Origin of the sequence: Leisingera sp. ANG-DT (genome assembly GCF_000813785.1) — a bacterium.
Taxonomy (GTDB): Bacteria; Pseudomonadota; Alphaproteobacteria; order Rhodobacterales; family Rhodobacteraceae; genus Leisingera.
On sequence record NZ_JWLE01000011.1, the window covers coordinates 223,601 to 279,569 of the forward strand.

Below are 55,969 nucleotides of genomic sequence, written 5' to 3' on the forward strand. Positions count from 1 at the left end.
GCAATGCTCTGGTCCAGCCCGCTGATTCGCGCAGCAGAAACCGCTCTGCTTGTCGCCGGACACCCTCCCCGCACCTCACCTGAGCTGACAGAAATGAACTGGGGCGATTGGGAAGGCCTTCATGGCGCGGAATTGAAAGCAGACCCGAGCAGCGGTTTCCGCGATATCGAGAGCTGGGGCTGGGACTATCGCCCGCCCGGCGGGGAAACTCCAAAAGAGGTCTGGTCCAGGATTGCGCCCTGGCTTAGCGGGTTGACCCAGGACGCTCTTGCCGTCTGCCACATCGGTGTCATGCGGATGATTTTGGCACGAGCGCATGGCTGGGACTTCAACGGCCCTGCCCCATTTCGCATTAAACGCAACCGCCTGTTCGTCGTGGAAGTTGACGAGACAAACCTCATACCTTGGGCAAACCCGGTGCGGCTGCTTCGCAAGGATGACTCATGAAAGTCCTGATTGCCGTCACGCACCTGCTGGGTACCGGCCACTTGTCCCGCGCGCTGACATTGGCCCGGGCTTTCGACGCGGCAGGCCATAAAGTGCAGATTGCGTCTGGCGGGTTTCCTGCGCCGCAGCTGAGCGCCGAGGGAATCGAGCTGATCCAGCTGCCACCGCTGCGTTCGGATGGGTTGGATTTCACACGGCTTATGGCGGACGATGACGCGCAGGCAGATGAGGCATATCTGGCACGCCGCCAATTGGCCCTTTGCACTGCGCTGCGAGACCTGCAGCCTGACGTCTTGCTCACAGAGCTCTACCCCTTTGGGCGCCGCTCCCTGCGCAGGGAGTTCCTCGCCCTCCTGGAGACCGCTCACGCGCAGCCACTGCGGCCAGTTATCCTGTCATCCATCCGCGATATCCTCGCGCCGCCCTCCAAACCGGAGAAAGCGGAAAGGGCAGATGCAGTCGTCGCAAAATATTATGATGCGGTGCTGGTCCATTCCGACCCCGCTGCCACCCGGCTCGAAGCCAGCTGGCCGGTCTCCGGTTCGCTTGCAGCCAAACTGCGCTACACCGGTTATGTGGCCCCTACTGCCGCGGGCCCGCACCCGCAGCAGGCAGGAACTGGAGAAGTTTTGGTAAGCGCAGGCGGCGGCAATGTTGGCACACCGCTCTACCGTTGTGCCTTGGATGCTGCAAGGCTGATGCCGGACACCTCCTGGCGGCTGCTGGTAGGCGGATCAGATGCAGAGATGCGCATTGCGGAGTTTGCCAGGACCGGCTCCCCAGCCCTGCTGGAACCCGCCCGCAAAGATTTCCGCCAAATGCTTTGCCACGCGGCCGCCTCTGTCAGCATGTGCGGTTACAACACCACGCTAGATCTTTTGCAGGCAGGCACGCCTGCCGTCTTGGTGCCGTTCGACGCTGGAAACGAGACCGAACAGGGCCTGCGTGCTGCCAGCCTTGCTCCACTGGACGGCATCAAAGTGCTCAAGACGGCAGAGCTCTCTCCCGAAACGCTATGCACTGCGGTCAAGGCGGCAATGCAGGCTCCGCCGCGGCTAGCAGGCGGTTTCAGGTTTGACGGAGCCGCCCGGAGCGTGGAGATTGCCGCAGAGCTTGCAGGAGGGCGAGAATGACGGCGGATTGGAGCAGTCTGGACCGGGAGCTGGGTCACTGGCAAGAAGCGGGAATGACGCTGCCCCTGTGGTGGCGGGACGACGATGCGATGTCACATTCCGCCGAGCTTGAACGGTTGGCAGCGCTCTCAGAAGACCTTGATCTGCCGGTGCATTTGGCCGTGATCCCGCATGGTGCTACACTTGATTTGGCCCGGTTTGTCGCAGAGAATCCGACGCTCATCCCGATCATCCACGGCTGGGCGCACCAAAACCACGCGCCTGCGGGCGAAAAGAAGGCCGAGTTCGGTGCCCACCGCTCGCTGGAGGAGCTGCTGGACGATGCTGAGCGCGGCCTGACTGCATTGCAGAAGATGTTTGGCAGCAGCCTGCGGCCAATGTTCGTTCCACCGTGGAACCGGATCTCGCCTGACCTGCTGACTTGGCTGGCGGGTGCGGGTTTCACTGCGGTTTCGACGTTCACACCGCGCAAGGCAGCCAAACCCGCCTCTGGCCTCTTGCGGGTGAATGCACATCTGGATCCGGTTGACTGGAAAGGCGGCCGCGGTCTTCTGCCGCCTGAGCAACTGATCAAGCAGGTGGTTCGCCAGCTGCGTGACCGGCGCCTTGGTGATGCAGACAATGCGGAACCTTATGGGCTCCTCACCCACCATCAGGTGCATGATGAAGCTATCTGGTCTTTCATCAGCGCACTGGCTGGAAGACTGCTGGCTGGTCCGGGGGAGGCCTGGATTTATGACGAGAGGATGTCCTGAATGAGCCGTCTCGATTCCATGCTGCGCCGCCTGACCGCCCAGCGCGACGGCCTGAACTGGGCCGCGAAGCAAATCAGTGCGATGGATGGCGATGTTCTGGACATGGGGCTCGGCAATGGGCGCACCTATGACCACCTGTGCGAAATCCTTGACAGCCGAAGAATCTGGGTGATTGACCGGATTTTGCAATGCCACCCTTCCTGCGTGCCGCCAGAGAAGGATTTTCTGCAGGGCGAAGCAAGGCCGATGCTGGAGCGGCTCGCCACTGAAGGCCGCAAGATAGCCTTGGCGCATTATGATTTCGGTTTTGGCGTCAAGGAGAAAGACGTCGCCGAGGCCACAGCCCTGTCGCCAGCAATTGCCCGGGTCATGGTGCCGGGCGGAATCATCGTCTCAGGTCAGCCGCTATCCGGGTTCGAGAAACTGGGCGGCCCCGAAGGCATACCCGCGGGGCGCTATATGTTTTATCGCGTCAACTGACGCCAGCGCTGCCCGGCGCAGGGCCGGGAAACGCTGGGCACGCGCGCTTCAACCGCCCCTGGCGCAGTCCATTCAAGCTACCCGCAGGCCACGCGCCCAAACCCCGCGCAAAGCCGGAGTGCCTGATTTGAGGCCGAACCGGATCAGGTCGGCACGCTTGCCAGTCTCCAATCGTCCCCGGTCGTCTAGCCCAACCGCGGCGGCAGGTGCATGGGTCACGGTGCCCATCCCCCGCGCCATATCCCCCCACAGGCTGCCCAGCTTGGCTGCCGCCATCAGCAGCGCCGCAGGCACATAGTCAGACGATAGAATGTCCAGCAGTTCCAGCTCCGCCAGTTCCTGCGCTGCCACATTGCCGGAATGCGAGCCTCCGCGGACCAGGTTCGGTGCCCCCATCATGACCCTGATGCCAAAGGCGTGGCATGCTTGTGCGGCTTCTACCGTGGTCGGAAACTCGGCTAGGCGGATGCCATGTTCCGCAGAGACAGCCACCTGAGCCGCGGTGGTATCATCATGGCTTGCCAGCACAGCACCAAACCGCTTTGCAGCTTTAACAGCCTCCGCTTCGTGCAAGGCCCCATAAGTTTCTTGCAGCTCCATCAAATGCGCGATGTGGGCGTGGAATGCAGCGTCATCAAAGCCGTGTTTTCCCTTTACATACTGCTCCAGCTTGGAGAGGTCCCGGAACTGGCGCTGCCCCGGTGTGTGATCCATAAGCGAGACCAGCCCGACACGGTCGCCTTCTCCAAAAGCATTCAGCTCCTCCACCAGGGTATCAGTGCAAACCTCTGCCCGAAGATGCAGGAAGTGGGAGATTTTCAGCGCATCAGCAGCCCGCAGCTCCAGAAGCTCCGATGCCAGCTGCCGGGCATAAGCGCCATAACGGCTTTCGCGGCGGCTGATCGACCCGACGCGCATGGCGTCAAAAACTGTGGTGATGCCGGTACCAGCAAGCTCTGCGTCATGGGCAATAATTGCGCTGGCATGCGGCCAGCCCACCTTTGGGCGTGGCTGGATGTGGCGTTCCAGGTTGTCCGTGTGCAATTCCACCAAACCTGGACTGACGTAATCTCCTGCGCAGTCCACAGCACCAGCCGGCACCGACCGTCCTTCGGAAATGTCTGCAATCACACCACCAGCGATTTTCACACTGCCGGTTCGGATCTCACCCGGCAGTACCAAAGCGGCATTGGCAAGGATCATCTCTTCTGTCATCTGAACTTCACATCTTTCGAGCTATGGAAGGCCACGTTTAGGAGGCCAATGTGACATTCACGCGATACGCGATCTATTACGCCCCACCCGCGGAAATGGAGTGGAGCCGGTTTGCCGCCAGCTGGCTCGGCTGGGATATTGAATCGGGTGCTGAGCTGCCCCATCCGGCCGTGAATTATCTGGACATTGGCGAGATCACGGATGTGCCGCGCAAATACGGATTGCACGCAACGATGAAACCGCCGTTCCGTCTTGCCCCAGGCCAGTCCGCCGCTTCGCTGGAATCGGCTTGCGAAACCTTCGCCGCGGCTCAGAAACCTGTCATCCTTGATGGCCTTCATCTGGCCCGCCTTGGCCGTTTCCTGGCCTTGTGTCCAACCGGAGACCAAACGGCGCTGAAGGTCCTGGCCGCGGCCTGCGTCACGGAACTCGACGCGTTTCGAGCTCCCGCTTCCGAGGCCGAGCTGCAGCGCCGACGGGCTGCGGGCTTGACGCCCGTGCAGGACGAGAACCTCTCCCGATGGGGCTACCCTTATGTTCTGAACCAGTTCCGGTTTCACATCACCCTCACAGGTAAGCTGCCAAAACCAGAACTGCCTGCCGTCGAAACCGCGCTGGAGACGCATCTGCTTCCGTTGCTGCCTGCGCGCATTGTGATCCGCGATTTGGCGTTGGTCGGCGAGGCAAAGGACGGCAAGTTTCATCTGATCCACCGCTACGCCCTCTCTGGCTGAAGGGCTGCCAGCGCAGCGTTCACCGCAGCGCTCAGGGAACCGCTGTTGTCGATCTGATGGACACGGTTCAGTCCTGTCGGCAGCGGGCTGACGGCGCGGGCAAGACGCCGCTGCACTTCATCCCTGTCTTCCCGCCCGCGGGAAGCAAGCCGGTCTGCCAGCACCTCAGGGCGTGCGGTCACCGACAGCACAATAAAATCTCCAAATTTTTTCTGGGCCTCCAGCAGCACAGCCCGGGAAAGGTTCACCAGTACTCCGCCCGCGCCCTCACGCAAGCTTTCAATGTCGCGGGAAATGCCATAGTGCAGCCCATGCGCCCGCCAGTGCAGCGAAAAAACACTGTTTCCGGCCAGGGCGGAGAACTCTGCTTCTGATACCGCCTGATAATTCTCACCTCCCGCCTCCGGCGCGCGGGTGATCACCCGGCGCATTAACCGCAGTTGGGGGCCAGAAACAGCAAGAGCGGACATGAGGCTGTCCTTGCCAACCCCCGACGGTCCAACCACAGCGATAACCGGGCCTTTCTTGACTGATACGCTCATGCCGCTGCCCTGGGAGAAAATTCAGTGACGTCCACAAAGCGATCACAAACCTGTTCACGTGCTGCTTCATCGTGGAAGATCCCAATGATCGCCGCTCCGCGCGCTTTTGCTTCCTCAATCAGCGCCAGCACTGTGGCTCGGTTCCGGGTATCCAAACTAGCCGTTGGTTCATCCAGCAGCATTGCGGGATAGTCATAAGCAAATCCGCGCGCGATGTTCACCCTCTGCTTCTCACCGCCGGAAAACGTCGTCGGGCTCAACCCCCATAGCCGTTCCGCGATATTGAGCTGTGTGAGCAACGAAGCAGCCTTGCTGCGTGCCTGATCCACCGGTGTGCCAACGGACAGCAGCGGTTCGGCCACCACATCCAGAGCAGGCACCCGCGGCACTACCCGCAGGAACTGGCTGACATAGCCCAGCGTCTCACGCCGCAAGGCCAGGATTTCGCGAGGCTCGGCCTTGGCAACATCGACACAGCCGACCATGACACTGCCGGAAGCAGCAAGGTAGTTGCCGTAAATAACCCGCATCAGGGTTGACTTGCCGGCCCCGGACGCTCCGGTCAATCCGACACACTCTCCGGGTTTCACACTCAGCGTGGCGTGTTGCATCACTGGGATCACCGCGCTGCCTTGATTGTGCAGCGTGAAGCTCTTGCATACATTCTTCAGTTCAATCATCACCCTACCCTCAGACTTGAAGCACACTGGAAACCAGCAGCTGGGTGTAGCCATGCTGGGGGTCGTCCAGCACTTGATCTGTCAGCCCGGTTTCCACCACATGGCCGTTCTTCATCACCATCAGACGGTCTGCCAGCAGGCGCACCACCGCTAGGTCGTGCGTCACGATGATTGCGCTCAATCCCATTTCCCGCACCAGGCCACGCAGCATATCCAACAGCCGCGCCTGAACCGAAACATCGAGGCCGCCGGTCGGCTCGTCCATGAAGACAAGCCGTGGGCCGGTCACGAGATTTCTGGCTATCTGCAGCCGCTGCTGCATACCTCCGGAGAAAGCCGAAGGTCTATCGTCAATGCGGCTTTCAGAGATCTCTACCCGGCCCAACCAATCAGAGGCCTGTTCCCGGATCGTGGCGTAGTGGCGGTCCCCCACAGCCATCAGCCGCTCGCCGATGTTGCCGCCTGCACTGACTGACATCCGCAGCCCGTCACGGGCATGCTGATGCACAAACGCCCAGTCGGTGCGGGAAAGCATCCGCCGCTCTGGTTCGGACATGGTGACGGTATCCATTGGCCCGTCCGCACGGGTGTTGAATATCACTTCACCCCGGTCTGGGGTTAGATGGCCCGCCAGGCAGTTCAAAAGGGTTGATTTGCCGGATCCGCTTTCGCCAACGATGCCCATCACTTCGCCGGGATGCAGATCAAAGCTCACATTTGTGCAGCCGATCCGCGCTCCGTAGTTTTTTGCAACGCCTTTTACTTGCAGCAAAGGTATCATCACGCTGCCTCCTCACCCATTTGGCCAACGTGGCCTTCTTCGCGCCGCGAACGGCAATAGTCGGTGTCCGAGCAGACAAACATCCGATTGCCCGCATCATCCAGGATGACCTCATCCAGATAGCTGTCTTCTGCCCCGCAGAGGCCGCATGGGTGATCTGCCTTGCTGGCCTGAAACGGATAATCCTCGAAATCCAGCGACACGACCTGCGTGTAAGGCGGAACTGCATAAATGCGTTGCTCCCGGCCGGCGCCGAACAGCTGGATTGCTGCCATCTCCATCTTGGGATTGTCGAACTTCGGGATCGGCGATGGATCCATCACGTAACGCCCCTCCACCTTCACCGGATAGGCATAGGCTGTGGCGATGGCACCATGTTGCGAGATGTCTTCATAGAGCTTCACATGCATCAGCCCGTATTCCTGCAAGGCATGCATTTTTCGGGTTTCAGTCTCACGCGGCTCAAGAAAGCGCAGCGGCTCCGGGATCGGCACTTGGTAGACCAGGATCTGATCCTCCGTCAGCTCCGCTTCCGGAATCCGGTGCCGGGTTTGAATGATGCTGGCTTTTTTCGTCTCCTCGGTGGTCGCGATCCCCGCCGTCTTTTCGAAAAACTTGCGGATTGACACCGCGTTCGTGGTGTCGTCCGCCCCCTGGTCGATCACCTTCAGCGTATCGTCCGGAGTCAGCGTCGCGGCAGAGACCTGCACACCGCCGGTGCCCCAGCCATAGGGCATCGGCATCTCGCGGCTGGCAAAGGGCACCTGATAGCCCGGCACCGCCAGCCCCTTGAGGATCGCCCGGCGGATCATCCGCTTGGTCTGCTCGTCAAGGTATGCAAAGTTGTAGTCAGACATCTTGACCTCGAACTAGAATTTTGTGGCTTATGCCGGATAGGAGCGCTGAATTCCGATGGAAGACACTCTCGGTTATTTCTTGGCGGTTGGGCTTGGCGTCCTGATTTGGGCTCTCGTGCGCATTTTTCGCACTTTGCGCGCAGGCGGCTATGACCACGCGATGCGCCGCCCATCTGGACATAATCACACGAGTATTGACCCGGTTGATGCAAGCCTTGCGTCCTATGGCCCTGGCTCTGGCCGTCCTTGGGGCCAAGGCCACAACAGCGAAGGATTCGCCGGAGGTGACGCAGGCGGCGGTGGAGGCGACTAAGCTCATTCTGCTGCCTCCTTTGCCGCCAGCGTCTCAGCAAGCTCTGCCGCTTCCCGGCGCAGCTTACGGACCAGTTCCAGCTCGGATTGAAAATCCACATAATGGGGCAGCTTGATGTGTTCTAGAAAGCCGGTGGCCTGAATGTTGTCGGCGTGGCTCAGGACAAATTCCTCATCCTGCGCAGGCGCGCCAGAATTGTCCTCGCCCAGTTCCTCCCAGCGCAGTGCACGGTCGACCAGCGCCATGGCGATCGACTTGCGCTCTGACTGGCCAAAGACCAGACCATAGCCGCGGGTGAACTGCGGCGGCACCGTCTTGGAACCCTTGAATTGGTTCACCGTCTCGCATTCGGTCAGCTCCACTTCGCCGATTTCGATGGCAAACCCCAGTTCCGGGATTTCCATCTCGACAGGTACAGTGCCGATACGCAGTTCGCCGACAAACGCATGGTTGCGGGCATAGCCGCGCTGGGTGGAGTAAGCCATGCCGAGCAGGAACCCCTCGTCGCCCCGGGTCAGCGACTGCAGCCGCACCGCCCGCCCAGCAGGGAAGGACATCGGTTCGCGTGTCAGATCTCCCGGCATCGCGTTTGAGGCAGGCTCCTGTTCGATAATGCCCTCACCCTGCAAGAATCCGGTGATATGCGGCGTGGCTTGTGTGCGAGTTTCCGCAACCGGCGCCTCCGCAACGTCGCCCTCAGCCGCTAATTTGAAGTCCAACAGACGGTGAGTGTAGTCGAATGTCGGTCCCAGAACCTGCCCTCCCGGCGCATCCTTAAAGGTCGCCGAAATCCGCCGGTCGCAAGACATCTCTCCGGTCTCCACCGGCTGCGAGCACCCAAACCGCGGCAGGGTGGTGCGGTAGGCCCGGATCAGAAAGATCGCTTCGATTAGATCCCCTCGTGCCTGCTTGATCGCCAGCGCAGCCAGATCAGGGTCAAATAAAGACCCTTCTGCCATCACCCGGTTCACCGCCAGGCTCAATTGCTCGCGGATCTGGGCAATCGAAAGTTCGGACACTTCCTTGTCACCGCGGCGCTCCTCGGCCAGCCAAGTATGGGCGTTTTCGATGGCGCGCTCACCGCCTTTGACTGCAACATACATGGGCTCAGGCCTCCGCAGCGACAAAGGTTGAGCGCGGCAGCCCTGCCACCTGCGAACCCGCAGTGAAGAAAAAGTCCATTCCCAGCGGGTAAAGAGCCGCATTGTTCTGGAACGCCGCCAGTTCTGGCAATTGCATCCGGATGGCGCTCCTGATCCCGGGACCATTCAGCACCGCGTTGGGCATAGCAAAGCCAGGGGTTTCAACAATCACAGTGGCTGAACGGTCAGGGTATTCCGGGGTACCGATGCGGAAGCGGTTCAGCGGCAGCAGCGCGTCCCAGCTACCTAGCGCGAAATCCGCGTGCTCCGCCGGGACAACCGGCGCGCCCGTGTGAAACGTCAGCCAGCCGCGCAAGGCGTCCGTGTCTACGTCCGGCGCCAGATAGACGCCGGTTTCCGGATCGCAAAGTGTCAGCAGCAGACTGCCTGCCGCAATTGAGATCCCCTCGGGCGGTTCGGCACCAGTGATATCCTGAAGCTTACCGGGCCTGGCCATTGCATTCATCGCCGCGCGGAAGGCATGTGCCGCAGCCACCGGTGGGTTGCTGAAACCGCCCGCATAGATGGCATTGTGGGATTGAAGGCTCATTAGTCCTCTCCCCGCACCATGGTGAAAAATTCGACCTTTGTCGCTGCCGCCTTGGCGGCGCGGGCGTCTTTCTGCGCCTGCCGTTCCGCGGCCAAGGGTGCCAGCACCGCTACGCGCAAGCTCGCCGCCGCATCGGTCTGCATCAGCGCATCGACCTTGGCGGCAATTTCTGCCTTGGCCTTGCTGCGGCCCTGCACGCAGCCGTGGCCAACGGTGCCGTCCTCCAGCGAAAGCGCGCAGCGAGTGACAGTCATCTCACCCAGGTTGAAGGGCGCGCCGGACCCGCCCATGCGGCCCCTCACCATAATGCCGCCGACCTCAGGCGCGCGCAGAAAAACGCAGTCGGGATCTGCCCCGCAGTCCCGCCATAGCTCAGTCAGTCGGACCTCGCTGGCAGAAGCCAGAAGGCTCATCCAGCCCTTTCGGTCCTCTGCAGAAAAAGTGGTCTTCATTTGTCCATGCCTCTTGGCTAGGTTGTCTATATTTCCTATACAACTAGACAAATGTTACCTGAGTCGCCCTGACCGGCGCAATCCAGGAGTTGTGAAAGTTCCGTGACATGGCCCGCACCCCCGTTTGGAAATCCATCGCCATTGCCCTGACCGACGACATTGCGCAGGGCCGCTATGAAACCGGCGGCAAGCTGCCTGCTGAGGCGCAACTCGCAACCCGGTTCGGCGTGAACCGCCATACGGTTCGCCGGGCGCTGGCGGAGATGAGCGAACAGGGCCTCGTGCATTCCCGCCGCGGCGCGGGGGTGTTCGTGGCGGCGAAGCCGACCGATTACCCGATTGGCAGGCGTGTGCGGTTCCACCAGAACCTGACACGCGAGGGCCGCAGCCCGGCCAAACAGATCCTGACGCTGGAAACCCGTGCGGCATCCGCCCGTGAGGCCAAGGCACTGCAACTGGACCCGGGCGCCGAGGTACATGTTTATAACGGGTTATCGCTGGCGGACGGTCAGCCCATTGCCCTGTTCCAAAGCATCTTTCCCGCAGACCGCTTTCCCGGCATTCTAGACGCCCTTCAGGAGCAGCGTTCGGTCACCGCGGCGCTGCAGAAATTCGGGGTTGGGGATTACACCCGGATCGAGACCCGGATCACCGCCAAGCTTGCCACGGCCACTCAGGCGCTGCACCTCAGGATCGCCGAAGGAAGCCCAATCCTGCGCACAACAGGCGTCAATGCAGATCCGCAAGGGCGGCCAGTCGAGTTCGGCCGCACCTGGTTCGCCGGTGACCGGGTGACCCTTACGGTAGGCGGCGAAAGCTGAGGGCGCTTTCCGTCAGCAGCAAGAAAAGCCCCCGCCAAAGGCAGGGGCTCCGTTTATCCAGATCAGATCAAGTCACTGCTGGGCGTTAAAGACAAACAGCGTTTCCCCATTGATCTGGTAGCCGTTGATCAGCTCCCTGGCCTTGTCCGAGACCAGCCATTCCTCCAGTTGCACTGCCAGGCCATTCTTCACATGGCCATGCTTCTCCGGGTTCACCGGGATATAGGCATACTGGTTAAACAGCACCGGGTCACCGGCGAACAGCAGCTTCAGACCGCCCTTGTTGCCGAAGTTCAGCCAGCTGGCGCGGTCCGACATGATATAGGCGTCCATGCCCGCAGCGGTGTTCAGCGCTGCCCCCATACCCGCGCCAACAGCACGGTACCACTCACCGAAACCTTCGGGTTCCAGCCCTGCGGCCTTCCAGAGGCTTAGCTCCTTCTTGTGCGTGCCGCTGTCGTCGCCGCGGCTGACAAAAGCCGCCTCTGTCCCGGCAATCCTTTGCAAAGCACCGGCTGCATTTTCGGTGCCAGTGATCCCTGCAGCATCGCCTTCAGGCCCGATGAAAACAAAATCATTATACATGATCTCGCGGCGGTGGGTGCCGTTGCCGCCCTCCAGGAATTTCTCCTCGGCCTTCTTTGAATGCACCAGGATCGCGTCTACGTCGCCTGCCTCCCCCAGACGGATCGCCTGGCCGGTGCCGACGACCAGCAGCTGCACATCCAGCCCCAGGTCCTTCTTGATCTCCGGCAGAAGGATCTCAGCCAGCCCGGAATTGTGGAAAGAGGTGGTCACCGCCATCTTCATCTCTTCCGCCAGCGCCGCCGCAGCCCAGACCAAAGAGGCAACGGCGCCCAAAATCAGACGTTTCATTCGACAATATCTCCATTCAGAAATGCGCGCGCATGCGCTGTTTCAGGCCCGGCGAAAAACTCTGCTGCCGGGCTGAATTCGTGGATGCGGCCTTGCAGGACAAAAATCACTTCATCCGCCAGCCGCCGGGCCTGGCCCATGTTGTGGGTGGACATGATCAGCCGGGTGCCGCTGCCGGCGGCATGTGCCAGAATTTCTTCAATTTCGCGGGTGGCCCGGCCGTCCAACGCCGCGCAGGGTTCATCCAAGAACAACACCTGCGGCTCGCGTACCAGCGCGCGGGCCAGCGCCAGCTTTTGCCGCTCCCCGCCTGACAGCATGGTGGCCTGACGTTCAAGAATTTCGCCCAAGCCGACACGGACCGCCCAATCCGCAGCCCGCGAGCGGGCCTGGCGGCGGCTTAAGCCCGTCAGCCGCAGCGGGTAGGCGATATTGTCAATCACCGAACGCCGCATCATTACTGGGGTCTGAAACACAAAGGCCTGATGTTTTTGCGCCTCGTCCAGCGGGCAAGCCCAATTCAGGCTGCCGCCATTCATCCGCACGATGCCATGCAGCATCTTGAGCAGCGTGGTCTTGCCTGCGCCATTCGGACCAATGATGATTGAGGTGCCCTGCCCGCCCAGCGTCAGGTCGACCGGGCCGACCAGCACCTTGCCGCGGCGGCGCACCTGGGCGCCTGTGGCCTTCAGCGGGAACATCTGCATCACCAGCGCCCCTCGCTCTCAGTGCGGCCCAGCCAGTGGATTGCCAGGTTGACCGCAATCGCCAGCGCAATCAGCACGAAGCCCAGCCCAAGCGCCATTGCAAATTCGCCCTTGCCGGTTTCCAGCGCAATCGCCGTGGTCAGCACCCGCGTTGCGTGGTCTATGTTTCCGCCGACCACCATGATCGCGCCCACTTCGCCGATCGCGCGGCCAAAGCCTGCCAGAGCCGCGGTCAGCAGCGCCCGCCGCCCATCCCACAACAGCGCCTGGATCCGTTGGAGCTGGGTCGCGTTCATCGAGATCAGCAGGTCGTGATAGTCGCTCCACAGCTCGCGCAAGCTTTGATGCGCAACCGAAGCGACCAGCGGCACCACGATGATCACCTGGGCGATGATCATTGCAGTGGGGGTGAACAACAGGCCGAAGACACCGAACGGGCCGGCCCGGGACAGAAACACATACACGACCAGCCCGACCACAACAGGCGGCAGCCCCATCAGCGCATTCAGCACCGCAATCGTGGCGCGCCGCATCCTGAACCGGCGCACCGCAAGGAAGGCCGCCAGCGGCAGCGCAATGGCGCAGGCAATAGCCAGTGCGGTCAGCGTCACCCGCAAGGAGCGTAAGGTGATCTCCACCAGATCCGCGTCCAGCGTCACCAGCAGCCAAAAGGCCTGGCTTAGTCCTGCCCACAGATCATTCATCGCGTCCGGTCACTCACCCTTGGCCCTAAAGATACCGGCCCGGTTTAACATGGCTTTGCGCGGCTCCAAATCACAGGAGAGGACGCCGGGACAGCCAAAAACGGCAATCCGGCTGGAAAATCATGCTGCCAATACCCATCTGAGAAATAACGGCTTCCCTGAGATGCCGCCTGTTAGCGCCAAATCACCGCATTTGGCTCCGTTTCCGCTCACACGCGCTTGCGCGGATGATATGAACATGAAACAACCCCCGCCCAAAGTGTCACCCCAGACGCAACCTTGAGGATACGCCATGTTCGACCTGCAATCCATGCGGGATCAGCTCGCCAACCATTACGATCTGGCCCCCAACCCGGCCCTGGCCGAACAGATGGCAGATATCTACGCCCGCATGGACCGCGTGGTGAACCCAATCGAATGGGCCACTCATGCACCTTATGTTGCAGCGATTCTGGAGCTTAAAAAGCAGCGCAATGCGGTGATTCTGGCGCATAATTACATGACGCCAGAAATCTATCACGGCATCTCGGACGTGGTCGGCGACAGCCTTCAATTGGCAATCGAAGCGACACGGGTTGAGGCTGACGTGATCGTGCAATGCGGTGTGCATTTCATGGCCGAGACCTCCAAGATCCTGAGCCCGGAGAAAACCGTGCTGATCCCGGATATGGAGGCAGGCTGCTCGCTGGCAGAAAGCATTACCGCCGAAGGCGTCGCGGAAATGCGCCGCCGCTATCCCGGCGCGCCGGTGGTCACCTATGTGAACACCACAGCCGAGGTGAAAGCCGCCTCGGACATCTGCTGCACCTCCTCCAACGCGGCGCAGATCGTTGCCGCGATGGAGGAAGACACCATCATCATGACGCCGGACCAGTACCTGGCCCAGAACATTGCCCAGCAGGTTCCGGAAAAGAACATCGTCTGGTGGGAGGGCTCCTGCATTGTGCATGAGCAGTACACCGCCAAGGACCTGCGGGATTTCCGCGAATGGAACCCGGGCACCCGGCTGATCGCCCACCCGGAATGCCCGCCGGACGTGGTGGCAGAGGCCGACTTCTCCGGCTCGACCAGTGGCATCGTCAAATACGTGACCGACGAGAAGCCGGAAAAGGCGCTCCTGATCACTGAATGCTCGATGGCCTCAAATATCGCGGACCAGCTGCCCGAAGTGGAGTTTGTCGGCCCCTGCAACATGTGCCCCTACATGAAGAAGATCACGCTGGAGAAAATCCTTTGGTCGCTGCACACCATGACCGAGCCGGTCGAAGTCGACCCGGAAGTGGCTGACAAGGCCCGTGTCGCAGTTCAGCGGATGATCGACCTTTCGCAAAAGCTAGGCATCTGATCCGTGATCGAAACCAGCCGTATCGTCATTGCCGGCGCAGGCCTTGGCGCACTTTATGCGGCACTTGAACTGGCACCGCGGCCGGTTCTGGTGATTTCCCCGGAACTGCTGGGGGAAGGCGCAAGCTCCGCTTGGGCCCAGGGCGGCGTTGCAGCTGCCATGGCCAGTCACGACACCCCAGAAGCGCACGCCGAAGACACCTTGCAGGCGGGGGCAGGCACGGTGGACCCTGAGGTGGCAGCAATGGTCACCAGGGTTGCACGCGAGCATATCATCGACCTCACCGAACTTGGCGCCCCCTTCGACCGCGACGCGCACGGTAACTACGTGATGAGCCGCGAAGCCGCACACTCCGCTGCCCGCGTGGTGCGGGTGAAGGGTGACCAGGCCGGCGGGCAAATCATGCAGACGCTGATCGCTGCCGTGCGGGCCGCTCCCTCTGTACAGGTTCTGGAAAATACTCAAGCCATGCGCCTGGAAACCGACGGTGGTGCTGTCTCTGGCATCTGGATCAACCGTGCGGGCACGCCTTCCGCCCCAGTGCTGATCAAGGCCCCAGGCGTGCTTCTGGCGGGTGGCGGTTCAGGCGGTCTTTATGCCCACACGACCAACCCGCCCCGCATCCGCGGCCAAGTGATCGGCTTTGCCGCCCGCGCCGGCGCCAGCATTGCCGACCCTGAGTTTGTCCAGTTCCACCCCACCGCCTTTGACATCGGCGAGGACCCGGCGCCGCTGGCGACCGAAGCCCTGCGCGGCGAAGGCGCGGTGCTGGTCAATGCGGAGGGCGAGCGTTTCATGCTGTCGCAGCACCCGGATGCCGAACTGGCCCCTCGTGACATTGTCGCCCGCGCCATCTTTGCCGAAACACAAGCAGGCCGCCGCCCGATGCTCGACACCCGCGAGGCATTGGGCGCGGAGGTTCTGAGCCGCTTCCCGACGGTTGCGGAAACCTGCGCCCGCGCTGGCATCAACCCGGTGCAAGAGCCGATTCCCGTCGCCGTCGCCGCTCACTACCACATGGGCGGGGTCGATGCGGACATGAAGGGCCGCACGAGCCTGGCAAACCTCTGGGTCTGTGGTGAGGCATCTTCAACCGGGCTTCACGGTGCCAACCGGCTCGCTTCCAACGGCCTCTTGGAAGCTCTGGTCTATGCCCGCAATGCAGCCCGGGACATGGCGTCTATGTACACTCCTGCAGAGGCGGAAGAGGTCGTCCCCAGCTTCTCTGCAGGCGGCAAGGATCTGGACCCGGCCGCGCTGCAAGACTTGCGGGAAACAATGACCACCCATGCCGGCGTGCGCCGCACTGGCGATGGCCTGAAACAGGCGCTTGCCGCCATTGCCAGACTTGAGGCCGAACAGTCGGCGGACGAAAACTTCACCAACATGTGCGCAACCGCCACATTGATCGCCGCCGCCGCACTTCGGCGCGAGGAGAGCCGCGGCGGTCACTTCCGCGACGACTTTCCCGAAGCCGACCCCGAGCAGGCACACCGCACCCGCATTACCCTGAATGAGGCTCTTGCCATCCGCGCCAAGGCCGCAAAGGAGCTGTCATGAGCACTCAATTCGCCACTCTGCCCGACCTAATCCTGGAGCCGATAGTGCGCGCTGCGCTGATGGAGGACTTGGGCCAGAACGGCGATATTACCACCCGCGCGGTGATCCCGGCCTCTGCCAGCTATTCGGCCCGGCTGAACGCACGCGAGGACGGTGTGGTCTCCGGTATGCAGATTGCCCGAATCGCCTTTCACCTGGTGGATGCCGGGCTGAAGGTCGAAACGCTTCTGGCCGACGGCAGCCCTTGCCGGAAAGGCGACACGCTGATGACGATCGAAGGCTCTGCCGCCTCAATCCTGTCAGGAGAGCGTGTGGCGCTGAATTTTGCCGGCCGGCTGACGGGTATCGCCACCCTGACCGCGGCCTTTGCAGCGCAAACCAAGGGCACCGCCACCCGCATCACCTGCACTCGCAAGACCACCCCGGGCCTGCGTATTGCCGAAAAACAGGCGGTGCTGCACGGAGGCGGCTACAACCACCGCTTTGGCCTGTCAGACGCGATCCTGATCAAGGACAACCACATCGCTGCGGCGGGCGGGGTCAAGGCGGTGCTGGAAGCCGCCAAGGCCAGCGTCAGTCATATGATGAAAGTGGAAATTGAGGTCGACACCCTGGACCAGCTCTCTGAAGTGATCGCCACCGGCGGTGCCGATGTTGTGCTGCTCGACAACATGGACACGCCTACACTGGTCAAAGCAGTGGAAATGGCCAAGGATCACGTCGTGACCGAAGCTTCCGGCAACATGCGACTGGATCGCATCGCCGAAGTTGCCGCCACGGGTGTCGACTATATCTCCTCCGGCGCGCTCACTCACTCGGCACGCACGCTGGATCTGGGCCTCGATTTCTGAACGTCAGGCTTGCAGTGCAGGCGTTGCACCGCAAGCCCGCATTTGCCCCGCGGCCTGCCTGAGCCTAAAGCACTCCGCGGGGAATGACCTCACGCCATTCCTTGGTTACAACCTCTTCCTTTTTTGCACCTTCATAGGCGGTGACCCTGCGCCAAAGATAGAAATTTGCCCGGTCGCAGGTCATCCTGTTTTCGGTGTCAATTGAGACATGCCAGCCATTGCGTTCAAACTCGAAGCTCCAATCGCTGGCAAAGGCCGCTGTAGCAGGATCATCGGGATGCACCTCGTAGTGCATGGTTACATGGCTGCCCACGCACATGCCGTGATACGGGTCTACCGCCTTTCCGTAGTCGTCAAAGGTGTCCAGCACCAGCACACCATCCTCACGCGTCCAGGTTTTTGACGTGCCGGAAGCCTTGCGCTGCTGCTCCGCCTGCAACACCGGATAGTCCCGCGGCGCGCCGGGCTCTTGCGGGTCGATCTCCTCGGACACACGGCGTTCCGGCAGCACCAGCTGGCAGCCCTCAAGATGCAGGTTGACCTCCGCCGCTTCCGGCGCGGGCCAGACAATCGGCCAGTAAGACGTCGACAGCGCCAACCGCAGCTGATGCCCCGGTTTTAGGCGGTGGGCGCATTCATTCAGCTCGATCTCCGCCTCATAGCGTTTACCAGGCACCAGCTTCTCCGGCGCCTCAAAACCCTTGCGGCACGTGAGGTTCAGCGGCCGGAAACTGATCCGCTGCGAGACACCCTCTGGCGAGACATCGCAAAGCCGCGCCACCAGCTGCGCAACCGGCTTGTCAACACTGAACGCCACTTTAACCCGAGGACGGCCCAGCACTTCCAACGTCTCCTCCAAGGGCGCGGTGTCGAAACAGGCTGAAAGCTTGTCATCCTCCGCCTGATCCCCCGCCAGTTCGTTGTCAAACCGCATGCCCGGGCAGAAATAGCCGCCGGCCTGCCCCACGGTCGCCGGGCTGCGGACAGCCAAAGCTCCGCTTGCCGCCGCCTCTGCCAAAACGCCTGCGCCCAGATGCATCACCCGGTCCTGCACGTTGGGCGATGGCCACGCGGCCTCTGCCACCCAGCGCCCCTGCCGCGGCTTGTTCTGCATGGTGGGGTTGAAATGCTCCTGCATATAGACGCGATAGTCCGGCAACTCCTCCGCACCAGTCTCTTCGCCCTTCAGCCACTTACCAAACCAGCGCAGCACCTCACCGTGGAAGTCTGCCGGGTCCAGTTTGGCAATATGGGCATAGCGGTGCTCCCAGGGGCCTATCATTGCCTTGGCGGGCACCGTCAGGTTGGCCGCCAACGCCGGCGGTGCGTTTACATAGGCGTCGGCCCAGCCGGTAATCGCCAGCACCGGTGCCTGAATGGCGGACCATTCCTCACAGACCGAGCCGTGTTTCCAAAAATCTCCACGCACCTGCTGACGAAGCCATTCCGCCGCCATGAAGGGCATCCCCTCGATACGTTTGATCCAGTCATCCCGCCAGTCCGACCGGAGCTCCGGATCCGCTGGGCGCGACTGGTAGGCAAACATCTGGCTGCCCCAGTTGGCATTGTCGCTCAGCAGGCACCCACCCATGTAATGAATGTCATCGGCATACCTGTCGACGGTAGAGGCAACGGAAACCACCGCCTTCAGCGCCGCCGGGCGGCGGAATGCCAGCTGAAGGCCATTGAAGCCGCCCCAGCTGATGCCGATCATGCCAATTTTGCCGTCACACCAGTCCTGCGATGCAATCCATTCAAGGAGTGTCTCGCCGTCGCTCAGTTCTTGTTCCGAATACTCATCATCGAAAACTCCCTCACTGTCTCCAGTACCCGCTATGTCCACCCGTACACATGCATAGCCCTCAGCAGCAAAGACCGTATGCGTTGTTTCATCCCGGGGGGCAGTGCCGTCACGCTTTCGGTAGGGAAGGTATTCCAGAATCGCCGGAAACGGCCCCTCGCCCTTCGGCAGCCACATACGAGCAGCGAGCTTGCGACCGTCGGGCAGAGTAATCCAATTGTTTTCAATGATGCGGTATGCACCCGGCATTGCGGTGTCCTTTAGCTTTAATTCGACGTCGGCCTTGCCTGCACATTCAACTAATCTGTAATTCCGGGAAAGTTAGCACGTGTTAGCATTTGCAAGCATATGTATGCGATCCTGCTTCAATTCGCGAAAGCTTCCACTGGTCAAGCCCAATGTTTGCAGCGCCGGCGTGCAGATGTGTGAGCGAAGATAACACCGCTATTTCGGTAATTTGGGTGCAGATTTCTCAAGAGCCAAGTCAGCACTGGAAAACTTCCATGGCCCCCGCACCCCTGGCACCCCTTCCGGGGCGATTTGCATCCCTCTATGCCTAATCTGCGGGTCTTCGAACGCTTGGCCAATTGTGTTGATCGGCCCGGCAGGCACAGTTGCCGCCTCCATTGCTTCCAATAGCCCCGCTTGCGTCCATTCGGCCAGCGACGCCTCAAGGATCAAAGTCAGCTCCCTGCGGTTTGCCACTCGCAGCTGATTTGTCTGGAACCGTGCATCTGCCTTAGCCTCAGCAAGCTTCAGCACATCGCACAACCGCTGAAACTGACCGTCATTGCCCACCGCCAGGATCACATGCCCATCGCTTACGGCCATCACCTGATAGGGTGCGATATTCGGGTGGTCGTTACCGAGCCGGGTTGGGCTTTCCCCGGTCGTCAGATAGTTCATTGCCTGGTTCGCCAGCAAAGCCGTTGCGCAATCCAGCAGCGACATGTCCAGATGCTGCCCGCGGCCCGTGGTGTGACGCTGCTCAACTGCGGCCAGAATGCCGATGGTGCCGTACAGCCCCGTGACAATATCTGTGATCGCCACACCCACTTTTTGCGGCTGGCCATTCTGCTCTCCGGTGATCGACATCAGCCCCGACATCCCCTGAAGTAAAAAATCGTAGCCTGCCCGCGCCGCATAAGGCCCGTCCTGGCCAAAACCGGTGACTGAGCAGTAAATCAGCCGCGGATTGATCTTCGACAGGCTATCGTAGTCCAGCCCGAACTTCTTCAACCCGCCAACTTTGAAATTCTCGATCAGGATGTCCGCATCCTCTATCAATTCCAATACTGTCTGCTTGCCCTCTTCGGTGCGGAAATCTGCGGTCACGCAGTCCTTTCCCCGGTTAGCAGCATAGAAGTAGGCGGCCGTCTTCTCGCCGTCCCGCTCAATGAATGGAGGGCCCCATGTACGGGTGTCATCACCATCCGGGCTTTCCACCTTGACCACTTCTGCACCTAGATCTGCCAACGACTGACCTATCCAGGGGCCGGCAAGGATGCGGGCGAGTTCAACCACTTTCAGGCCTGCAAGCGGGGTCATGGAATCTCCTTCAGAGCAGAGGTTGCTTACTTATCGACATGCTTAGCTGCTGCCAGTTGATCCGGCAAGATTTGATCAAATTTCCAACCCAGTGAAGCCCCTCACCGGTCAAACATGCTGTCTGCGAATTCTGAAGATTTTTGTAGCTCTCCACCTTAAGCCATGTTAGCGATAACGCAACTTTAACCGGCCCAATTCCTGCGGCAGGAATTGAATTGCACTGTTCCAGGCGGCACAATGGTCTGGCTTTGCGGCCCCAATGGAACAGCGATGTAAAATCAATGGTTTCCCGCGTCATTCCAGTTGCCCCTTTTGACCTCGTGCTGTTTGGCGCGACTGGCGACCTGGCGCGCCGCAAAATTTTACCGGCCTTGTTCCACCGTTTTCAAATTGGTCAGTTCAGCAGCAATTGCCGGATTATCGGCAGTTCCCGCAGCGAGCTGACGGCAGAAGAGTTCCGCAACCAAACCGCAAATGCGATCCGCGAGTTCGGCCAGGATGTAGAAACCACACCAGACGAAATCGCTGCTTTCACGGCGCTTCTTGACTATGCCGCCGTGGATGCACGTGGCGACGCAGGCTGGGATGAGATTCACGAAAAACTACGCGACGATGCAGTGCGCGCTTTCTATCTGTCTGTTGGCCCGTCTCTGTTCACAGATATTGCTCGCCGCCTTAGCGAAACAGGTATTGCTTCGCCCGAAAGCCGCATTGTTCTGGAAAAGCCCTTCGGACACGACTTGGCCTCAGCCCAAGCTCTTAACGCCGCACTGAGGGAACACTTCGAGGAGCAGCAGATCTACCGGATCGACCATTACCTGGGCAAGGAGACGGTGCAGAACCTGATGGCGCTGCGCTTCGCAAACTCGCTGTTCGAGCCGCTCTGGAATTCCTCCCACATCGACCATGTGCAAATAACCGTGGCCGAAAGCATCGGCGTCGAAGGTCGCGGCGAGTACTATGACAAATCCGGTGCCATGCGGGACATGGTACAAAACCACCTGATGCAGCTTCTCTGCCTGACCGCAATGGAACCGCCGGCGCAGTTCACCCCCAACGCGGTGCGGGATGAGAAAGTCAAAGTGATCGAGGCGCTGCGCCCGGTGCCGCAGGAGAGCATTGCCCGCGGCCAGTACCGGTGCAGGAACGGCGGCAAAGACAGCGATGGATACCGCGACCATGCCGGCAACACTGCCAGCCGCACCGAAAGCTATATCGCGCTCAAGGTGGAGGTAGCGAACTGGCGCTGGGCCGGCACACCCTTCTATCTGCGTACCGGTAAACGCCTGCGCGAGCGCGTGAGCGAGATTGCCGTCTATTTCCGCGACCCGCCGCACAACATTTTCGAAGGCTCGGGAACAGTGCACGGCAACGTGCTGGTGATCCGGCTGCAGCCGGATGAGGGTATCACCCTGAAGACCACCATCAAGGATCCCGGCCCCGGCGGCATGCGGCTTACCGGTGCCAACCTGGACATGACCTTCGCCGACGAGCTGGCCGAATCGGGACGCCCGCAAGATGCCTATGAACGCCTGATTATGGATGTGATCCGTGGGAATCAGACCCTGTTCATGCGCGGCGACGAGGTCGAGGCCGCCTGGGCCTGGGCCGACCCGATCATCGCCGGCTGGCAGGACACAGGCGACACCCCGCAATCCTATGACAGCGGCAGTTCAGGTCCCGATGACTCACTCTTGCTGATCCACCGTGACGGCCGCCGCTGGCGCAGCATCGGAGCGTAATATGGCCGCCCTCCCTTTCGCCACCGCAGTTTGCAGCAAAGGCACCACATGACCCTTCATTCCACACTGGCCGCCGTGACAGAGCGTATCATCCTCCGCAGCGAGGCGTCCCGCGCCGCCTATTTGGACAGGATGCGTGCGGCACAAGGCAAAGGCCCGGCCCGGGCCCATCTCAGCTGCTCCGGCCAGGCCCATGCCTACGCTGCCACTGGTGCGGACCAGCAGGCTTTGGCGGAAGCCTCAACTGGGCACCTGGGAATCGTCACCGCCTATAACGACATGCTGTCGGCGCATCAGCCGTTTGAGACCTATCCTGCGCTTATCCGCGACGCAGTGCGCAAGGCAGGCGGCACCGCGCAGGTGGCGGGCGGGGTGCCGGCGATGTGCGACGGTGTCACCCAGGGTGAGGCCGGCATGGAGCTGAGCCTGTTTTCCCGCGACACGATCGCCATGGCTGCGGGCGTCGCACTCAGCCACAATGTGTTCGACGCCGCGGTGTTCCTCGGTGTTTGCGACAAGATTGTGCCCGGCTTGGTTATCGGCGCCCAAGCCTTTGGCCATATCCCGGCGGTATTCCTGCCTGCAGGGCCGATGACCAGCGGCCTGGCCAATGACGAGAAGGCGCATATCCGCCAGAAATTTGCCGCCGGGGAAGTCACCCGCGAGGAGCTGCTGAAGGCAGAGATGGCGGCCTACCACGGCCCCGGCACCTGCACTTTCTACGGCACTGCCAACACCAACCAGATGCTGATGGAGTTCATGGGACTGCATCTGCCTGGATCGTCCTTCGTGAACCCCGGCACCCCCCTTCGTGAGGCCCTTACGGTTGAGGGCGCCAAGAGGGCGCTGTCGCTCAGCGCCCTTGGCAACAACTACACCCCGGTCTGCGAGGTTCTGGACGAGAAAGCTTATGCCAATGGCATCGTCGGGCTGATGGCAACCGGCGGCTCAACCAACCTGCTGATCCACCTGATCGCCATGGCGCGGGCGGGCGGCATCCTCCTCGACTGGCAGGACTTTGCGGATCTCTCGGAATCTGTGCCGCTGCTGGCCAAGGTTTATCCCAACGGGTTGGCCGACGTGAACCATTTCCACGCCGCAGGCGGACTTGGTTACATGATCGGCGAGCTGCTGAAGGCGGGCCTTCTGCACCCGGACACCAGGACGGTCGCAGGCGAAGGGCTGGAGCACTACACACAGGAGCCGTTCTTGTCAGGGGACGGGCTCACCTACCGCCAGGGCCCAGGGCAAAGCCTGAACGACGCGGTACTGCGCCCTGCCGAAGCGCCATTCCAGATGACCGGCGGGCTCAAGCGGCTGACCGGAAATCTGGGCACCTCTGTTATCAAAGTCTCGGCAGTCGCGAAAGAGCACCAGCTGGTCGAAGCTCCGGCCCGGGTCTTTCATGATCAGGAAGAGGCCAAAGCGGCGTTCAAAGCCGGTGAACTGACCAGCGACGTGATTGTGGTGGTGCGTTTCCAAGGCCCCAAGGCCAACGGCATGCCGGAGCTTCACAGCCTGACGCCGTTCCTTGGTATCCTGCAGGGCCGCGGCCAGAAGGTGGCGCTGGTTACTGACGGGCGGATGTCCGGAGCCTCCGGCAAAATCCCGGCGGCGATCCATGTGGTGCCCGAAGCCCTGGATGGCGGGCCGATTGCCCGGATCCGGGACGGCGACGTTCTACGGCTCGATGCCGCTCGCGGCACGCTCGAAGTCCTGACAGAAGGCGCAATGGAACGCGAACCGGCCACTGCCGACCTCAGCGCATATCAGCACGGCACCGGCCGCGAGCTGTTTTCCCTATTCCGCCGCTCGGTTGCCTCAGCCGACGAAGGCGCCAGCGTATTTGGAGTTTGAATGATGCGGATTACCCCTCAGGACGCCAGCCTACGCACCTGCGAGATTTGCGCGATGGCGCCCGTGATGCCGGTGCTGGTGGTGGAGGACGCGGCCCATGCCCGCCCGCTTGCAGAAGCACTCGTGGCAGGCGGGCTGCCCGCACTGGAAGTCACCCTGCGCACCGGCGCGGCGCTAGAGGTGATCCGCGAAATGGCAAAGGTGAAAGGCGGCATTGTCGGTGCCGGCACGCTGATCACCCCCAAGGACGCCGAGGCCGCCAAGGGGGCCGGCGCCCAATTCGGTGTCTCGCCCGGCGCCACGGATTACCTTCTGGATGCCTGCGAATCCATCGGCCTGCCGCTCCTGCCCGGCGCTGCCACCGCAACTGAGGCAATGCGGCTGCTGGCCCGCGGCTACGGTATGCTGAAGTTCTTCCCGGCCGAAGCCTCCGGCGGCGCGCCCGCACTCAAGGCAATCGGCGCGCCCTTGCCGCAAATCTCCTTCTGCCCCACTGGCGGTATTACCCCCGCCAATGCCGAAAACTACCTGAGCCTGGGCAATGTAGTCTGTGCCGGCGGCAGCTGGGTTGCTCCCAGTGACCTGGTCCAGGCGCACAATTGGAGCGCGATTGAAGCCTTGGCTTGCGACGCGGCCACGCTGGGTCAAACGTGAACATTTTTCTCCCTGCGGCAGATCGCACGGGACAGGATCAGCAGGTGCTGCCGTGCCCGAACCCAAGCTCATTCTGATAGGCAAATAGCGCCGGTAACCCTCCTGTGTGCAGCAGCAGCACTTTTTGCCCTTTGGCGATAGAACCCGTTTCCAGCAGCCCTAACAGACCGGCAAACGTCTTGGCGGAGTAAACCGGATCCAGAAGGATTCCTTCTGTTATTGCCATGCGCTGTAACGCGGCGCGCGTGGCCGGCCCGGCCCGCCCATAACCGGGGGCGAGCGCACCATCCCAAGTGAGGATGTCCTCGCTTCCAAATGGGCGCGGTGCATTCATCAGATCTGCCAGATTTTGCGTCAATTGTTCGAGCCTGTCTTTTTGCAGCTGTGCATTTCTGCGAACACAGATGCCGTAAACCGGTGCGGTGATGCCGGCACGGCGTGTTCCTATCAGAAAGCCGGCATGGGTTGCGCCGCTTCCAGAAGGTACCACAGCCGCATCAAAGCTGCCGATCTGCGCAGCAAGTTCCTCTGCCGCCAGGACATAGCCCAAGGCGCCTAGGGGTGGATGCCCAAGACCCAGAGGAATGATGTAAGGATTGCAGCCCGCCTTGCGCAGCTCTTCTGCTTGTGCCTCCAGGGCTGCATCGGCTCCGGCTTCATTCTCGCCTTCCGGATAGCTAATGCTTTCCGCACCCAGAATGTCCGACAAATAAATATTGCCGGATCTGTAATAGAGTGGGTCCATCCCTGGCACCCGCTCTTCTCGCTGAAGAATGGCCCGCATCCCAAGTTTTGCAGCAGCCGCAGCAGCTGTCCGGCAAAAGTTCGACTGAACAGCGCCGGTAATCAGGATAGTATCCGCCTGGTCCGCTAGCGCTGCCCCCAGATAAAATTCCAGCTGGCGTGTTTTGTTTCCGCCGAAACTGAGCCCTGTCAGATCGTCCCGCTTGATCCAAAGATCGATTTCCAGCTCGTGCGACAACCGGTCCAGCCTTTCCAGCGGGGTCGGCTGAACCAACAGAGGGGCACGGGGAAAGGCCCGGAAGCAGTCCTTTGTCATGCTCATTTCGGATCCTTCACTATAGCCGTAGTTCACTGCTTCCAACAGTGAAGCCGTCACCGGTTCCGTCAATAATAAATGTTAGCACTGCGACTGAGTTCAGTTTCATCAGCTCTGACTGTTTCAGTTACTGAGACGGTTGCTTTGTCGTGTTTTGCTTCCCATGTGTTCTGAATGCACTGAATCCCCAAGGACCAGCCGGATGACAGAAACAAGTACAACACCAGCCCTTCGAGTCGATATTGTCTCGGATGTCGTCTGCCCTTGGTGTGCTGTCGGCTACAGCCAGCTCGCCTTTGCCGCCCGCCGCGCCGGGGTGGCATTGGATATCCATTGGCAGCCGTTTGAACTCAACCCGGACATGGCGACCGAGGGCGAGCACCTGCGCGAGCACTTGGCCGCAAAATACGGCAGCTCAGATGAACAATCCGCGCAAGTGCGCGCGAGTTTGACTGAAATGGGCGAAGCGCTGGGTTTCACCTTCCGCTTCTTTGACGGCATGCGGATCTACAACACCTTTCAGGCGCATCAGCTGATCGAATGGGCCGAGGGACAGGGCAACGGCCACGAGATGAAGCAGGCGCTGCTGAGCGCGTACTTCACTGATGGCAAGAATATCTCTGATCCAGAGGTATTGGTAATGACCGCCCAGAGCCTCGGCCTAAATGGCGCCGATGCGCGTGCGGCCCTGGAGAGCGGCAAACACGCGGACAGCGTGCGCCAGCGAGAGGCTTTCTGGGTGCAGCAAGGCATCCGCGGCGTGCCTGCGGTGGTGTTCGATAGCCGCCATCTGGTGACCGGAGCGCAAGGCGTCGAGAATTACGCCAATATCCTTGAGCAGCTCGGGCACACCGTGAACCCGTTCTCCTGACCGCGGTGCCCGGTCATCGGTCAGGCCGCTCCCTAGTGCTCAAAGATCAGCCCGCAGGAAGACACTGAGCAATCGCCGTTTCCAGCTTGTCCACCACCTCAGTGATCTGTTCGCCGGTGATGATAAAGGGCGGTGCAAGCAGGATGTGGTCGCCCTTCCGGCCGTCGCGGGTGCCGGACATCGGATAACAGATCAAGCCGGCCTGAAACGCTGCCTTTTTGATTTTCCCAGCCAAACCCAGCCCCGGATCAAAGGGAGCTTTGGTTTCGCGGTCCGCGACCAGCTCCACTCCGCGAAACAACCCGCGACCGCGGATGTCGCCCACGTTCGGGTGCTGGCCAAAGCGCTCCTCCAGCGCGGCTTGCAGCTTCTCTCCCATCTCGGCGCAACGCTGCACCAGCCCGCGCTCCAGCATTGCCTTGACCACAGCCAGACCCGCAGCGGTCGCCACCGGATGGCCGATGTAAGTGTGCCCGTGCTGGAAGAAGCCGGAACCGTGCTCAATCGCCTCGTAGATTATCTTGGTGCAAAGCATGGCTCCGATCGGCTGGTAACCTGCGCCCAGACCTTTGGCGATACACAAGATATCGGGCGCCACACCGTCGGCCTCGCAGGCAAAGAGATGGCCGGTGCGGCCCATGCCGCACATCACTTCATCAAGAATCAGAAGCACACCATACTTGTCACAGATCTCGCGGATACGCTTGAAATAGCCCTCAACCGCCGGCACCGCGCCAGAGGTGGCGCCAACCACCGGCTCCGCCATGAAGGCCATAACGGTTTCCGGGCCGAGGCGGAGAATTTCCGCCTCCAGCTCATTGGCAACCCGCTGGCCATAGTCATAGCTGCTCTCGCCTTCCGCCTTGCCCACATATTCGTAGCAAGGCGAGATGTGGGAAATTTCGATCAAGAGCGGCGCAAACTGCGTGCGGCGCCACTCGTTGCCGCCTGCTGCCAAGGCACCGAGAGTGTTGCCGTGGTAGCTTTGCTTGCGGGCAATGATGTGGCGGCGCTGCGGCTCGCCGCGCTCCAGGTGGTACTGGCGGGCAAGTTTGATTGCCGCCTCGGTCGCCTCGGAACCGCCAGAGACGAAATAGACCCGATCGATATCTCCCGGCGCGTTGGCCACCAGCAAGTCCGCCAGCTCTTCCGCCGGTTCCGAGGTGAGGAAACCGGTATGGGCAAAGGCCAATTTGCCAACCTGCTCTTGCACTGCCTTGATCACATCGGCGTCGGAATGGCCCAGGCAGGAGACCGCCGCGCCACCGGAGCCGTCGAAATAGCGCTTGCCGCTGGCATCGATCAGGTAACAACCGTCGCCTGCAACAGCAGTGGGCAGGCTGGCTTTGGTGTGGCGGGGAAAGACATGACTCATGATCAGCACTCCTTGAGCGTATGGCCCTGGGCCTTTGCGGCCTGAACGAAGGCGGCGACCGAGGCTGCATTATCTGCAAGAAGCCCGCCCTCTGGTGTTTCGATGTTATTCTCAAATCCGATTCGCGCATCCCCGCCCGTAGCAATTGCAGCCAGCAGGCAGGCGCGTTCATGCCGGCCAAAAGCACAGACAGTCCAGTTGAGACGCATATCCGCCGCAGCGTCACGGAAGGCCGCGAGCCCCCTGGGCTTCGCCAGAACAGGCGGGCTGTACGTGCCCAGAACAAAGATCGCATCGCGCATGACACCCGGAACGGTGCCGTCCTGGTACCAGGCGCGCAGTTGGGCGATGCAGTCCGGACCGTACAGGATATGCTGCACTTCCGTGCCTGCTTCCGCGCACAGGGCATAGGCGCGCGCGGCAAGCTCCGCGTCCCGGGCCATTTCCCTCACCGAGACAGAGGCCGCTGCAGGGCGCAGCTTGTCCAGACAGGTGAACTGGTCCTCCACGTTGTAAAGCCCGGCGCTTTCCGTGGTGATCTGCACCGCCATTGCCGGCGCGCTTTCCCGCACTGCATCAAGGGCTTCACGGTAGCGGCCTGCGTCCAGTGAATGGCGCCCTTCAGCGTCCCGCACATGTAAATGCAAAGCCCTGGCCCCCTCGGAAAAACAAGCGGCGGCGGCCTGTGCTGTCTGTTCGGGCGTCACCGGCAGTTGCGGATGATCCGCACGTGTGCGCCGGGCGCCATTCGGTGCAACCATCAATTTGTACTCTGCCACTGTCTGCCTCCTATGCAGCAAGTCCTGCCGCGATGCAGGCCACGGCCGACGGAACCTTGCGCTATCAGCACAAGCAATCTCAACATCACAACTCCAGAACATTTGTTCTGAAGCAGAGCACATCCGGCGACGCCTTGCCGACGCAAGCTGAACATGCAACCTCTGGACCTAAGCAAGCACATGCTCTGGCCCTAACGAATTCTCGGAATCTGACGTTTCTGGTACATAATACGCCTCAGTAGCCCTGTAGGGTGCCAGGCAGCCTGATTCACTTCTAACGCCGAAAGGACATGTCATGGACGGCACGTTCAACGAAAACGATCTCTCCCGTGTGGTCGAGGCCGACAAGGCCCACATGTGGCACCACCTGTTCCAGCACAAGGCGCTGGAATCCTCCGACCCGCGCATCATTGTCGAGGGCAAGGGCATGCGCGTCTGGGATCAGAACGGCAAGGAATTCCTGGATGCTGTGTCCGGCGGGGTCTGGACCGTCAACGTCGGCTACGGCCGCGAGAACATCTGCAAGGCGGTATACGACCAGCTGATGAAGGTCTGCTATTTTGCGAACTCCGCGGGCTCCATCCCCGGCGCGCTGTTTGCAGAGAAACTGATCTCCAAGATGCCGGGCATGACCCGCGTCTACTACACCAACTCCGGATCCGAGGCCAACGAGAAGGCCTTCAAGATGGTCCGCCAGATCGCCCACAAGAAATATGGCGGCAAGAAAACCAAGATCCTGTACCGCGACCGCGATTACCACGGCTCCACCCTGGCAACTATGTCGGCAGGCGGCCAGGATGAGCGCAACGCTCAGTACGGCCCCTTTGCACCCGACTTTGTCCGCGTCCCGCACTGCATGGAATACCGCAAGCATGAGTTGGGCCTGGAGCATCTTTCGGGCCGCGAATTCGGCATCGCCGCTGCTGACGCCATCGAAGAAGTCATCCTGCGGGAAGGCCCGGAAACCGTTGGTGCCCTGTGCCTGGAGCCGGTGACCGCGGGCGGCGGCGTGATCGAAGCGCCGGAAGGCTATTGGGAGCGTGTGCAGGAGATCTGTAAGAAGTACGATGTGCTGCTGCATATCGACGAGGTTGTCTGCGGCGTTGGCCGTACCGGAAAATGGTTCGGCTATCAGCAGTACGGCATCAAGCCCGATTTCGTGACTATGGCCAAAGGTGTGGCCTCCGGTTATGCGGCGATTGCCTGTATGGTTACCACTGAGGAAGTCTTTGAGATGTTCAAGGACGACACCTCCGATCCGATGAACTACTTCCGCGACATTTCCACCTTCGGCGGCTGCACCGCGGGCCCCGCAGCGGCGCTGGTGAACATGCAGATCATCGAGGACGAAAACCTGCTGGATAACTGCGCAGCCATGGGCGAGCGGATGCTGGACAACCTGCGCAAGCTGCAAGAGAAGCACGCCGTGATCGGCGATGTACGCGGCAAGGGTCTGTTCCTGGGTGCCGAGCTGGTGCAGGATCGCGATACCAAGGAGCCGGTGGACGAGAAGCTGGCCCAGCAGGTCGTCGCGGAATGCGGAGCGCAGGGTGTGATCATCGGCGTCACCAACCGCTCGCTCCCGGGCCGCAACAACACCCTGTGCTTCAGCCCGGCGCTGATCGCCACCGCGGACGACATCGATGCGATCTGCGATGCGGTCGACAAAGCTCTGACCAAAGTTTTCGGCTGACAACCTCTCCCTGTTGGACGAACAAACTGCGCCCCGGATTGTCCGGGGCGTTTTCTTATTTCGTGCCGCCGGTTTAGGGGGCGCAAGGTCCGGCTGCCAAACGGCCCATCCTTGACGCGATTTCTTCAAACAAAAATCGGGAGTGGCCTCTGGACGGCACCACAGTCCACCTCAGGCTATTGAGTAATGACTATCGGCGCCGCGCGAAAGCACGGCGCCAGGCCCAACGGGCAAACTGCAGTCTTCGATTGCTTCTCAGCAGGCGGGAGAGCCCTGCCCTCCGCCCACTTCAAACCAGCTGGAACAGAATACCCGACAGCACGGCACCGCTCACGCCCAGGCTCAGATAGGCTGCAAAAACCTTCGGTTTCACCAGCGACCAGACCGCCGCCATGGCGGGAACAGAGCTGACTGCACCCGCCACCATAAATGCCATGGCCGCACCTGCGCTCATTCCCTGCTCCATCAATCCCGCCAGCAGCGGTGGCGCGACATAGGAGTTAAGGTAGGCTGGCATGCCGACCAGTGCAGCAATGGCAATCGGCAGAACACCTTCACCTCCCACCAGCCCGGCGATCACATCGGCCGGAACATAGTGGACCAGAAGCGACTCCAGAACATAGGCCAGGGCCAGCCATTTCAGCAGGAACAGCCCATTGGAGACTAACTCTTCGCGGAACTTCACCCTGCGGTCGCCCTCGGTCCAAAAGCGCCAGCTCGGCTTGGAATCCGGCTTTGGCCCGCCGCAGCCGCAGCAGCTCTGGGTCTCCTGCTTGCGCAGCGGATTGGTGAATACACCCTGCCCCCGCAGCAGCTTGATGGCAAAGCCGCCAAACAGCCCCAACGCAACGGCAGCCACCGCCTTACCGATAGCGAAGGGCCAGCCCAAAGCCCCTGCGGTGATTAAAAGCGTCGGCGGGTCGATCAGCGGCGAGGACAGCCAAAAGGCCATTACCGCCGACAAGGGCGCGCCCAGCGCCAGCAGCCCGGCAATGAACGGGATCACTTCGCAAGAGCAAAACGGCGCCAGCCCGCCAAACAGCGCGGCGAGGAATATCATCCTAGTTTCACGGCCCTCAAAGGCACGGGCAACCATCATTTCTGCGCCCGTCGCCTTGAGATAGGCGAGCAGCAGCACAGCAAACAGGATGTAGCGGGCCGTACTGCCCAACGCTGTGAGGGCAAACTCCAGAACAGAACGGAAGTTGCCCGGATCAAGGACAGCAGCGCCTGCCAGCAGAGCAATGCTCAGAGCCCAGGGCGTCTTCAGCCCGTTGCCCAACAACTTCGCGCGGCGGGGGCTTTGTGTCAGATCAGCCATCGCTTGTCCCCTTTTTGCCTGCATCCGCGCAGCATTCCTGCAAGATGAAGCCGGCCAGCGCTTCCAGCCGTTTGTAGTCGGCCCGGCAGGAGGTGCTGCGCCCCTCGCGCGCCTGTACCACCACCCCTGCTGCAGCTAGGAACTTCAGATGATGCGCCAGCGTCGAGGGCGCAATGCCGGTGCGGCTCTGGATCTCCCCAACAGTCAGCCCGTGATCGCCTGCGCGTATCAGGCATCGCAGCACTTGCAACCTTGCTTCGGACCCCATGGCCGCAAAGCCCTGTGCAGCCTCTTCCCATTCCATGAATCCAACCCCTATCTGATTCGATAAAACTAGTTTTATAGTTATATAAGCGCATTGCAAGAGGAGAACACCGCTAGCCTATCGAAAGCTGCAAATGGATGTGATCGTCATGCCGTGCTGCACGGCAGCCCTGAAAACGCAGCTTGCTTGAACGCAATCCCAGCCGCTCCTGCAGATGCGGTTCCAGAAAAACCTTCTCAACCCTGCCGTCTGCCATCAAAACCTGCAGCAGGCGGCGGGTGCGATCCGTGTCTATATACAATTCCCGCCACACCGGCTGCAGCACTTGAAGATCCCAGCGCAGCGTAAACCAGGCCCCGGGACACTCCGACGGCCCCTGCTCAAAGGCAAAATAGCCGATCGGAGACCTGGTAGCCTTGGGCCTGAAACCGGATGCATCCGCATAGAAGAAAGCGAGATCCGCTTTGCGGCCATCATGGTGGGACAAGTGCGGAAGCAGCGGAAAGCCGGCAACGAACGGAAAATTCGCATCAAGAACCTGCGTGACAGTGCCCGGATAGTCTGTGTCCACCGCTGCTGCCGTGTCCTGCAGAACCTCCGCCAATTCCGGCGACACGTAGTTCCGGTTCATCGCGCAATAGAGCCAGGACTGCACTTGCAGGGAGCTATCTTCCCAGCAACTGAGGGCAACCCGCCCGAATTGCGGCGCAGCCCAAGTGGCGGACAGGCTGAGACCCGCGTAGAGCAAAACGAACGGCACCAGCCTGCGGCGGAACAAGAGTGCCCCAAGCCAGGCAATCCCCCCGAGCTGAGTGAGAAGTGTCAAAAGAACAACGATTGCCAGATGGCCAAGGAATTTAAACATGGCGGCACGCTGGCACCGCACGCCAGCCAGAGCAAGCTGCAGATTCCTCCAAACTGGCCCTAAGTCCAGATTGCGCCCCGTTTAGGTCCACCCTAAGGTGGCCTGCATGGCCATCTCAGTTGACACCTTCTTTCTGAACCCGGACGCCCAGGGAACCTTGCAGGCCCAGATCCAGGAAATGATTGCCGAAGGCATTCTGTCCGGCCGCTTCCGGGTTGGGGAGAAACTGCCGTCCTCGCGCAAGCTGGCAGCACACCTGGGCATCAGCCGGATCACTGTCACGCTGGCCTACACTGAATTGCTGGCCAATGACTACCTCACCTCACGCGGGCGGTCCGGGTATTTTGTCTCTGACAATGCACCGGTGCCGCCCTCCTATACGCCGCAGCAGAAAACTGGCGATACGCTTGACTGGGGCAAGGTGATGGCACGCAGCTTCACCGGCGGCGACACCCCGCGCAAACCGCAGGACTGGCGCGAATACCGTTATCCCTTCATCTATGGCCAGGCAGACGCCTCGCTTTTTGACCACGCCAACTGGCGGCTTTGCGCCCTGCGCGCATTGGGACAAAAAGACTTCTCTGCACTGGCCAATGACTATTTTGACCAGGACGACCCGCTGCTGATCGAATATATCGCCCGGCACACACTGCCACGGCGCGGGATCACGGCACGTCCAGAAGAGATCCTGATCACGCTCGGCGCCCAAAATGCACTTTGGATCACCTGCCAATTGTTGCTGAACCGCGGCCGAAGGGCGGCGGTGGAAGACCCGGCCTACTACACTCTGCGCGACCAGGTAGTACAGACCCGATGCCAGGTCGATTGTATTCCAGTGGATGAGCGCGGCCTCCCTCCCGGAAGCATTCCCGACGATACAAACGTTATCTTCTGCACGCCCAGCCACCAGAGCCCGACCACCTTTACGATGCCGATGGAACGGCGCAAAGAACTGCTGCAGCGCGCCAGTGAAATTGATGCCGTTATCGTCGAGGACGATTACGAGTTTGAGATGTCCTTCCTTGGTGCACCCTCTCCATCACTTAAGTCTCTCGATACCGAAGGCCGGGTGATTTATGCGGGCAGTTTCTCCAAGTCGCTTTTTCCGGGTCTGCGGCTTGGCTATCTGGTCGGCTCGGAGCCTTTTATCCGCCAGGCCCGCGCCTTGCGGGCCAGCGTGCTCCGGCATCCGCCCGGACACGTTCAGCGTACCGTCGCATATTTCCTCTCTCTCGGCCATTACGACGCGCAGATCCGGCGCATAGCCAAGGTTTTGCACGACCGGCGCGCCGTTATAGAGGATGCGATCCGCAAGCATGGATTGACCATTGCCGGCGTCGGCAGCTTTGGCGGTTCGGCTTTGTGGATGCAGGCACCCGAGGATGTTGACGCCACTGCAGTGGCAGAGCGGCTGCGCGCGAAAAGTGTGATCATCGAACCCGGGGCCCCCTTCTTTTCTGCGGAGCACCGCAAGCAGAATTTTTACCGGCTTGGCTATTCCTCGATTCCTGCAACCAGAATTGAACCAGGTCTGGCATTGCTGGCCCAAGCGCTGAAACAGCGCTGAGCGGGTTTCCTCCCCTCGCGCACCCAAGGTGAAAAAATGATACCAGAAGTATCATCTGTCGATACTTGATATTTTTGAGCTCCAGCAGGCGTGACCGGCTGAACCTTATGTGAAAAAACCGTCCGGCTATTTTCATGAGTCCATATTTGGACCTATTCCAGTGGATCAACTGGCCCTAACCGGACACACCACTGCCCCCTAAACCAGAGTCAATTCCCGGCAGTCTGGCCCGGGCGGAATATGCGTCTCACTCAGGAGCAAAACCCATGAAAATGACCACCGAAGAAGCCTTCGTCAAAGTGCTTCAGATGCACGGCATCGAGCATGCCTTTGGTATTATCGGCTCGGCCATGATGCCGATCTCCGACATCTTCGAGCCGGCGGGCATCACCTTCTGGGATTGCGCCCACGAGGGATCCGGCGGCATGATGGCAGACGGTTATACCCGCGCCACCGGCAAGATGTCGATGATGATCGCGCAAAACGGCCCCGGCATCACCAACTTCGTCACCGCTGTCAAAACCGCTTACTGGAACCATACCCCGCTGCTGCTGGTTACCCCGCAAGCCGCAAACAAGACCATGGGTCAGGGCGGCTTCCAGGAAATGGAACAGATGCGCATGTTCGCTGACTGCGTCTGCTACCAGGAAGAAGTGCGCGACCCGTCCCGCATGGCAGAGGTCCTGAACCGCGTGATCATGCAAGCCAAGCGCAACTCTGCTCCGGCCCAGATCAACGTGCCGCGCGACTACTTCACCCAAGTCGTCGACATCGAGCTGCCGGCGGTTGTTGATTTTGAACGCCCCGCAGGCGGCACCGATGCGGTCAATGAGGCAGCCGAGCTGCTTTCGAACGCAAAGTTCCCGGTCATCCTGAACGGTGCCGGCGTTGTTATCGGCGGCGCGATCCCCTCCTCGATGGCCCTGGCCGAGCGCCTGGACGCCCCGGTCTGCGTTGGCTACCAGCACAACGACGCCTTCCCCGGCTCGCACCCGCTGTTCGCTGGCCCGCTGGGCTACAACGGCTCCAAGGCCGGCATGGAACTGATCTCCAAAGCCGACGTCGTTCTGGCCCTGGGCACCCGCCTGAACCCGTTCTCGACCCTGCCCGGCTACGGCATCGACTACTGGCCGACCGACGCGAAGATCATCCAGGTTGACATCAACCCGGACCGCATCGGCCTGACCAAGAAAGTCACCGTCGGCATCGTCGGCGACGCCAAGCAGGTTGCAGACACCATCCTGGGCAAACTGTCCGGCACCGCAGGCGACGAGGGCCGCGACGAGCGCAAGGCGCTGATCGCGCACACCAAATCCTCCTGGGCGCAGGAACTGTCCTCGATGGACAGCGAGCAGGACGATCCCGGCACCACCTGGAACGAGCGTGCCCGCGCAGCCAAGCCTGACTGGCTGTCGCCGCGCCGTGCATGGCGTGCGATCCAGGCCGGCCTGCCGAAGGATGCGATCATCTCCTCCGACATCGGCAACAACTGCGCCATCGGCAACGCCTACCCGTCCTTCGAGGAAGGCCGCAAGTACCTGGCCCCCGGCCTGTTCGGCCCCTGCGGCTACGGCCTGCCGGCGGTTGTCGGTGCGAAAATCGGCTGCCCAGACGTTCCGGTTGTCGGCTTCTCCGGCGACGGCGCCTTCGGCATCGCAGTGACCGAGCTGACCGCAATCGGCCGCGAAGAATGGCCCGCCGTGACCCAGGTTGTCTTCCGCAACTACCAGTGGGGCGCGGAAAAGCGTAACTCCACCCTGTGGTTCGACGACAACTTTGTCGGCACCGAGCTGGACACCCAGGTGTCTTATGCCGGTATCGCCAATGCTTGCGGCCTGAAAGGTGTGATTGCCCGCACTCAGGAAGAGCTGACCGACGCCCTGCGCCAGGCCTGTGAAGACCAGAAGAAAGGCATCACCACCCTGATCGAAGCGATGATCAATCAGGAACTGGGTGAGCCCTTCCGCCGCGACGCGATGAAGAAGCCTGTTCAGGTTGCAGGCATCAGCAAGGACGACATGCGTCCGCAGAAAGTCTGAGACCATGGATCTGCCCTTTGACCTGTCCACCGGCCAAGGGGCATTTCTGGCCGCCGCGTTATTCGCGGCGGCCGTTATCCGGGGCTTCTCAGGTTTCGGATTTTCCGCGATTTTCATCATTTTGGCAGCCTTGACAACCAACCCGCTGCCGCTGATCCCGGTGGTGTTTTCCTGCGAAATTGCCATGACCGCCTTTCAGGCACGGGACATCCGCCCGCATATCGACTGGCACCGGGCCATTGCCCTGCTGGCAGGCGCCGCCATCGCCACCGTGCCCGCCATCGCTATCATGGCGCGGCTGGGGGAGCAGGAAGCCCGGCTGGCAATCTCGAGCCTGATCTTGGTCCTCAGCCTGGTTCTGCTGAGCGGCTGGCAACTGGAGCGCCCTGTGGGGCGCAACGGCAATGTAGGCGTAGGTGCCATTGCAGGCATTGCCAACAGTGCCGGCGTCGGTGGCCTGCCCGTGGCGGCCTTTCTAACCGCGCAGCCGGTTCCGCCTGCGGTGTTCCGGGCCACGATGATCGTGTTCCTGACCGGCATTGACCTGATGGCGCTTCCGGTTATGGCCGCAAACGGACTGGTCGGACCGGAAACCCTGACGGGCATCCTGCTGGCCTTTCCCATTCTGGGCCTCGGCATCTGGGCCGGGTCCCATAGTTTCAAGGCGGTCTCGCAAAGGCTGTTCCGCCGCGCGGTGGTTCTGATGCTGACCGCGCTTTCGCTGATCAATATCGCGCGGCTGGCGTTCTGATACCCGCCCTGCCCCGAAACCGTTGTTACAGGACCTGACCCTCGTGACCCAAACCTTGTCCCCGCTCGAACTGCTGAAGGCCGAAGCCCCGGCGACCCGTCCCGTTGTTGCGCTGAGCGAGGGCACTGACCCCCGTGTGGTTGCAGGCGCCCTGGCCGCGCATCAGGCCGGCATCGCCAATGTGATCCTGGTCGGCCCGCAGGCTGAAGTCGAAGCCGCGCTGCAAGCCGAGGGCGCCGAAGCCAGCGAAGGCGTCGCGATCCATGATCCGGCCGCTTCGGATCTGACCGCCGGCTTTGCTGCCGAATATTATGAGCTGCGCAAGCACAAGGGCGTGGATGGAGCCAAGGCCCGCGCCGCTGCCGAAACCCCGCTGGTCTATGCCGCGATGCTGGTCCGGCTGGGCCATGCCACCGGCACCGTCGGCGGTGCCGTGCATACAACCGGCGACGTGGTGCGCAGCGCGATCCAAGTAATCGGTATGGCGCCGGATGCAGGCATGGTCTCTTCCTTTTTCCTGATGTACCCGCCTGCAAGCGCGCCAGAGGATGCCCGCGCGATGCTCTATTCCGACTGCGGACTGGTGATTGACCCAAGTCCCAATGAAATGATGTCGATCGCCGCTGCCTCAGCACAGTCAGCCAGCACACTTATGCGGGTGGATCCTAAGCTGGCCTTTCTCAGCTTCTCCACCAAGGGCAGCGCCAAGCACCCGGCAGTGGACAAGGTGACTGAAGCCCTGGCGCTGTTCCAGGACACACACCCGGACCTGCCAGCCGATGGCGAACTGCAATTCGATGCCGCCTTCGTACCGTCGGTGGGTGAACGCAAGGCACCCGGCTCCGGCGTCGCAGGCCAGGCCAACGTGATGATCTTTCCCAACTTGGATGCCGGTAACATCGGTTACAAAATCACCCAACGGCTAGGCGGCTACTCCGCCATCGGCCCGGTTCTGCAGGGACTGGCCAAACCCGCCAACGACCTGTCGCGCGGCTGCAGTGCCGAGGATGTCACCCAGATCATCGCCGTCACCATCCTGCAGGCTACGGGCGCCAAGCGCCCGGAAATTTGAACAAATGTTCCAAAAGACTAAACCGTTGCAGAACACTATTCCCATATTGAGGCTTTCCGTCATACGGTCGCCCGAAACACCCAACAGGACCCGCCCATGACTCATCAGCAGCCAATCCTGAACACCTCGCCTAAGGTTTCGGATGAGATCCGGAAGACCACCTGCTACATGTGCGCCTGCCGCTGCGGCATTAATGTGCATATGAAGGACGGCAAGGCCGCCTACATCGAGGGCAACCGCGACCACCCGGTCAACAAGGGTGTTTTGTGCGCCAAAGGGTCTGCAGGCATCATGCAGGTCAACGCCCCCTCTCGGCTGAGGGCGCCAATGATGCGAACCGGGCCGCGGGGGTCGGGGCAATTCAAGGAAATCACCTGGGACGAGGCTCTGGCCATTGCCGTGGGCTGGCTGGAACCGATCCGCCATGAGGCACCGGAACAGCTGGCGTTTTTCACCGGGCGCGACCAGTCGCAAAGCTTCACCAGTTTCTGGGCGCAAAGCTATGGCACGCCGAACTATGCCGCGCATGGCGGCTTCTGCTCGGTCAATATGGCGACCGCTGGCATCTACACCATGGGCGGGGCGTTTTGGGAATTCGGCCAGCCCGACTGGGAACACACCAAGCTGTTCATGCTGTTCGGCGTGGCAGAGGACCACGACTCCAACCCGATCAAGATGGGCATCGGCAAGATCAAGAAGCGCGGTGCGCGGGTGATCGGCGTCAATCCGATCCGCTCCGGCTATAACGCGGTGGCGGATGACTGGGTCGGCATAACTCCCGGCACTGACGGCCTGTTTATCCTGTCGATGATCCACGTGCTGATGAAGGCTGGCAAGATCGACCTCGACTATCTCAGCCGCTTTACTAACGCGCCCGTGCTGATCAACGCGTCAGAGGGGCCGGACAAGGGCCTGTTCCTGCGCGACGACGATGGCAAGATGCTGGTCATCGACCGCAACACCGGCCAGCTGACCCCGTTTGACCAGCCCGGCGTGCGCCCGGACCTGTCGGCGGTCTACGAAAAAGACGGCGCCATCCATCGCCCGGTGTTCCACCTGATGGCCGAGCGCTACCTGGCGGATGAATACGCCCCTGAAGCGGTGGCAGACAAATGCGGCATCCCGGCGAAACGCATCCGCGCCATTGCCGGTGAACTGGCCCGCGTCGCCTTTGAAGAGGCGTTTGAGCTGGATGTCGAATGGACCGACTTCCGCGGTGAGAAACACTCCAAGATGACGGGCCGCCCGGTCTCGATGCACTCGATGCGCGGGGTTTCGGCACACGCGAACGGCTTCCAGACCTGCCGCGCGCTGCATGTGCTGCAGATCCTCTTGGGCACCGTCGAGGTTCCCGGCGGCTTCCGCTTCAAACCGCCCTACCCCAAGCCGGTTGAGGCGCACCCGACACCGCACTGCAAATCTACGCCCGACACCCCTCTGGACGGCCCGCACCTGGGCTTTGTCCGCGGCCCGGAGCACCTGGCATTGAAGGAAGACGGCAGCCCCGCACGCATCGACAAGGCCTTCACCTGGGAAAACCCAATGTCGGCCCATGGCCTCATGCACATGGTGATCTCCAACGCGCATGCGGGCGATCCCTACAAAATCGACACGCTGTTCATGTACATGGCCAACATGTCGTGGAACTCCTCCATGAACACCAAGGGTGTAATGGAGATGCTGACCGACAAGGATGAAAACGGTGATTACAAGATCCCGCATATCATCTACTCGGATGCCTATTCGTCGGAGATGGTGGCCTTTGCCGATCTGATCCTGCCCGACACCACCTATCTGGAGCGCCACGACTGCATTTCGCTGCTGGACCGCCCGATCTGCGAGGCGGATGCAGCGGCAGATGCCATCCGCTGGCCGGTGATTGAGCCGGACCGGAATGTCCGCGGCTTCCAGACGGTGCTGATCCAGCTCGCCAACCGGATGAAGCTGCCGAACTTCACCAACGAGGACCGGACGCCCAAGTGGAAGGATTACGCCGACTACATCGTCAACCACGAGCGCAAGCCGGGTATCGGCCCGCTGGCAGGCTTCCGCGGTGAAAACGGCGACAAGGAAGGCCGCGGCGCAGTGAACCCTGAGCAGCTGGACAAATACATCGAAAACGGCGGTTTCTACGTCGCCCACATCCCGGAAGGTGCCGACTACTACAAACCCTGGAACACCGCCTATCAGGACTGGGCGGTGGGCATGGGCATCTATGACAGCCCGCAGCCCTATCTGTTCCAGCTTTATGTGGAGCCGATGCGCAAGTTCCAGCTGGCTGCAGAGGGCCATGGCGAACGCCAGCCCCCCGAGCATCTGCGCCAGCGGGTGAAGGACGTCATGGACCCACTGCCGATCTGGTACGAGACCGACCAGCAAGGCAACGAGGGTTTTACAGTCAACGCGCTAACCCAGCGCCCGATGGCGATGTACCACTCCTGGGGCACCCAAAACGCCTGGCTGCGGCAGCTGCATGGACGCAATCCGCTATATGTCCCAACCAAGCTGATGCGCGAGCATGGGCTGCAGGACGGCGACTGGGCCAAGGTCACCTCGCCGCACGGGGAAATCACCGTGCCGGTGATGGAGATGGCGGCACTCAATGACAACACCGTCTGGACCTGGAACGCCATCGGCAAGCGCAAAGGCGCATGGGCACTGGAACAGGATGCGCCGGAGGCCACCAAGGGCTTCCTGCTCAATCACCTGATCCACGAGTTGCTGCCCGCCAAGGGCGACGGCATGCGGTGGGCGAACTCAGACCCGATCACCGGCCAGGCGGCCTGGTTCGACCTCAAAGTCAAAATCGAAAAGGCCGCGACGCCTTCTGACCTGCAGGAAAGCCAGCCGGCCTTCCCGGCGCAAGAGTCCCCGGTCGGCACCGGCCCGAAAGAACTGAAGTGGAAAGTAGGCAAATGACCGAGCTCCCCAACTCCACAGAGCGCAAGATGGGCCTGGTCATCGACCTGGACACCTGCGTCGGCTGCCATGCCTGCGTGATTTCCTGCAAGGGCTGGAACACGGAAAACTACGGCGCGCCGCTCAGCGATCAGAATCCCTATGGCGGCGATCCTTCAGGCACCTTCCTGAACCGGGTGCACTCCTATGAGGTGCAGCCCGCGGACGGCCATGCGCAGCTGATTCATTTCCCCAAGTCCTGCCTGCACTGCGAGGACGCGCCCTGCGTCACCGTCTGCCCCACCGGCGCCAGCTACAAGCGCGCCGAGGACGGCATCGTACTGGTGAACGAGGACCACTGCATCGGCTGCGGCCTCTGCGCCTGGTCCTGCCCGTATGGCGCGCGGGAACTGGACTTGGCCGAGGGCGTGATGAAGAAATGCACCCTCTGCGTTGACAGGATCTATAACGAGAACCTGCCGGAGGTGGACCGCATCCCCTCCTGCGTGCGCACCTGCCCCGCAGGCGCGCGGCATTTCGGCGATCTAGGCGACCCGGACAGTGATGTCTCTAAACTGGTGGCAGAGCGCGGCGGCATGGACCTGATGCCGGAAATGGGCACCAAACCGGTAAATAAATACCTGCCGCCCCGCCCCAAGGACCAGATAGAGGAGCAGATCGACATTCTCGCCCCGCTGCTTGCGCCGGTTGCTGAGGAGCCGCAGGGCTTCATGGGCTGGCTGGACAAGGCCCTCGACAAACTCCCCGGAGGAGCGAACTGATGCATCCTGCACCCTCTGTTATCATCTTCACAACACTGTCAGGGCTTGGCTTCGGCCTCTTGTTCTTCCTAGGCCTCGGCCAGCCTGCCGTAACCGGGACAGTAGCCTTCGTTTTCTACGCTATCGCTTTTGGCCTAGCCTGCGGCGGCCTGTTGGCCTCGACTTTCCACCTGGGCCACCCGGAGCGCGCCTGGCGTGCCCTCACCCAGTGGAAAACCAGCTGGCTCAGCCGTGAAGGCGTCTGCGCGGTCGGAGCTCTGATCGTCATGGGCTTTTATGCGCTTGGCGCGGTCTTCATGGACAGCCAGTGGACTCTGCTGGGCTGGATCGGTGCGGCATTGAGCCTGGCCACCGTCTTCACCACCTCAATGATCTACACCCAATTGAAAACCATCCCGCGCTGGAACATGGAATTGACGCCTGCAATGTTTCTGTCTTTCAGCCTGGCAGGCGGCGCGCTGCTGGCCGGAGCGGAGTCGGTGGCGCCCTGGCTGCTGGCCATCGCAGGCGCGGTGCAGCTGGCCTATTGGACCAAGGGCGATAAGGCGCTTGAAAACTCTGGCACCAGTCTGGGCACCGCCACCGGCCTTGGCGACCGCGGCGCGGTCCGCGCCTTTGAACCGCCGCACACCGGCTCCAACTATCTCTTGCGCGAGTTTGTGCATGTGGTCGGCCGCAAGCACGCGCAGAAGCTGCGGATGATTGCCTTTATCCTCGGCTTTGCCCTGCCGCTGCTGCTGATCTTGACCCCGGTTCAGGGCATCGTGATCAAGCATGTGTTTGCCGCCCTCGCGGTGCTGTCACATCTCGCAGGCGTCGCCACCTCACGCTGGCTTTTCTTTGCCCAGGCCGAACATGTGGTTGGCCTCTACTACGGCAAACGCTGATATCTACCGGGGCGCCGATGGGGCGCCTCAATTTTTTGAAGTATTTTTTACCGTAGGTGTCACAAACGCCCTGGCTGCCTCGTCCTGTTCCTGAAGCGATTAGAAAGGAACAGAACTATGACCCAACGCCTAGACTACTTCGCCATTGCTCCCGAACTGTTCCAGCCGATGCTGGAGCAGGAGAAGCTGTTCAAGGACAGCACGCTGGAGCACAGCCTGGTGGAACTGGTGAAACTGCGGGCCTCGCAGATCAACGGCTGCGCCTTCTGCATCCACATGCACAGCCACGACCTGCGCGCACATAGTGAAAGCGAGGACCGGATGCAACTGCTGAATGCCTGGCGGGAATCCTCTCTCTACTCGAAGCGGGAACGTGCCGCGCTGGCTTGGTGCGAAGCGCTGACGCGGGTGGAAACAACCGGTGCGCCGGATGCGGATTACGAGGAGGCAACCAAGCTGTTCTCTCCACGTGAGCAAGTGGTGCTGACACTGTTGATCAGCGCCATCAACGCCTGGAACCGCATTGCAATCGGCTTCCGCACCCCGCATCCTGCCGCTGAGGAGGCCAACGCCGCGTGACAGCTCAGGATAAGAATGAAGGAACCGAGGCGTTCCTGACAGCGCGGCCGCGATTGTTTGCGGCCGCCTACCGGATGCTGGGCACGGTCAGCGACGCCGAAGACATCCTGCAGGATGCGTTCCTGCGCTGGCAGACTGCACCCCGGAAGGACGTGCAGGACCCTACAGGCTACCTGATGCGGATCACCACCCGGCTGTGCCTGGACCAGCTGAAATCGGCCCGGGTGCGGCGCGAGACGTATCCCGGCGAATGGCTGCCGGAGCCTCTGCTGACCGAGGACGTGGCTGATCAGTTGGATCATGACGTCTCGATTGCCCTTCTGCTGGCACTGGAAACCCTTACACCGCTGGAACGTGCTGCCTTCCTGCTGCATGACATCTTTGACAGCTCATACGGTGACATTGCCACCGCCCTCAACCGCACCCCTGACTCTTGCCGGCAGCTCGCTGCGCGGGCGCGGCGCAAAGTGCAGAAGCTGCGGCCAGAGCGCCCCGCGGACCCGGATCAGGGGCGGAAATTGACCGAGGCCTTCTTTCGCGCGTCCAGAACCGGTGACACAGCAACGCTAACCCAGCTTCTGGCGCAGGATGTGCAGCTGATCTCTGACGGCGGCGGCAAGGCGATGGCCGCCCTCAATCCGATTTACGGCCGGGATAATGTGCTGCGGCTCATGGAAGGTATCGCACGCAAGTTTGCCAACACGCTTCCGAAACGCTGGCGTTTTTGCCGCCTGAACGGCCTCCCGGCAGTGCTGAACCAAGCGGAGGACGGTATCCTGCAGGCGACGTCTCTGGAAATCACGAATGGCAGGATCACAAAGATCTATGTGACCCGCAATCCAGACAAAACCCGGCATCTGGCTGGTGCTCTGGACTAAAGGGGTCAACCCCTCTTGTCCTAGTAGAGCAATTCAACCCGGAGCGTTTCAAACCAGAAAGAAGCAAAAAGGGCGGCACTCCAGTGGAGGCCGCCCTGACGGGTTCGATCTTTGGAGAGGAGTTACAGCAAGCCAGCGTGCAGCATGGCTGCATCAATCGCTGCTTTGGTGCTGTCTTCCAGCGTGGTCAGCGGCGAGCGCACCTCTTCGCTGCACATGCCAAGCTTGGAAAGGCCGTATTTCGCCCCTGCAAGGCCTGGCTCGATGAAGATCGCCTCGTGCAGCGGCATCAGCCTGTCCTGATACTCCAGCGCCGTGGCATAGTCGCCTGCCAGGGTAGCGGCTTGGAACTCAGCACACAATTTCGGCGCAACGTTTGCGGTCACCGAGATACAACCAATGCCGCCGTGCGCGTTGAAGCCCAGCGCGGTGGCGTCTTCACCGGACAGCTGCACGAAGTCCTTACCACAGGCGGCGCGCTGCTGGCTGACTCGGGCCAGGTCGCCAGTGGCGTCCTTCACCCCGATGATGCGCGGCAGCTTGGCCAGCTCGCCCATGGTCGCAGGCGTCATGTCGACAACCGAACGGCCGGGGATGTTGTAAATGATGATCGGCAGCTCGGCGCAGTCATGGGCGGCCTGGAAGTGCTGCACCATGCCACGCTGGGTCGGTTTGTTGTAATACGGGGTCACAACCAGCGCCGCATCGGCACCAACCTTCTTGGCAAACTCGACAAAGCGAATCATCTCGACAGTGTTGTTGGAACCTGCACCCGCGATCACCGGCACCCGGCCGGCTGCGGCCTTGACCGTCTCCGCGATGACCAATTCATGCTCTTCGTGGGTCAGGGTCGGGCTTTCACCAGTGGTACCGACAGGCACCAGGCCGGTAGAGCCTTCGGCAATTTGCCATTCCACCAGACGTTTGAGCGCATCCAGATCCAGCTCGCCGTTCGAAAACGGGGTAACGAGTGCTGGCATAGAGCCTTTGAACATGGGCACGCTCCCTTCGCTGCAGGTGCAGGCGGCAATCCGCCGCCGTCAAGATACGGAATGCCGGTGATTTGAGTTGATACCGGCACGCCAATGAGTAACGTTCAAGCCTCTATCCCCGGACCGTTGGAAAATGCAAGAGATGACACGCATCCTGGCCCTTATTCTGCTGATTGCGGCTGCCCTGCCTGGGGCATCTGCCCAGGCGCGCGACCTGGGCAAGGCGCTGGACCTGATGCGGTCGGAGAAGTGGGCAGACGCAGCCCGCGAGGCAGGCAAGCCGAAAAGCGTGGCACACGATATCATTGAATGGCACCGGCTTCGGGCTGGGCTGGGTTCCGTCAGCGATGTGATGGCGTTTCTTCAGCGGCGCCCGGACTGGCCTGGACTGGACTACCTGCGCCGCCAGAACGAGGACGCCATTGCCGCCACCGGGCGTGAAACTATTTTGGCCTTCTATGCCAAGCAGCGTCCGCAAACCGCCGAAGGTGCGCTGAGCTTGGGTAAGGCCCTTATAACAGACGGCCGCCACGGCGACGGTGAGGCGGAAATTGTGCTGGCTTGGCGTACCATGGCAATGGGCAGCGCTATTCAGGATCTCTATCTGCGGGACTTCAGCAAGTTGCTGAAGCCGCACCATGCCGCCCGGCTGGACCGGCTCTTGTGGGAGGATCATCTGGTCAGTTCCAAGCGGATGCTGCCGCTGGTGCCCGAGGGTGAGCGCAAACTGGCCGAAGCCCGCATTGCCTTGCAGGAGCGTGCCGCCGGCGTGGATGCAAAAATCGAAGCCATTCCCACCAGCCTGACGGGTTCAGCTGGACTTGCTTATGACCGTTTTGCTTGGCGCGACCGCAAGCGGCTGCAGGACAGCGCGATAGAAATGCTGTTAGATCGCAGTACCAGTGCCGAAAACCTGGGAGAGCCGGAAAAATGGCTGCGCCGCCGCCGCGATCTGGCCCGCCAGGTGATGCGCGACGGCGAACATGAGCGCGCCTACCAGTTGGCGGCCTATCATTTCTCCACGCCCGATGACGGTTACGGCTATTCCGACTGTGAATGGCTGGCCGGCTACATCGCATTGCAGAAGCTGCGCGACCCGGAACTTGCCGCTGTGCATTTCCAGCGTTTCCTGGCCTCCGTCGAAACCCCGATCTCGATCGGCCGCGGCGGCTACTGGCTGGGCCGGGCCTATGCGGCAATGGGAGAGGCCGACAAAGCACACGAGGCTTATGCGAGGGGTGCAGAATATCAGACGTCTTTCTACGGACTGCTGGCCGCCGAAAAACTGGGACGCCCCTTTGATCCTGCCCTGGTGACACCCGCCCCCATGCCGGACTGGCGCGAGGCGGCATTCATGCAGTCCTCGGTGGCAGAGGCCGGGTTGCAACTGCTGAAAGCTGGCGATCTGGCGCTGGCCGAGCGCTTTCTTACTCATCTGGTCGAAACCCTGCCACCGGTACAGGCGCGCCAGCTGGGACAGATGGCAGTGGACATGGGCCAGCCGCATCTGGCTGTGATGATCTCCAAACGCGCAGCCCGTGGCGGGGTAGAGCTGGAAGGCGCCTACTACCCGCTGCACCCCGTTGCCAAGCGGCAGCTTCCAATGGCCGAAGAAATGACCTTGGCTATTGCGCGGCGGGAAAGCGAATTCGACCCGGCGGTCATAAGCCATGCCGGTGCGCGCGGACTGATGCAGGTAATGCCGGCAACGGCCAAGCTGGTGGCGACCGAGCTGGGCATCCTGGCAAACCACAAGACGTCCCGCCTGACAGCGGAATGGGACTACAACGCCAAGCTGGGGGCCAATTACCTGGCAGGCCTAGCCGGCAAGTTCCGCGGCAACGTGGTGATGATGGCGGCCGGCTACAATGCCGGCCCGCACCGCCCCATTGCCTGGATGGAACGCTATGGCGATCCCCGGGACGGTGACCCCGATATCGTTGACTGGATCGAACACATCCCCTTCAACGAGACCCGGAACTACGTGATGCGTGTGACCGAAAGCCTGCCTGTCTACCGCGCGCGGCTGGGCAAGAAGCCGCTGCCGGTGCCGTTTTCAAAGGAGCTGAAGGGGTCAACCCTTCACGCGTTCGCGCCATAGGGTGAACAGGCCCGCGGCGATGATGATGCCCGCACCGATGGCGACATTGGTGCGGATCACCTCGCCGAACACCGCCATGCCCAGCATCGCCGCCCAGATCAGGTGGAAATAGGCGAAAGGCTGAACTGCGCTGGCCTCGGCCATTTCATAACACTTGATCAGCAGCCAGTGGCCGGTCACGCCCGAAACGCACAGCAGCGCCATCCAGAACCAGTCGCCCTGGCTCATCGGCTCCCAGAACCAGATGCCGATTGCGGTCATGAAGACCATGCCGGCAACCCCGGTCCAAAAGAAACTGGTGGCGGTGCTGTCCTTGCGCGCAGCGTAGCGCGTCACCAGCCCGTAAACGGCAAACATCAGCGCCGAGATGAACGGTATCACCGCGGCCGGGTTGAACACGCCCATGCCCGGCTGCAGGATAACCAGCACCCCGATCAGACCGACGCCGATCGCCGCCCAGCGCCGCCAGCCGACGCTCTCGCCTAGAACCGGGCCGCTCAGCGCTGCCACCAGCAGCGGATAGCAGATGAACACTGCCTGGCTCTCGATCAGGCCGAGCACGGTAAAGCCATAGACCGCCACGCAGATTTCCCCGACCAGCAAGACGCCGCGGAAGATCTGCAGCCACAGCTGATCCGTACGGGCTGCCTCCTTGATCCCGCCTTTGGCCCGTGCCGCAAGGAACACGACAAATGCGGCAAAGAACCAGTAGCGGACCATTACGACCATGTAGGTGTTGTAGGTGCCCGCCAGGTGGCGCGAGATACCGTCCTGCAGGGCAAAGACGATGGTGGCGCCGATCATCAGCAGAATACCCAGCGGCACGTTGTTCTGTTGCACCCGAGGCTGAGGCAGGCTTTTGGGCTGTGGAACCATGCTCATCGCAGTACCGCCTTTGTCATATGCCGCTTGCGCCCGTAGCCGGGGATGCGGGTCACTTCAAATCCTGCCGCTTCCAGCCCGCGGCGGACAAAACCTGCCGCCGTGTAGGTCGCCGCCGAGCCGCCGGGCGCGGTATGCGCCGCAACCTCCGCCATCAGCGACTCTTCCCACAGTTCGGGATTCTTGGCCGGAGAAAACCCGTCCAGAAACCAGGCATCCGCCTGCCCTGTCCACTCCGGCAGCGACATCCGCGCGTCGCCCTGGATCACCTCCAGTTGCAGACTGCCCAGATCACAAGCCCCGGTGCCCTGCCACTTGGCCAGAAACCGCTGCGCCCAGGGGGCGACCGCAGGAAACGCCTCCAGAGCCTTGGCCATGTCGGCGGGCACCATCGGAAAGGCTTCGAAACTGGTAAAGCGCAATGGTTCTTCCTGCCCTGCCGCTTCCCAGGCACGCCAGGCCGCCAGCATATTGAGACCGGTGCCGAAGCCGAGCTCGGCGATATGAAAGCCCAGCGCAAACCGCGATGGCAGATCGTTACCGGCCAGGAACACATGCTCCGTCTCCGCCAGCCCGTCCTGGATCGAAAAATAGGGATCATCAAACTGATCCGACACTGGAACAGTGCCATCGCGCCAGCTGAGGCGGGCCTGCTGGTCTGCCATGCTATAATCCCCTAAGTGAGTGTTTGGAACGGCGCGACACTGGCGAAAGGATACCGAAATGGCAATGGCAGATGTAACGGTGCGAGGGGCGGGTATTTTCGGCCTGTCGATCGCCTGGCTCTGCGCCCGCCGCGGCGCGCATGTGCAGGTGGTGGACCCATTCGGCGCAGGTGCCGGCTCCAGCGGCGGCCTGGTCGGCGCCCTGGCTCCGCATGTGCCGGAGAACTGGAATCCCAAGAAACAATTCCAGCTAGAAAGCCTGCTGATGGCAGAAGGCTTCTGGCAGGAAGTTGAGGCCACCGGCGGTGTTTCTCCCGGCTATGGCCGCACCGGGCGCTTGCAACCCATCAACGACGAGCGCTCCCTGGAGCTCGCCCGCAGCCGCGAAATCTCAGCCCGCGAACTGTGGAGGGACGAGGCCGAATGGACTGTCTGCAAGGCAGACAGCCTGGGGCCCTGGGTACCACCCAGCGCTACCGGCTATGTCATCCATGACACCCTCAGCGCCCGCATGCACCCTCGCCGCGCCTGCGCTTCGCTGGTTTCTGCGCTCGCAGTGATGGGAGTTGAAGTGCAGGAGGAAGCAGCAGATCAGGGCAAGGTGGTACATGCCAAGGGCTACGCGGGCCTCTTGGAGCTGAACGAAAACTTCGGCAAAACTGTCGGCGGCGGCGTCAAGGGCCAGGCGGCACTTCTGCGCTTCCACGAAGGCGAAGTGCCGCAGCTTTATGCGGACAGCCTGCACATCATCCCGCATGCAGACGGCACCCTGGCGATCGGCTCCACCAGCGAGCGGGAATTTGACGACGGAAAAGCTACCGACGCTCAACTGGACGACGTGATTGAGCGCGCCCGCGCAGCGGTGCCGGTGCTGCACGGGGCTGAGGTGATCGAACGCTGGGCAGGTGTCCGCCCCCGTGCCAAGTCACGTGCCCCGATGCTCGGAGCCTGGCCTGGGCGGAACGGCCATTACATCACCAATGGAGGTTTCAAGATCGGTTTTGGTATGGCTCCCAAGGCCGCCCATGTGATGGCGGACTTGCTGCTGGAGGAAAAAGACAGCATCCCAGTGGGATTCCGGGTGGAAAACAACCTCTAACACCCGTTTTGATGAGCAAACCTGTTCCTTGAAAGGTTTTCAGCGGGTTCCCGGCGCCGCGCTGGCGGCGCCGCATCCAAGCCGCCAATCGGCCCCAAGGGAAGCTTCAATCGCGGGAGCATGCAACCTGCCTGCCCCCTTCACTTTCAACGAGACGCTTCGGCCCGCAGCTTCTGCATAAGCTTGGTTAGTGTGGCTTCATACTGCTCACTTGTCAGCCGCCCCTGTTCGTCGAATTGCTTTCCAGACGCCGCTAGGTGCACCTCTGGTCCGGTAATCAGCCTCGGCTGAAACGGCACCAGAAAACCGCGCAGGATCATCTGCGCCCGCTCGCCCCCGGCCCGGCCTGCCGCCGCCGACATCACTGCCACAGGTTTGTCCGTCCAAGGGCTGCCCTCGGTGCGGCTGACCCAGTCGAGGGCATTCTTCAGCACTCCCGACGGCCCCTTGTTGTATTCAGGTGTCGAAATCGCCACCGCATCCGCAGCCGCGATTTGATTCGCAAGTGCCTGCACCGCAGGCGGGATCCCCTCTGCCGCTTCCGCATCACCATCATAGAGCGGCAGATTCAGATCGGCTTCCACGACAGTAGCCGGGCCGAACACCCGTGCGGCTTCGGCCAGAAGCTTGCGGTTGGTGGCCTCTCGCCGCAGCGAGCCGGAAATGGTCAGCAGGACAGGGTCGGCCATGGAGAGTTCCTTCTGTTAGCGTCTCGTGTTGCCCCATCATGTAAGAGGGCGCCTACAGCATGAAACAGCCATACCCGCGGAAGCAATGTGCAGCGTTGCGTAAAGCCGCTACACCGGAACGAAAACAGCCCATCCCTTGCGGGACGGGCTGCAATTCGTGCCGCCAGGGCCAGGTCAGGCGGCTTGCGGGATCACCACCACCTCGACGCGGCGGTTGCGGGCCTTGCCTTCCGGTGTCAGGTTCGAGGCCACCGGCTGTTCCTCGCCGCGGCCGATGATGCGCATGCGGTGATAAGGCACACCGCCAGCTGCAATTTCACTGGCGACTGCATTTGCCCGGCGCTCAGAAAGGCCCTGGTTGTAACCTGCATCACCATCGCTGTCGGTATGGCCGATAACCTGGATGGTGCTGTTGGGGTATCGCACGAGGCTGTTCGCCACGCGGCGCAAATCGCCCTGCACGGCCGGCGAAACCGCGGCACTGTCAGTGGCAAATGTCAGATCGTTCGGGAATGACAAGATCAGCCGATCGCCAGTATTGACGATGGTGATATCATCGTTCGACAGGTTCTGGCGCAGCTCGCGCTCCTGCGCATCGAGCTGATTGCCAATCACGCTGCCGGCGGTCGCACCAACCAGCGCACCGGTCACCGCACCTAGGCCGCGATCGGAATCATTGGCAATCGCACCAACGCCAGCGCCGATGATACCGCCAAGAACCGCACCCTTTTGAGTGTTGCTGCCCGGAGTGCCGACAGTTGCGGGATCGGTACAAGCGCCAAGTGTCAGGGTTGCGGCGACAATACCAGCCGTGGTGAGTTTCATCTGCATCATAAAATTGCCTTCTGCTTTCTAAGCTCCGGGCAGCGCCCGGCAGTCTGCTCGAATATCGGGATGTCGCGCCACGTTCTCAAGGCAAAGCGTTTTCATTTAGGCGGATTACCGCGCAAAAAACGAAAAACACATGCATTTTCAGGGCGCAAAAGCAAAGTTCCAGCCCTCCTGTTCCATCCACAGTTTACGCAAGGCAGCAGCCTCGGCGGCGAAATCCACTTCCCGCAATTCCGCGGCCAGCATCCGGTCAGTACGGAAATGCCTGAAACCGCCACGCAGCTCGCACCAGGCAGCCAGCATGGTGCACTCGATGTGATAAATCAGGGCAAGCGGCCGCAAGGTGCGGCGGCTTTCACCCCTTTCAGGGCTAAGATACGTCAGATGCAGTTTGCGGCTTTCCCGCACTGCCTGGCGCAGCAGGGCCTTGGAGACGCAACCCTGCTGCGGGTCATCCAGCGGTGCACCCCAAGGGGCAACCTGCAGCCAGTCGGCGGTCGCATGCACATCCTTGATCTTGTGGCTCACCCGCTCCGCTGCTTTCTGCAAGGCTCCATCGCCCGTGCGCATCAGCATCGCCAATCCCACATGCAGCGCCTCCAGCTCCTCCTCATCGAAATTGAGTGGCGGCAGATCATAGCCCTTGCGCAGCATGTAGCCGATCCCTGCTTCCCCCTCCACCGGAGTGCGCATTGCCTGGAGGGCAACGATGTCCCGGTAGATGGTGCGTTTGGACACTTCCAGCTGTGCCGCAAGATCCTCTGCCCGCACCGGTGCTGAGGCGGAACGCAGGATTTGGATGATCTCGAACAAACGGCCGGTGCGGGGCATTGGCGGGGCTCCAGTGACATTCTGCTGACACACTAACACACACCACTGACAACAGCATGTCAGCAGGGGTCTGATTTTCTGGCCACCGGAAAAGGAGGAACCCTATGCTGAGCTACGATTGGATTGTGATGATTACCCTGGGTCTAGACCGCTGGGACAGCAGGCAACGTGCTTTTACTCCGCATGAGATTGAGCGTGAGGAAGCGCGAAAGCGCCACGAAGCCCGACAGGCCTTTAAGACCGCAGCACCTAGCCTGCTGCAGCGCCAATTCAGCCGGCAGCGCGCATATCACCTGCCGCAGCCTCCTCATCCCGCGCAGCCTCAAAGGCGAGCATCGCGCGTTTGACCGGAAGCCCCCAGTGATAGCCGCCCAGTGCGCCGGATTTCCGCAAGGCGCGGTGACAGGGGATCAGCCAGCTGACAGGGTTGCGTCCGACTGCTGTGCCAACTGCGCGCACGGCCTTGGGGGCGCCGATGGCATGGGCCAGTTCTGAATAAGTGGTAACATGGCCTGACGGGATGCGCAGCAGCGCTTCCCATACCTTGATCTGCAAAGGTGCACCGATCATGTGCAGCGCAGTTTCCCCCTTTTGGGCAAAGGCGGCCTCCGCCAAAGGGCGCAGGGCAGACGGGTCCTCAATGAACTCAGCCTGAGGCCAGCGGGCGCGCATATCGGCCATGGCAGGTTCGGCGCCAGTCTCGGCAGCAAATGCCAGTCCGCAAATACCCTTTTCCGTGCCCATCACTAGAGCAAGCCCAAAGGGGCTGTCAAACCAGCCCCAGAAAATCTGCAGGCCGTCCCCTTTGCGGGCATATTCGCCAGGGCTCATCGCCTCCCAGCGCAGAAACATGTCGTGCAGCCGCCCTGATCCCGACAACCCCACCGCATGCGAGGCCTCCAGAGTGGTGAACCGGTCCCGCAGCAGTGCCTTTGCGTGCCCCAGGCGGAGGTACTGCTGGTAGCGCTTGGGAGACACACCAACCCAGGCCGAAAACAAACGCTGGAAATGCGCCGGGCTCATATCCATGCGGGCCGCCAGCTGCTCCAGCGTCAGATCCTCGCCGCCATCGTCGATCAGCTCAATCGCCCGCCGCATGACGCCATAATGATAGGTATTTTCCCGCGTCTCGATATTCATCGGTCCAGCCTGTTTCGTGCTTACGTTTCCAACCTACTCCGGCCCGCCTCAGCTATCGACCCGGAACTTGCTGGTTTCTCTCCCGACCTAACGCCACTGGCAGGAAAGGCGCAATTTCAATTGCTCTTTGACACCCGCTCTGTACATATGGCGCGCGATGGCAAAGCAACTCGATTATCATACGCTGCGCGAGATCTTCACGCGCTTTCAGGCAGCCGAGCCCGAACCCAAGGGTGAACTGGAACACGTCAACGCCTACACGCTGGTCGTTGCGGTTGCACTGTCGGCACAGGCAACCGATGCAGGGGTCAACAAGGCGACCCGTGAGCTGTTCAAGATTGCCGACACCCCGCAAAAGATGCTGGATCTGGGCGAGGAACGCCTGATCGAGCATATCAAAACAATTGGCCTCTACCGCAACAAGGCCAAGAATGTGATCAAGCTGTCCAGGATCCTGGTCGAGGACTACGGCGGCGAAGTCCCGAATTCCCGCGCTGCGTTGCAATCCTTGCCCGGCGTGGGGCGTAAAACGGCCAATGTTGTATTGAACATGTGGTGGAAACAGCCTGCGCAGGCGGTGGACACCCACATCTTCCGAGTCGGCAACCGCTCAGGCATTGCGCCGGGCAAGGATGTGGATGCCGTGGAACGCGCGGTGGAGGATAACATCCCCGCGGATTTCCAGCAGCATGCCCATCACTGGCTGATCCTGCACGGCCGCTATCACTGCAAGGCGCGAAAACCGATGTGCGGAACCTGCATCATCCGCGATCTCTGCATGTTTGAAGACAAGAACCTGTAAACTTTTTGAGCGGCATAGTCGCCTGAAATGACACCGCTTTGGAATTCCCCGAGGAGGGACCATGACCAAGACCTACCAGCTCGTCGGCATTGGCAATGCCGTGGTGGATGTGATTGCGCAATGCGAGGACAGCTTCCTGGCTGAACAAGGCATTGAAAAAGGCATCATGCAGCTGATCGAGCGCGACCGCTGCGAAGAGCTTTATGCGGCAATGGGCAACCGGGTTCTAACCCCTGGCGGCTCGGTCGCCAATACCATCGCTGGCGCCGGCGCGCTGGGGCTGCAGTCAGCCTTCATCGGCCGCGTCCGTGACGACGCGCTTGGAAAATTCTACGCCGATGCAATGAACAACGAGGGCGTCAGCTTTGTGAATGCGCCGGTAGCGGACGGCGAGATGCCGACCTCGCGGTCGATGATCTTTGTCTCGCCGGACGGTGAGCGTTCAATGAACACCTACCTTGGCATTTCGTCGGAACTGAGTTCCGACGACGTGCCCCAGGACGTGGCCGGCAACGCCCAGATCATGTTCCTGGAAGGCTATCTGTTCGACAAGGACAAGGGCAAGACCGCCTTTCTGGAAGCGGCCCGCGACTGCCGTGAGGGCGGCGGCAAAGTTGGCATTTCGATCTCCGACCCGTTCTGCGTCGAGCGCCACCGGGCCGACTTCCTGAACCTGATCAGCAACGAGCTGGATTTCGTGATCGGAAACCAGGACGAAATCTGCGCCCTGTTCGAAACCAGCGACCTGGAAGAAGCAATGGCCAGGACCGCCGCGATCTGCGCGCTGGTGGTTTGCACCCGTTCTGGCGACGGTGTGACTGTGTTGAATGACGGCGTGCGTGTCGACGTGCCGGTCGAAACGATCACACCGGTTGACGCGACTGGTGCAGGCGACCAGTTCGCTGCCGGTTTCCTGTTCGGTCTCGCCACCGGCCGCAGCATGGAAGTCTGCGCTCGAATGGGCTGCATCTGTGCGGGCGAAGTCATCCGCCATATCGGCCCGCGCCCTGAAACCAACGTGCGGCACCTGCTGGAAGAAGCCGGGCTGGTTTAATCCCGCCGGACACTCCCGCCCGCCGGAACTGCACCTCGCGGTGCATTTTCGGCCCTTGGGCGTAGCGCGGCGCGGCTTTGCCGCCCCGCGCAGCCTGCCTGCGGCAGGCACACGGGCCTACCGGTTCCAGCCTCAGCTGTCAGCCGACAGCTGCGCCTTGCTCAAAAGCACTTTGAAGGTCTCAACGTCCTGCCCGCTCATTTCGCTCAGCAACCGTGTCTGGGTCTCAACATGGGCTGTGACGGCCCGGTCGATCAGGGCAAAGCCTTCTTCTGTCAGCCCAACCAGAAAACTGCGGCTGTCCTCCGGGTTCACCTCGCGCTTGACCAGCCCGTCTGCCTCCAGCCGGTCGATGCGGTTGGTCATAGTGCCGGACGCCACCATTGTCGCCTTCAGCAGATCGCCTGGTGACAGCGTGTAAGGCGCACCCGACCGGCGCAAGGTGGCCAGCACGTCGAACTTGGCCGCATTCAGCCCGAACTCCGCGAAGGTTTTATGCATCTCACGCTGATAGGCCAGATACAGCCGCGCGACCCGGCCAATGATGCCCATAGCCGTCACATCCAGGTCCGGCCGCTCCTGCCCCCATTGCTGGGTAATAAAATCTACATGGTCCATGCCACCGGTTTAGGTATTTACATCTTGACGTCAAGA

The 55,969-nt window shown here is 61.3% G+C and carries 54 protein-coding genes (1 of these 54 only partly in view); 27 read left to right on the forward strand and 27 right to left on the reverse strand.

Going from position 1 to position 55,969, the window contains the following annotated elements; genetic code table 11:
- The 4 genes in view from RA21_RS12945 to RA21_RS12960 are tightly spaced (each overlapping or abutting the next) and all read left to right on the forward strand, a layout consistent with a single transcriptional unit that may run on beyond the window.
- Window positions 1-447, forward strand: the 3' portion of a protein-coding gene (locus tag RA21_RS12945) for a histidine phosphatase family protein (protein WP_039149476.1). It extends 141 nt beyond the left edge of the window; the window shows 447 of its 588 coding nt (coding positions 142-588); its start codon lies beyond the left edge, outside the window; it ends in the stop codon at window positions 445-447.
- Window positions 444-1,580, forward strand: coding sequence for a glycosyltransferase family protein (locus RA21_RS12950; RefSeq protein WP_039149479.1), 1,137 nt, complete (start codon window positions 444-446; stop codon window positions 1,578-1,580). Before RA21_RS12945 ends, RA21_RS12950 begins: the two co-directional genes overlap by 4 nt.
- Window positions 1,577-2,335, forward strand: a complete 759-nt coding sequence (locus RA21_RS12955) for a polysaccharide deacetylase family protein (RefSeq protein ID WP_039149480.1) — start codon at window positions 1,577-1,579, stop codon at window positions 2,333-2,335. The genes RA21_RS12950 and RA21_RS12955 overlap by 4 nt, the downstream gene beginning before the upstream one ends.
- A complete protein-coding gene (locus RA21_RS12960; RefSeq protein ID WP_039149482.1) occupies window positions 2,336-2,815 on the forward strand; it encodes a class I SAM-dependent methyltransferase in 480 nt (159 codons plus the stop codon).
- 72 nt (window positions 2,816-2,887) lie between these two features.
- On the opposite strand, the gene RA21_RS12965 is transcribed toward RA21_RS12960, so the two are convergent.
- A complete protein-coding gene (locus RA21_RS12965; RefSeq protein ID WP_039149483.1) occupies window positions 2,888-4,030 on the reverse strand; it encodes an alpha-D-ribose 1-methylphosphonate 5-triphosphate diphosphatase in 1,143 nt (380 codons plus the stop codon).
- A gap of 50 nt (window positions 4,031-4,080) precedes the next feature.
- Here RA21_RS12965 and RA21_RS12970 point away from each other — a divergent pair, with 50 nt between their 5' ends.
- Entirely contained in the window at window positions 4,081-4,764 is a 684-nt protein-coding gene (locus RA21_RS12970) for a DUF1045 domain-containing protein (RefSeq protein ID WP_039149486.1), read from the forward strand.
- Here the strand turns inward: RA21_RS12970 and phnN are convergent.
- The 7 genes from phnN to phnG form a co-directional block, all read right to left on the reverse strand.
- Entirely contained in the window at window positions 4,746-5,306 is a 561-nt protein-coding gene (phnN, locus tag RA21_RS12975) for a phosphonate metabolism protein/1,5-bisphosphokinase (PRPP-forming) PhnN (protein ID WP_039149487.1), read from the reverse strand. The two genes, RA21_RS12970 and phnN, sit on opposite strands and share 19 nt — an antisense overlap.
- Window positions 5,303-5,986 (reverse strand): phosphonate C-P lyase system protein PhnL, encoded by a 684-nt coding sequence (phnL, locus tag RA21_RS12980; protein WP_039149489.1) that lies wholly within the window; start codon window positions 5,984-5,986, stop codon window positions 5,303-5,305. The genes phnN and phnL overlap by 4 nt, the downstream gene beginning before the upstream one ends.
- 10 nt (window positions 5,987-5,996) lie before the next feature.
- On the reverse strand, window positions 5,997-6,767 hold the full coding sequence (gene phnK, locus RA21_RS12985; protein ID WP_039149491.1) for a phosphonate C-P lyase system protein PhnK: 771 nt from the start codon (window positions 6,765-6,767) through the stop codon (window positions 5,997-5,999).
- Complete coding sequence (locus tag RA21_RS12990) at window positions 6,767-7,624, reverse strand: alpha-D-ribose 1-methylphosphonate 5-phosphate C-P-lyase PhnJ (protein ID WP_039149493.1); 858 nt, start codon at window positions 7,622-7,624, stop codon at window positions 6,767-6,769. Before RA21_RS12990 ends, phnK begins: the two co-directional genes overlap by 1 nt.
- A 315-nt stretch (window positions 7,625-7,939) precedes the next feature.
- Window positions 7,940-9,040 (reverse strand): carbon-phosphorus lyase complex subunit PhnI, encoded by a 1,101-nt coding sequence (locus tag RA21_RS12995; RefSeq protein WP_039149495.1) that lies wholly within the window; start codon window positions 9,038-9,040, stop codon window positions 7,940-7,942.
- 4 nt (window positions 9,041-9,044) lie between these two features.
- Entirely contained in the window at window positions 9,045-9,629 is a 585-nt protein-coding gene (gene phnH / locus RA21_RS13000) for a phosphonate C-P lyase system protein PhnH (RefSeq protein WP_039149497.1), read from the reverse strand.
- Window positions 9,629-10,081 (reverse strand): phosphonate C-P lyase system protein PhnG, encoded by a 453-nt coding sequence (gene phnG, locus RA21_RS13005; RefSeq protein WP_019297231.1) that lies wholly within the window; start codon window positions 10,079-10,081, stop codon window positions 9,629-9,631. The genes phnH and phnG overlap by 1 nt, the downstream gene beginning before the upstream one ends.
- Before the next feature lie 107 nt (window positions 10,082-10,188).
- On the opposite strand from phnG, the gene phnF reads away from it, so the two are divergent.
- Window positions 10,189-10,902, forward strand: coding sequence for a phosphonate metabolism transcriptional regulator PhnF (gene phnF / locus RA21_RS13010; RefSeq protein ID WP_039149499.1), 714 nt, complete (start codon window positions 10,189-10,191; stop codon window positions 10,900-10,902).
- 72 nt (window positions 10,903-10,974) lie between these two features.
- Here phnF and RA21_RS13015 read toward each other — a convergent pair whose 3' ends face one another.
- From RA21_RS13015 to RA21_RS13025, 3 genes are read right to left on the reverse strand one after another with little or no spacing between them, the layout of a single operon-like run.
- Window positions 10,975-11,778 (reverse strand): substrate-binding domain-containing protein, encoded by an 804-nt coding sequence (locus RA21_RS13015; RefSeq protein ID WP_019297233.1) that lies wholly within the window; start codon window positions 11,776-11,778, stop codon window positions 10,975-10,977.
- Window positions 11,775-12,485, reverse strand: a complete 711-nt coding sequence (locus RA21_RS13020; RefSeq protein WP_019297234.1) for an ATP-binding cassette domain-containing protein — start codon at window positions 12,483-12,485, stop codon at window positions 11,775-11,777. The genes RA21_RS13015 and RA21_RS13020 overlap by 4 nt, the downstream gene beginning before the upstream one ends.
- Complete coding sequence (locus tag RA21_RS13025; RefSeq protein ID WP_039149502.1) at window positions 12,485-13,189, reverse strand: ABC transporter permease; 705 nt, start codon at window positions 13,187-13,189, stop codon at window positions 12,485-12,487. Before RA21_RS13025 ends, RA21_RS13020 begins: the two co-directional genes overlap by 1 nt.
- Before the next feature lie 292 nt (window positions 13,190-13,481).
- Between RA21_RS13025 and nadA the strand changes: the two genes are divergently transcribed.
- From nadA to nadC, 3 genes are read left to right on the forward strand one after another with little or no spacing between them, the layout of a single operon-like run.
- Complete coding sequence (gene nadA, locus RA21_RS13030) at window positions 13,482-14,534, forward strand: quinolinate synthase NadA (RefSeq protein WP_039149506.1); 1,053 nt, start codon at window positions 13,482-13,484, stop codon at window positions 14,532-14,534.
- Window positions 14,535-14,537: 3 nt separating this feature from the next.
- Window positions 14,538-16,094 (forward strand): L-aspartate oxidase, encoded by a 1,557-nt coding sequence (locus tag RA21_RS13035; protein ID WP_039149509.1) that lies wholly within the window; start codon window positions 14,538-14,540, stop codon window positions 16,092-16,094.
- Window positions 16,091-16,945, forward strand: a complete 855-nt coding sequence (nadC, locus tag RA21_RS13040; protein ID WP_019297238.1) for a carboxylating nicotinate-nucleotide diphosphorylase — start codon at window positions 16,091-16,093, stop codon at window positions 16,943-16,945. The genes RA21_RS13035 and nadC overlap by 4 nt, the downstream gene beginning before the upstream one ends.
- Window positions 16,946-17,009: 64 nt before the next feature.
- Here nadC and RA21_RS13045 read toward each other — a convergent pair whose 3' ends face one another.
- Window positions 17,010-18,995, reverse strand: a complete 1,986-nt coding sequence (locus RA21_RS13045; protein WP_019297239.1) for a CocE/NonD family hydrolase — start codon at window positions 18,993-18,995, stop codon at window positions 17,010-17,012.
- Between the two features lie 195 nt (window positions 18,996-19,190).
- On the reverse strand, window positions 19,191-20,294 hold the full coding sequence (locus RA21_RS13050) for a CaiB/BaiF CoA transferase family protein (RefSeq protein ID WP_039149512.1): 1,104 nt from the start codon (window positions 20,292-20,294) through the stop codon (window positions 19,191-19,193).
- Window positions 20,295-20,575: 281 nt separating this feature from the next.
- On the opposite strand from RA21_RS13050, the gene zwf reads away from it, so the two are divergent.
- Genes zwf through eda form a run of 3 tightly spaced genes read left to right on the forward strand, consistent with a single transcriptional unit; the run spans window position 20,576 to window position 24,547 of the window.
- Window positions 20,576-22,036: a glucose-6-phosphate dehydrogenase gene (gene zwf, locus RA21_RS13055; protein ID WP_039149515.1), complete on the forward strand. Its 1,461-nt coding sequence runs from the start codon at window positions 20,576-20,578 to the stop codon at window positions 22,034-22,036.
- Between the two features lie 48 nt (window positions 22,037-22,084).
- Window positions 22,085-23,893, forward strand: a complete 1,809-nt coding sequence (gene edd, locus RA21_RS13060; RefSeq protein WP_019297242.1) for a phosphogluconate dehydratase — start codon at window positions 22,085-22,087, stop codon at window positions 23,891-23,893.
- A gap of 3 nt (window positions 23,894-23,896) precedes the next feature.
- Complete coding sequence (eda, locus tag RA21_RS13065) at window positions 23,897-24,547, forward strand: bifunctional 4-hydroxy-2-oxoglutarate aldolase/2-dehydro-3-deoxy-phosphogluconate aldolase (RefSeq protein WP_039149683.1); 651 nt, start codon at window positions 23,897-23,899, stop codon at window positions 24,545-24,547.
- Between the two features lie 37 nt (window positions 24,548-24,584).
- Here the strand turns inward: eda and RA21_RS13070 are convergent, their stop codons facing one another.
- A complete protein-coding gene (locus RA21_RS13070) occupies window positions 24,585-25,613 on the reverse strand; it encodes a D-cysteine desulfhydrase family protein (RefSeq protein WP_052257653.1) in 1,029 nt (342 codons plus the stop codon).
- 196 nt (window positions 25,614-25,809) lie between these two features.
- On the opposite strand from RA21_RS13070, the gene RA21_RS13075 reads away from it, so the two are divergent.
- Complete coding sequence (locus RA21_RS13075) at window positions 25,810-26,478, forward strand: DsbA family oxidoreductase (RefSeq protein WP_039149519.1); 669 nt, start codon at window positions 25,810-25,812, stop codon at window positions 26,476-26,478.
- Window positions 26,479-26,524: 46 nt separating this feature from the next.
- On the opposite strand, the gene RA21_RS13080 is transcribed toward RA21_RS13075, so the two are convergent.
- Complete coding sequence (locus tag RA21_RS13080; RefSeq protein ID WP_039149524.1) at window positions 26,525-27,853, reverse strand: aspartate aminotransferase family protein; 1,329 nt, start codon at window positions 27,851-27,853, stop codon at window positions 26,525-26,527.
- A gap of 2 nt (window positions 27,854-27,855) precedes the next feature.
- The gene (locus RA21_RS13085; protein ID WP_019297247.1) at window positions 27,856-28,632 is read right to left on the reverse strand and encodes a 3-keto-5-aminohexanoate cleavage protein; all 777 of its coding nucleotides are present in this window, start codon (window positions 28,630-28,632) and stop codon (window positions 27,856-27,858) included.
- 295 nt (window positions 28,633-28,927) lie between these two features.
- Between RA21_RS13085 and RA21_RS13090 the strand changes: the two genes are divergently transcribed.
- Window positions 28,928-30,325: an aminotransferase family protein gene (locus RA21_RS13090; RefSeq protein WP_019297248.1), complete on the forward strand. Its 1,398-nt coding sequence runs from the start codon at window positions 28,928-28,930 to the stop codon at window positions 30,323-30,325.
- 289 nt (window positions 30,326-30,614) lie between these two features.
- On the opposite strand, the gene RA21_RS13095 is transcribed toward RA21_RS13090, so the two are convergent.
- From RA21_RS13095 to RA21_RS13105, 3 genes are all read right to left on the reverse strand, one after another.
- Window positions 30,615-31,646: a permease gene (locus RA21_RS13095; RefSeq protein ID WP_019297249.1), complete on the reverse strand. Its 1,032-nt coding sequence runs from the start codon at window positions 31,644-31,646 to the stop codon at window positions 30,615-30,617.
- Window positions 31,639-31,950, reverse strand: coding sequence for an ArsR/SmtB family transcription factor (locus RA21_RS13100; protein WP_019297250.1), 312 nt, complete (start codon window positions 31,948-31,950; stop codon window positions 31,639-31,641). The genes RA21_RS13095 and RA21_RS13100 overlap by 8 nt, the downstream gene beginning before the upstream one ends.
- 73 nt (window positions 31,951-32,023) lie before the next feature.
- Window positions 32,024-32,542, reverse strand: coding sequence for a hypothetical protein (locus tag RA21_RS13105; RefSeq protein WP_241483503.1), 519 nt, complete (start codon window positions 32,540-32,542; stop codon window positions 32,024-32,026).
- 340 nt (window positions 32,543-32,882) lie between these two features.
- Between RA21_RS13105 and pdxR the strand changes: the two genes are divergently transcribed.
- The 9 genes from pdxR to sigJ all read left to right on the forward strand — a co-directional run bounded on the left by pdxR (window position 32,883) and on the right by sigJ (window position 44,229).
- Window positions 32,883-34,343 carry a MocR-like pyridoxine biosynthesis transcription factor PdxR gene (gene pdxR / locus RA21_RS13110; protein ID WP_019297252.1) on the forward strand — a complete coding sequence of 487 codons (1,461 nt, stop codon included), beginning with the start codon at window positions 32,883-32,885 and terminating at the stop codon, window positions 34,341-34,343.
- 266 nt (window positions 34,344-34,609) lie between these two features.
- Window positions 34,610-36,382, forward strand: a complete 1,773-nt coding sequence (gene xsc, locus RA21_RS13115; protein WP_039149528.1) for a sulfoacetaldehyde acetyltransferase — start codon at window positions 34,610-34,612, stop codon at window positions 36,380-36,382.
- A 4-nt stretch (window positions 36,383-36,386) separates the two neighbouring features.
- Window positions 36,387-37,133 carry a sulfite exporter TauE/SafE family protein gene (locus tag RA21_RS13120; protein ID WP_039149530.1) on the forward strand — a complete coding sequence of 249 codons (747 nt, stop codon included), beginning with the start codon at window positions 36,387-36,389 and terminating at the stop codon, window positions 37,131-37,133.
- Window positions 37,134-37,176: 43 nt separating this feature from the next.
- Entirely contained in the window at window positions 37,177-38,205 is a 1,029-nt protein-coding gene (gene pta / locus RA21_RS13125; RefSeq protein ID WP_039149532.1) for a phosphate acetyltransferase, read from the forward strand.
- 96 nt (window positions 38,206-38,301) lie between these two features.
- A complete protein-coding gene (locus RA21_RS13130) occupies window positions 38,302-41,124 on the forward strand; it encodes a molybdopterin oxidoreductase family protein (RefSeq protein ID WP_039149536.1) in 2,823 nt (940 codons plus the stop codon).
- Complete coding sequence (locus tag RA21_RS13135; RefSeq protein WP_039149537.1) at window positions 41,121-41,885, forward strand: 4Fe-4S dicluster domain-containing protein; 765 nt, start codon at window positions 41,121-41,123, stop codon at window positions 41,883-41,885. The genes RA21_RS13130 and RA21_RS13135 overlap by 4 nt, the downstream gene beginning before the upstream one ends.
- Window positions 41,885-42,772: a dimethyl sulfoxide reductase anchor subunit family protein gene (locus RA21_RS13140; RefSeq protein ID WP_039149538.1), complete on the forward strand. Its 888-nt coding sequence runs from the start codon at window positions 41,885-41,887 to the stop codon at window positions 42,770-42,772. The genes RA21_RS13135 and RA21_RS13140 overlap by 1 nt, the downstream gene beginning before the upstream one ends.
- A gap of 117 nt (window positions 42,773-42,889) precedes the next feature.
- Window positions 42,890-43,351: a carboxymuconolactone decarboxylase family protein gene (locus tag RA21_RS13145; protein WP_039149539.1), complete on the forward strand. Its 462-nt coding sequence runs from the start codon at window positions 42,890-42,892 to the stop codon at window positions 43,349-43,351.
- A complete protein-coding gene (sigJ, locus tag RA21_RS13150; protein WP_039149541.1) occupies window positions 43,348-44,229 on the forward strand; it encodes an RNA polymerase sigma factor SigJ in 882 nt (293 codons plus the stop codon). Before RA21_RS13145 ends, sigJ begins: the two co-directional genes overlap by 4 nt.
- Before the next feature lie 122 nt (window positions 44,230-44,351).
- Here the strand turns inward: sigJ and dapA are convergent, their stop codons facing one another.
- Complete coding sequence (gene dapA, locus RA21_RS13155; protein WP_039149542.1) at window positions 44,352-45,224, reverse strand: 4-hydroxy-tetrahydrodipicolinate synthase; 873 nt, start codon at window positions 45,222-45,224, stop codon at window positions 44,352-44,354.
- A gap of 139 nt (window positions 45,225-45,363) precedes the next feature.
- Here dapA and RA21_RS13160 point away from each other — a divergent pair, with 139 nt between their 5' ends.
- Window positions 45,364-47,322, forward strand: a complete 1,959-nt coding sequence (locus RA21_RS13160) for a lytic transglycosylase domain-containing protein (protein WP_039149544.1) — start codon at window positions 45,364-45,366, stop codon at window positions 47,320-47,322.
- Here RA21_RS13160 and RA21_RS13165 read toward each other — a convergent pair.
- Both RA21_RS13165 and mnmD read right to left on the reverse strand, forming a co-directional pair.
- Window positions 47,296-48,204 (reverse strand): DMT family transporter, encoded by a 909-nt coding sequence (locus tag RA21_RS13165; RefSeq protein ID WP_039149551.1) that lies wholly within the window; start codon window positions 48,202-48,204, stop codon window positions 47,296-47,298. The two genes, RA21_RS13160 and RA21_RS13165, sit on opposite strands and share 27 nt — an antisense overlap.
- Window positions 48,201-48,869 carry a tRNA (5-methylaminomethyl-2-thiouridine)(34)-methyltransferase MnmD gene (gene mnmD, locus RA21_RS13170; RefSeq protein WP_039149552.1) on the reverse strand — a complete coding sequence of 223 codons (669 nt, stop codon included), beginning with the start codon at window positions 48,867-48,869 and terminating at the stop codon, window positions 48,201-48,203. The genes RA21_RS13165 and mnmD overlap by 4 nt, the downstream gene beginning before the upstream one ends.
- 58 nt (window positions 48,870-48,927) lie before the next feature.
- Between mnmD and RA21_RS13175 the strand changes: the two genes are divergently transcribed.
- On the forward strand, window positions 48,928-49,968 hold the full coding sequence (locus RA21_RS13175) for an NAD(P)/FAD-dependent oxidoreductase (RefSeq protein WP_039149555.1): 1,041 nt from the start codon (window positions 48,928-48,930) through the stop codon (window positions 49,966-49,968).
- Window positions 49,969-50,114: 146 nt separating this feature from the next.
- On the opposite strand, the gene RA21_RS13180 is transcribed toward RA21_RS13175, so the two are convergent.
- The 4 genes from RA21_RS13180 to RA21_RS13195 form a co-directional block, all read right to left on the reverse strand.
- Complete coding sequence (locus RA21_RS13180; RefSeq protein ID WP_019297266.1) at window positions 50,115-50,657, reverse strand: NADPH-dependent FMN reductase; 543 nt, start codon at window positions 50,655-50,657, stop codon at window positions 50,115-50,117.
- Window positions 50,658-50,831: 174 nt separating this feature from the next.
- Complete coding sequence (locus tag RA21_RS13185) at window positions 50,832-51,491, reverse strand: OmpA family protein (RefSeq protein WP_019297267.1); 660 nt, start codon at window positions 51,489-51,491, stop codon at window positions 50,832-50,834.
- 138 nt (window positions 51,492-51,629) lie between these two features.
- The gene (locus tag RA21_RS13190) at window positions 51,630-52,319 is read right to left on the reverse strand and encodes a helix-turn-helix transcriptional regulator (RefSeq protein ID WP_019297268.1); all 690 of its coding nucleotides are present in this window, start codon (window positions 52,317-52,319) and stop codon (window positions 51,630-51,632) included.
- A gap of 270 nt (window positions 52,320-52,589) precedes the next feature.
- On the reverse strand, window positions 52,590-53,459 hold the full coding sequence (locus RA21_RS13195; protein ID WP_039149557.1) for a methylated-DNA--[protein]-cysteine S-methyltransferase: 870 nt from the start codon (window positions 53,457-53,459) through the stop codon (window positions 52,590-52,592).
- A 157-nt stretch (window positions 53,460-53,616) separates the two neighbouring features.
- Here RA21_RS13195 and nth point away from each other — a divergent pair, with 157 nt between their 5' ends.
- Window positions 53,617-54,261, forward strand: a complete 645-nt coding sequence (nth, locus tag RA21_RS13200; protein WP_019297270.1) for an endonuclease III — start codon at window positions 53,617-53,619, stop codon at window positions 54,259-54,261.
- 61 nt (window positions 54,262-54,322) lie between these two features.
- Window positions 54,323-55,315: an adenosine kinase gene (locus RA21_RS13205; RefSeq protein WP_039149559.1), complete on the forward strand. Its 993-nt coding sequence runs from the start codon at window positions 54,323-54,325 to the stop codon at window positions 55,313-55,315.
- Window positions 55,316-55,447: 132 nt separating this feature from the next.
- Here RA21_RS13205 and RA21_RS13210 read toward each other — a convergent pair whose 3' ends face one another.
- On the reverse strand, window positions 55,448-55,933 hold the full coding sequence (locus RA21_RS13210) for a MarR family winged helix-turn-helix transcriptional regulator (protein ID WP_039149561.1): 486 nt from the start codon (window positions 55,931-55,933) through the stop codon (window positions 55,448-55,450).
- Window positions 55,934-55,969 lie beyond the last annotated feature (36 nt).

Excerpts from the sequence above, each read along its gene's own strand:
- phnH (WP_039149497.1), bottom strand. The coding sequence starts at position 9,629 with ATGAGCCTTCAATCCCACAATGCCATCTATGCGGGCGGTTTCAGCAAC.
- RA21_RS13025 (WP_039149502.1), bottom strand. The coding sequence starts at position 13,189 with ATGAATGATCTGTGGGCAGGACTAAGCCAGGCCTTTTGGCTGCTGGTG.
- eda (WP_039149683.1), top strand. The coding sequence starts at position 23,897 with ATGCGGATTACCCCTCAGGACGCCAGCCTACGCACCTGCGAGATTTGC.
- RA21_RS13100 (WP_019297250.1), bottom strand. The coding sequence starts at position 31,950 with ATGGAATGGGAAGAGGCTGCACAGGGCTTTGCGGCCATGGGGTCCGAA.
- RA21_RS13145 (WP_039149539.1), top strand. The coding sequence starts at position 42,890 with ATGACCCAACGCCTAGACTACTTCGCCATTGCTCCCGAACTGTTCCAG.
- RA21_RS13070 (WP_052257653.1), bottom strand. The coding sequence starts at position 25,613 with ATGAGCATGACAAAGGACTGCTTCCGGGCCTTTCCCCGTGCCCCTCTG.
- RA21_RS13165 (WP_039149551.1), bottom strand. The coding sequence starts at position 48,204 with ATGAGCATGGTTCCACAGCCCAAAAGCCTGCCTCAGCCTCGGGTGCAA.
- RA21_RS13050 (WP_039149512.1), bottom strand. The coding sequence starts at position 20,294 with ATGACCCCGCTTGCAGGCCTGAAAGTGGTTGAACTCGCCCGCATCCTT.
- phnF (WP_039149499.1), top strand. The coding sequence starts at position 10,189 with ATGGCCCGCACCCCCGTTTGGAAATCCATCGCCATTGCCCTGACCGAC.
- RA21_RS13045 (WP_019297239.1), bottom strand. The coding sequence starts at position 18,995 with ATGCCGGGTGCATACCGCATCATTGAAAACAATTGGATTACTCTGCCC.
- RA21_RS13160 (WP_039149544.1), top strand. The coding sequence starts at position 45,364 with ATGACACGCATCCTGGCCCTTATTCTGCTGATTGCGGCTGCCCTGCCT.
- RA21_RS13180 (WP_019297266.1), bottom strand. The coding sequence starts at position 50,657 with ATGGCCGACCCTGTCCTGCTGACCATTTCCGGCTCGCTGCGGCGAGAG.
- RA21_RS13120 (WP_039149530.1), top strand. The coding sequence starts at position 36,387 with ATGGATCTGCCCTTTGACCTGTCCACCGGCCAAGGGGCATTTCTGGCC.
- RA21_RS13190 (WP_019297268.1), bottom strand. The coding sequence starts at position 52,319 with ATGCCCCGCACCGGCCGTTTGTTCGAGATCATCCAAATCCTGCGTTCC.
- RA21_RS13095 (WP_019297249.1), bottom strand. The coding sequence starts at position 31,646 with ATGGCTGATCTGACACAAAGCCCCCGCCGCGCGAAGTTGTTGGGCAAC.
- RA21_RS13135 (WP_039149537.1), top strand. The coding sequence starts at position 41,121 with ATGACCGAGCTCCCCAACTCCACAGAGCGCAAGATGGGCCTGGTCATC.
- phnN (WP_039149487.1), bottom strand. The coding sequence starts at position 5,306 with ATGAGCGTATCAGTCAAGAAAGGCCCGGTTATCGCTGTGGTTGGACCG.
- RA21_RS13140 (WP_039149538.1), top strand. The coding sequence starts at position 41,885 with ATGCATCCTGCACCCTCTGTTATCATCTTCACAACACTGTCAGGGCTT.
- phnK (WP_039149491.1), bottom strand. The coding sequence starts at position 6,767 with ATGATACCTTTGCTGCAAGTAAAAGGCGTTGCAAAAAACTACGGAGCG.
- pdxR (WP_019297252.1), top strand. The coding sequence starts at position 32,883 with ATGGCCATCTCAGTTGACACCTTCTTTCTGAACCCGGACGCCCAGGGA.
- RA21_RS13175 (WP_039149555.1), top strand. The coding sequence starts at position 48,928 with ATGGCAATGGCAGATGTAACGGTGCGAGGGGCGGGTATTTTCGGCCTG.
- RA21_RS12990 (WP_039149493.1), bottom strand. The coding sequence starts at position 7,624 with ATGTCTGACTACAACTTTGCATACCTTGACGAGCAGACCAAGCGGATG.
- RA21_RS13105 (WP_241483503.1), bottom strand. The coding sequence starts at position 32,542 with ATGAACCGGAACTACGTGTCGCCGGAATTGGCGGAGGTTCTGCAGGAC.
- RA21_RS13130 (WP_039149536.1), top strand. The coding sequence starts at position 38,302 with ATGACTCATCAGCAGCCAATCCTGAACACCTCGCCTAAGGTTTCGGAT.
- dapA (WP_039149542.1), bottom strand. The coding sequence starts at position 45,224 with ATGTTCAAAGGCTCTATGCCAGCACTCGTTACCCCGTTTTCGAACGGC.
- RA21_RS13210 (WP_039149561.1), bottom strand. The coding sequence starts at position 55,933 with ATGGACCATGTAGATTTTATTACCCAGCAATGGGGGCAGGAGCGGCCG.
- RA21_RS13075 (WP_039149519.1), top strand. The coding sequence starts at position 25,810 with ATGACAGAAACAAGTACAACACCAGCCCTTCGAGTCGATATTGTCTCG.
- RA21_RS13195 (WP_039149557.1), bottom strand. The coding sequence starts at position 53,459 with ATGAATATCGAGACGCGGGAAAATACCTATCATTATGGCGTCATGCGG.
- RA21_RS12950 (WP_039149479.1), top strand. The coding sequence starts at position 444 with ATGAAAGTCCTGATTGCCGTCACGCACCTGCTGGGTACCGGCCACTTG.
- RA21_RS13090 (WP_019297248.1), top strand. The coding sequence starts at position 28,928 with ATGGACGGCACGTTCAACGAAAACGATCTCTCCCGTGTGGTCGAGGCC.
- mnmD (WP_039149552.1), bottom strand. The coding sequence starts at position 48,869 with ATGGCAGACCAGCAGGCCCGCCTCAGCTGGCGCGATGGCACTGTTCCA.
- RA21_RS13020 (WP_019297234.1), bottom strand. The coding sequence starts at position 12,485 with ATGCAGATGTTCCCGCTGAAGGCCACAGGCGCCCAGGTGCGCCGCCGC.
- phnG (WP_019297231.1), bottom strand. The coding sequence starts at position 10,081 with ATGAAGACCACTTTTTCTGCAGAGGACCGAAAGGGCTGGATGAGCCTT.
- xsc (WP_039149528.1), top strand. The coding sequence starts at position 34,610 with ATGAAAATGACCACCGAAGAAGCCTTCGTCAAAGTGCTTCAGATGCAC.
- nth (WP_019297270.1), top strand. The coding sequence starts at position 53,617 with ATGGCAAAGCAACTCGATTATCATACGCTGCGCGAGATCTTCACGCGC.
- zwf (WP_039149515.1), top strand. The coding sequence starts at position 20,576 with ATGGTTTCCCGCGTCATTCCAGTTGCCCCTTTTGACCTCGTGCTGTTT.
- nadA (WP_039149506.1), top strand. The coding sequence starts at position 13,482 with ATGTTCGACCTGCAATCCATGCGGGATCAGCTCGCCAACCATTACGAT.
- nadC (WP_019297238.1), top strand. The coding sequence starts at position 16,091 with ATGAGCACTCAATTCGCCACTCTGCCCGACCTAATCCTGGAGCCGATA.
- RA21_RS12965 (WP_039149483.1), bottom strand. The coding sequence starts at position 4,030 with ATGACAGAAGAGATGATCCTTGCCAATGCCGCTTTGGTACTGCCGGGT.
- RA21_RS12995 (WP_039149495.1), bottom strand. The coding sequence starts at position 9,040 with ATGTATGTTGCAGTCAAAGGCGGTGAGCGCGCCATCGAAAACGCCCAT.
- RA21_RS13205 (WP_039149559.1), top strand. The coding sequence starts at position 54,323 with ATGACCAAGACCTACCAGCTCGTCGGCATTGGCAATGCCGTGGTGGAT.
- RA21_RS13080 (WP_039149524.1), bottom strand. The coding sequence starts at position 27,853 with ATGAGTCATGTCTTTCCCCGCCACACCAAAGCCAGCCTGCCCACTGCT.
- RA21_RS12960 (WP_039149482.1), top strand. The coding sequence starts at position 2,336 with ATGAGCCGTCTCGATTCCATGCTGCGCCGCCTGACCGCCCAGCGCGAC.
- phnL (WP_039149489.1), bottom strand. The coding sequence starts at position 5,986 with ATGATTGAACTGAAGAATGTATGCAAGAGCTTCACGCTGCACAATCAA.
- RA21_RS12955 (WP_039149480.1), top strand. The coding sequence starts at position 1,577 with ATGACGGCGGATTGGAGCAGTCTGGACCGGGAGCTGGGTCACTGGCAA.
- RA21_RS13185 (WP_019297267.1), bottom strand. The coding sequence starts at position 51,491 with ATGATGCAGATGAAACTCACCACGGCTGGTATTGTCGCCGCAACCCTG.
- RA21_RS13015 (WP_019297233.1), bottom strand. The coding sequence starts at position 11,778 with ATGAAACGTCTGATTTTGGGCGCCGTTGCCTCTTTGGTCTGGGCTGCG.
- edd (WP_019297242.1), top strand. The coding sequence starts at position 22,085 with ATGACCCTTCATTCCACACTGGCCGCCGTGACAGAGCGTATCATCCTC.